Source organism: Staphylococcus auricularis (genome assembly GCF_001500315.1).
Taxonomy (GTDB): domain Bacteria; phylum Bacillota; class Bacilli; order Staphylococcales; family Staphylococcaceae; genus Staphylococcus; species Staphylococcus auricularis.
Map to the genome: position 1 here is coordinate 1 of NZ_LLER01000006.1, position 57,671 is coordinate 57,671.

The following is a 57,671-nucleotide window of genomic DNA, read 5'->3' on the forward strand; positions in this document are numbered from 1 at the left end:
TGGCGGTGTTCGCGCATTTACTGCAAGTGCGGGCCCTGGTTTGTCACTCATGATGGAAGCGATCGGTCTTTCCGGGATGACAGAAACACCACTCGTCGTGATTAATACACAACGTGGTGGCCCTTCAACTGGTCTACCAACGAAACAAGAGCAATCAGACCTTATGCAAATGATTTACGGAACACATGGCGATATTCCTAAAATCGTCGTGGCGCCTACTGATGCGAAAGATGCATTTTATCTAACGATGGAAGCATTTAACCTTGCTGAAATTTATCAATGTCCAGTCATCGTATTGAGTGACTTACAACTATCATTAGGTAAACAAACCGTAGAACAGTTAGATAGAGACGCAGTCAGCATTGAGCGAGGAGAGTTATTACAAGGTGATATCGAACGTGAAGAAGGAGATAAAAGCTATTTCAGACGTTATGCGTTAACTGAAAGTGGTATTTCACCACGTCCTATACCCGGTCTTAAAGGCGGTATCCATCACGTGACAGGTGTCGAACATAATGAAGAAGGTAAAACGAGCGAGGATGCGGTAAATAGACAACAACAAATGGAAAAACGAATGCGTAAAACTGAACATTTACTCATTGATGATCCAGTTGAAGCGGACATGCCGCACGACGCAGCTGATATATTGTACATCGGATTCATTTCAACAAAAGGTGCCATTCAAGAAGGTAAAGCACGTCTTGAAGATCAAGGAATCAAAGTGAATCATTTACAAATTAGACAACTGCATCCATTCCCGAAAGAAACGATTCAAAAAGCGGTTGACCAAGCAACGAAAGTCGTCGTCGTAGAACATAATTATCAAGGTCAACTGGCAAGCATTTTGAAAATGAATGTAAATCTTGGAGATAAATTAATCAATCAAACGAAATACGACGGTATGCCATTCTTACCGCACGAAATAGAAGAAAAAGGTACAGAAATTGCTAATTCATTAAAGGAGATGAACTAAGTGGCAACATTTAAAGACTTTAGAAATAATGTGAAGCCCAATTGGTGTCCAGGCTGTGGTGACTTCTCAGTCCAAGCAGCGATACAAAAAGCAGCAGCGAATGTAGGACTAGAACCAGAGGATGTAGCCATCATTACCGGTATCGGTTGTTCAGGCCGTTTATCTGGGTATATTAATGCATATGGTGTTCACGGTGTTCACGGCCGTGCATTACCCCTTGCACAAGGTGTGAAAATGGCGAACAGAGATCTCACTGTCATCGCTTCAGGTGGAGATGGTGATGGTTATGCAATCGGTATGGGACATACGATTCATGCGTTACGTAGAAATATGAATATGACTTATGTTGTCATGGATAATCAAATCTATGGTTTAACTAAAGGTCAAACGTCTCCATCATCTGCAGTAGGATTTGTTACGAAATCTACACCTAAAGGAAACATCGAAAAAAATGTCGCACCACTAGAACTCGCATTATCATCAGGTGCAACATTTGTCGCACAAGGTTTTTCAAGTGATATTAAAGGATTGACTAAAATGTTAGAAGACGCGATCAATCACGATGGTTTTTCATTTGTAAACGTGTTCTCTCCTTGTGTCACATACAATAAGATTAATACGTATGATTGGTTTAAAGAAAATCTTACTAGTATGGAAGATATTGAGTCATATGATCTTTCAGATAAAAAAGCAGCGATGAAAGCCATTTTAGAATATGATTCACTCATTAAAGGGATTGTGTACCAAGATACGACAACACCATCTTATGAATCACAAGTGGATCAATTAGATGAAACACCTTTAGCTAAGAAAGAACTCGAACTCAGTGAACAAACCTTTAATGACTTAACTGCACAATTCGTTTAATGTTGTGCTTTAAACTATAAGTGAGATAGATATGAATGAGCCTGAGACTAAGAAGGATGTTGCTATACAACGTATGGTCTCAGGCTCGTTGTATATAATAGGATGATATACTTCAATAGAAAAATTCGGGAGGATACCATGGTCGATCAGTTTGCTTCGATAACGGAATTAATGGAACATACTATAGAAGGAAAAGATTGGGAAATCATAACTACAAATCGCGATAGTGAGATATTGGTTACTGCCGTGCATGGCGGTGCAATCGAACGAGGCACCTCAGAGCTTGCACAGTTAATCGCCGAAGAAGGAGCGTTTAATTACTATACGTTTAAAGCGATTCGACGCAATCATAATGATGCACTGCATGTAACTTCGAGTCATTTTGATGAACCCGTCCTACATGATATGGTAAAAAACAGTTCAAATGTGCTTTCAATCCATGGCTGTAATGGTAAGCACAGTAAAGTGTATATAGGTGGTCAAGATCAGCGGCTAGGTCAACGTATTGAAGCTCAGTTACGTACACTGGGTGTGGAGCTTGAAGCTGCACCTGCACCGATTAATGGGATGTCGAATGATAATTTTGTGAATCAAGGTCAGACCGCTCAAGGTGTTCAATTAGAGCTCACCGTGCCGTTAAGAAAACAATTTTTCAATAATGGTAAATATGGACTTAAAGATCGAGAAAACCGAGATAATTGGAGTGCCTTCATGCATCAATTTGCCGCTTGTATCGTTAAAGCCATGATTTCGTCATAACTATTACAATTGCGTAAAGAATTTAAAGAATTATTACTATTCCTTTAAAAGTGTTATGTCTAACTGCATGCGGGTATGCAATTACTATCATGTGGTTAGGAGGATTATAATGGCTGATAAATTTAAATCTATGACAGAACTAATGGAACAAACAAGAGAAGGTGATGATTGGGAAGTCCAAGCTGAAGATAGATCAAGTAACGCAATCATCACAGCTATTCATGGTGGCGGTATTGAACCGGGAACAACAGAATTAGCTGCGCTTACAGCTGCCAAAGGTAACTTTGATTTTTATTCATTTAAAGGTACACGTTCTAAAGGCAATCAAGATTTACATGTCACATCTACACATTATGACGAACCTACAATCAAAGATAAAATTAAATATAAAGACATCGCTGTAGCAATCCACGGATGTGATGGAGATGGCGAAGTCGTTTACTTAGGTGGTAAAGACGAAGAATTAATCGCAACAATTAAAGAAGCGTTAGAAGATATCGGTGTTACAGTTGATACTGCTCCTGATCACATTTCAGGTGACAAAGATAAAAACATTAACAACTGTGGCAAATCTGGACAAGGTGTTCAATTAGAATTAACACCAAGTCTAAGAAAAAGCTTCTTCAAAGATGGCAAATACGGTAAAAGTTCTCGTGAAGACGAAGAAAACTGGGACGACTACTTACACCAATTTGCTGATGCTCTTGTCAAAGCAGTTAACGCACGCGGTTAATGCTGTTATAATAAATGAAAATAAAATGACTGTTTAACGGCACGTAATAGTCAGATTTAAAAAGGAAAAGAGATGGTAAAGTTGGACGATACATTAATGAGTATACAAATTATTCCTAAAACCCCGAATGGTGAAGATGTCATTCCTTATGTAGATGAAGCCATTCATATCATTGAACAATCAGGATTACCTTATAGTGTAGGTCCATTAGAAACTACCGTACAAGGGAGTATGGATAACTGCTTGATTCTCATTCAGAACATGAATGATCGCATGGTAGAACTAGAAATACCAAGTATTATCAGTGAAGTGAAGTTCTATCATGTACCTGAAGGAATCACGATTGAAACATTAACAGGTAAATATGATGAACAGTGATGGCATCATAAAGATGCGCTAGGATTAATCCACTTTATCAATTCCTCATTTTTTACAGGATCTCAGATGTAGAAACCTGTAACCTTAACGATTGAGACATACGCGACCCTATGCTTCAGATTCTACAATTGATTATGAGTATAGCGGGTATGTCTCAATTTTTATGTTCAGTAGGGAAAATGAATGAAAAGCACTTTCGCGAGATATCATTTTAAACATTGAAAAATTATAATTACAGGCGGTTTAGCATGGCTGTTTAAAATAAGATGAACGTTTGTGTTGCTTTTTGCACTTTACCTTTAAGTTTAATATAATTAATGAGTGATTACAGGCATACAACGACGTGAATGAACATGAAATGTAATGCACCAAACTTTAATTTTATGTCGTGCCAAAAAAGGGTTTTACTTTGAATGAAGAAAAAAAACAGAAACGACGTTAAATATCTTTGCTGAAAGAGATAAAAAGCGCAAGATAATCGTCAATTATTGACTATCTGAACGAAGCGGAATCAAAATTTGAAGAAACGTTATCATTTTACGGCGAAGTCCAGTTTAAACATGCCTATACATACATTTATTCTCAACGTGATGGCACGCCAGCAGCGAAAATGAAAGATAATGTGGCATTCGATGTTAAAAAGGATTGTTTACATCGTCTTAGTGACAAAGTTTCATATTATTCGAGTGAAGCAATGCACCAATAGGAAAATGAGGTCGTCACAGTATTATGTGAGGTAAAGGTAAGAAAGATGACAGCGTATAAGCGGGTTACACAGATAAAAATAAACGCGTTAAATTTAGCGCAACTGAAGAGATGATCGGTAAACTTGTCGGTGTGGGAATCGATACTGCTTGGCGATTTTCAATGAATGGTACGTTCCTTCAAGAACATGAAGCGATGGTGATTGGATAATGTATAATAAAGAAGATATTTTAGCTGAAGCAGATCAATTGAGTGAGAAAATAAAGGCCTTACCGGAAATTTCCGATTATCGTTCAATCGAAGAACAAATTCATGCCAACCAATCGATTGATCAAAATATGAAACAATTGAAACGCTCACAAAAACAATCGGTCAATCTACAAAATTATGGTAAAACAGAAGCGTTAAAACAATCAGAAGCGCGCATACAACATCTTGAAGACGAAATTAATCGCATTCCCATCGTGGAAGAGTTTCGTGAAGCACAAGCTGAAGCGAATAATATCTTACAAATGATGATTTCAACCATGGCTGACCGATTAAATCAGCAAGACGAGGACGCAGAAGAAGATCACAACTAAAGTTAGGAATGGTGGTGCGAAAGATGAATACAAGAAAGTTAACATTAACTTCCATTTTAATCGCGATTAATATCGTACTCAGTAGTTTTATTATTATTCCACTCGGACCGATAAAAGCTGCACCGATACAACATTTGATTAATGTGTTGTGTGCGGTATTGGTTGGCCCTTGGTACGGCTTAGCACAAGCTTTTATCTCATCCGTGTTACGCATATTATTTAATACAGGAAGTGCGTTTGCGTTTCCAGGCAGTATGATTGGCGTCTTTTTAGCGAGTGTATTTTATTTATATCGTCGTCATATTTTTATGGCAGCAGTGGGTGAAGTGATCGGTACAGGTATCATAGGTAGTTTAATGTGCATTCCTGTTGCTTGGATCATCGGACTTGGTGATTTTGCCGTGAAACCACTGATGGTAGCATTTATTTTATCAAGTGTAATTGGTGCTGCAATCAGCTATGTCATTTTAATGATTTTGAAGAAAAAAGGTATACTGGATCGCTTTATTAAATAGCTAGATCCTTTCCTGATATGAATGCATTTTGGAGACTAGGGCAATACGATGTCCTAGTCTTTTGTTATTTGGGACAAATGAAACGATGGGATTTACACGCTGTTATATGTTAAAATTTAATAGTTATAAACTTCGATTAACCAGGAAAAAATAACATAAATATTCGAATAAAAAAGTATCGATATACGAACTGATCAGTTTAAATTTTGAATTAGAAAAAGGGTCGTGAAATAGATTTATGGCAAATGTTACTCCAATGATGAAACAGTATTTAGAAATAAAATCTCAATATCAAGATTGTTTATTATTTTTTAGATTAGGCGACTTTTATGAAATGTTTTACGAAGACGCGAAAGAAGCATCACGCGTGCTTGAAATTACTTTGACAAAAAGGGATGCCAAAAAAGAAAATCCAATCCCGATGTGCGGGGTCCCTTATCACTCTTCTGAAAGTTATATCGAAACTCTTATCAACAATGGCTATAAAGTAGCTATTTGTGAACAAATGGAAGACCCTAAACAGACCAAAGGCATGGTAAAACGAGAAGTCATACGCGTTGTGACGCCAGGTACCGTCATGGAACAAGGTGGCGTAGATGAAAAACAAAATAACTACATTTTAAGTTATATTTTCGATGGTGATCAGTACGCACTGAGTTACTGTGACGTTTCAACCGGTGAGTTAAAAGTCACACAGTTCGAAGATGAAGCAACACTCATCAATGAAATCACGACAATCAATCCGAACGAGATTGTCGTCCAACAAGAGATTGAAGGTAACTTAAAACGTCAAATTGCGACAACAACAGAAACGATTACTGTCGTAGATCATATTTCAGATGCGACTTATAATGAAAATACGAATGACGACCAACTGATGTATGATGCGACACAATTATTATTAGATTATATTCATCACACACAAAAGAGAGATCTATCTCATATTGAAAATGTAGCACCTTATGAAGCGGTTGATTTCATGAAAATGGATTACTATGCGAAGCGCAATTTAGAATTAACAGAAAGTATGCGTTTGAAATCTAAAAAAGGTACTTTGTTGTGGCTCATGGATGAAACGCAAACACCCATGGGAGCGAGACGTTTAAAACAATGGATTGATCGACCATTGATTCATCAACAACAAATAGAGACTCGACTTAATATGGTTGAACAATTTTTACAACACTTTATCGAACGCGATACATTGCGTGAATATTTAACGCACGTGTATGATATCGAGCGACTTGTAGGCCGTGTCAGTTACGGGAATGTGAACGCACGAGATCTTATTCAGTTAAAACATTCCATCGCAGAGATTCCACGCATCAAATCTGTACTCACAGAAATGGATGAAACGGTTGTGAATCAATTTTCAGCGCTTGAACCGTTAGATGATTTACATGCCTTATTAGAAAATAGTTTGGTGGATGAACCGCCGATTTCCGTTAAAGATGGTGGCTTATTTAAGTCAGGGTTTAACAGTCAATTAGATGAGTATCTTGAAGCTTCACAAAACGGTAAGACATGGTTAGCCCAATTACAGACGAAAGAACGTGAACGCACAGGTATTAAATCGTTGAAAATCAGCTTTAATAAAGTGTTTGGATATTTTATAGAGATTACACGTGCAAACTTACAAGGATTTGATCCAGCTGCGTATGGTTACCATCGTAAACAAACGCTATCTAACGCTGAACGATTTATCACAGATGAATTAAAAGAAAAAGAAGATCTCATCCTCGGTGCTGAAGATAAAGCCGTTGATCTAGAGTATGAGCTATTTGTCGAACTGAGAGAAACGGTCCAACAGTATACAGAACGATTGCAACAACAAGCGAAAGTGATTTCAGAGCTCGACTGTTTACAAAGCTTTGCGGAAATCGCGCAACGTTACAATTATTCACGTCCAGAATTCAGCAAAGACAAGACATTATCACTTAACGAATCTAGACACCCAGTCGTTGAACGTGTCATGGATCATAACGATTATGTGCCGAATGATTGTCACCTAGACAAAGAGACATTTATCTATTTGATTACTGGACCGAATATGTCAGGGAAATCAACCTATATGAGACAAGTTGCGATCATTAGTATTATGGCTCAAATGGGTTCATATGTACCTTGTGAAGCTGCAACACTTCCTATATTCGATCAAATCTTTACACGAATTGGTGCTGCAGATGACCTCGTATCAGGTAAAAGTACCTTCATGGTAGAAATGTTAGAGGCACAAAACGCGCTTGCCCATGCGACAAAAGATAGTTTAATTATCTTTGATGAAATCGGCCGGGGTACATCGACTTATGATGGTCTTGCACTTGCACAAGCCATGATTGAATATGTCGCACAAACTTCACACGCGAAAACATTATTCTCAACCCACTATCACGAGTTAACCGCTTTAGATCAATCGCTCAATGGATTGAAAAATGTCCATGTTGCAGCGAGTGAATATCAAGGCCAACTCATCTTTCTCCACAAAGTGAAAGATGGCGCTGTAGATGATAGTTATGGTATTCAAGTTGCAAAATTAGCGGAATTGCCTGATGAAATTATAGATCGCGCACAAGTTATTCTCGATGCCTTTGAACAACATGACACGATACAACCGACGACTGAAGGCAAACCAGAGCCGACTACTCAAACAGCTAACGATGACACTCAACCGCTACGTGAACAAGAAGCGCAACGCGAAACACAATCAGAGGCGCTTCACGAGGAAAAAGCAGAAACGTACCCAACACAAACATCATCTGAATCAACAGCTCATGCACAGCAATTTGAACAAGCTGCATTTGATTTATTTAATGAACCGCCAGAACAAAGTGAAGTCGAACGACAAATTAAAGACTTGAATTTATCCAATATGACACCGATTGAAGCACTAGTGAAATTAAATGACTTACAAAATCAATTAAAGTAGAGGAGGATGAGCGTGGGTCATATTAAAGAATTACAAACGTCTTTAGCGAATAAAATTGCTGCTGGAGAAGTCGTAGAGCGTCCAGGTTCCGTCGTTAAAGAGCTGCTTGAAAATGCCATTGATGCAGATGCGACTGAAATTAACATCGAAGTTGAACAGTCAGGTATTCAGTCTATTCGAGTGGTCGATAACGGCACAGGTATTGAAGCAGATGACTTAGATTTAGTGTTCCATCGTCATGCGACAAGTAAGCTCAATCATGATGATGACTTGTTCCACATCCGAACACTCGGGTTTAGAGGGGAAGCTTTAGCGAGTATTGCATCTGTAGCGAAAGTGACATTGACTACATGTACAGATGGCGAAGAAGGTCATGAAGTGTACGCTGAGAACGGTCAAATTATTGAGCAAAAACCGGCTAAAGCAAAACGCGGGACAGATATTTTAGTCGAATCTTTATTCTATAATACGCCGGCACGATTGAAATATATCAAAAGCCTTTATACTGAATTAGGTAAAATCACAGATATCGTCAACCGTATGGCTATGAGTCATCCAGATATTCGTATTTCCCTTTATTCTGATGGCAAGAAAGTATTACGTACCAACGGCTCAGGGCGTACGAATGAAGTGATGGCAGAAGTTTACGGCATGAAAGTCGCGAAGGACTTAGTACATATTTCAGGTGATACGAGCGATTATCATTTAGAAGGTTATGTCGCAAAACCTGAACATTCGCGGAGTAATAAACATTATATTTCAATCTTTATCAATGGACGCTATATTAAAAACTTCGTCTTAGATAAGGCTATTGTTGAAGGGTATCATACGCTACTCATGGTCGGTCGTTATCCGATTTGTTATATCAATATTACGATGGATCCCATCTTAGTAGACGTAAATGTCCATCCGACGAAATTAGAAGTGAGATTATCGAAAGAGTCTCAACTATACGATCTTATTGTGGAAAAAATTCGCGAGGCATTTAAAGATCGCATTTTAATTCCACACAATAACATGAAGCAATTCGATAAAAAACATAAGGTTTTAGAACAATTTGAACAACAAAAAATGGACTTTCATCAACAGCAACAACAACAAACTGAGTCTAACGAGGATGAAAATAAAGCGAAACCTTCGCAAACCGACACTACAGCACAACTTTCATCAGACATAACGGATGATAATGAAACAACTTATCACTATTCCGGTAATGAAGCTTCAACTCAAGATAACGAAATAGCTGAAACCGTAACGACAGAAGACGATTATAGTCAAGCACAACGTGATTTACTCCAAGATATGGAAGGCGAAGGGGAGTTAAGTGCAACTGACGATGCATCTCGTGAAAATGATGATATTAAAGATGCTACGAATCAGTCCCCACATCGACGTGTGCCTTATATGGAAGTCGTCGGACAAGTCCACGGCACATACATCATCGCTCAAAATGAAGATGGCATGTACATGATCGACCAACATGCAGCACAAGAACGTATTAAATATGAATACTTCAGAGAAAAAATTGGTGAAGTAACGAATGAAGTTCAAAATTTATTGATTCCATTAACGTTCCATTTTTCACGTGATGAAAAAATGATTATTGAACAATACAAAGACGAATTAGATAAAGTGGGCGTGCATCTCGAACCGTTTGGTGGCAATGATTACATCGTGGATAGTTATCCTGTTTGGTTCCCATCGAATGAAGCGGAAGACATTATCAAAGACATGATTGATTATGTCTTAGAGCATAAAAAAGTAGAAGTGAAAAAAATTCGAGAAGAAGCGGCAATTATGATGAGTTGTAAACGTTCAATAAAAGCAAATCACTATCTCAAAAATAATGAAATGGCTGATTTGATTGATCAACTTCGTCAAGCTGAAGATCCATTCACTTGCCCACATGGTAGACCGATTATTATTAACTTTTCTAACTATGAATTAGAACGTTTATTCAAACGTATCGTTTAATGAAGCAATAGCATTAATTTATATAAAGACTGTATGATCAAGTGTCATACACATGATTGATTGAGTTTAAAGGAGATGACCTCAACTAGTGAAACCACACATTTTACCAGCGATTAGAAATATGAAAGACATGGAAAAATTTGTCCAAACAGATTATCGATCATGTGTATTACTTGATACACATATTGGACATTTAAATGGCATTTTTAATTATCTAAAAAAAGAACAGATTGAAACCTTTATTCATATCGATTTGATTAAAGGTATGAGTCATGATGAATTTGCTTGTGAATATATTATTCAAAATTATAAACCTAAAGGCATCATCTCGACGAAAACGAAAGTCATTAAACGTGCCAAAGACCTCGATACTGTGACGGTATTAAGAGTGTTTATCATCGATAGTCATGCATTAGAACGCAGTATTCAACTCATTCAACGTACACAACCGGATTACGTGGAAGTGTTACCTGGTGTTGCTAGTAAAGCGATTCAACAAATCAAAGAGGCAACGCAGATTCCAGTAATTGCGGGTGGCTTAATTAGTGATGAAGCAGAGATTGATACTGCCGTCGACTATGGTGCGCATCTTGTCACAACGAGCAAACGCGCTCTATGGTAATCTTTGAGAAAACGCTTTAAATTATGACAATTTTTTTACAAAAACGTTTGACAACGCTTACAACGTAGGTATAAAATAAAAATCAAGTTAATAAACAGATGGAGATAGGAGATTTCTGCAATGACAGCCTGAGATATTTCGGATATTTTGGCTACTCGTGTAGGAGTCTCTTTTTTTAAGGAGGATACATTATGAATGAATATGTTGCTGAGTTCTTAGGGACAGCAATCTTGATTTTATTGGGAGGCGGTGTCTGCGCAAACGTCAATTTAAAGCGTAGTGCTGCAAATGGTGCTGACTGGATCGTCATCGCCGTAGGTTGGGCACTCGGTGTTGCTATGGGTGCATATGCTGTAGGTGATATTTCAGGTGCACACTTAAATCCAGCCGTAACATTAGCCTTTGCAATGGATGGCTCACTTGCTTGGGGTATGGTTCCAGGATACATTATCTGCCAAATTTTAGGTGGTATCTTCGGTGCTGTTCTCGTATGGTTAATGTATTTACCACATTGGAAAGTGACAGAAGATGGACCGACGAAATTGGGTGTGTTTTCTACAGCGCCTTCAATTCGAAACTACTTCGCAAACTTTATCAGTGAAATCATCGGTACTGCAGTGTTAGTTTTAGGGTTATTATACATCGGAATGAATAAAATCGCTGATGGATTAAATCCACTTATCGTAGGTGCATTAATCTTAGCAATTGGTGTCAGTTTAGGTGGTACAACAGGTTATGCGATCAACCCTGCGCGTGACTTAGGACCTAGAATTGCACATGCGTTCTTACCGATTAAAGGAAAAGGTGGTTCTGATTGGAGTTACGCAATTGTTCCTGTATTAGGACCAATCGCGGGAGGAATGTTTGGTGCAGCTGTTTATCGAGTCCTATTTAAAGGTATATTTGATAGTATGACGGTCTTAAGTATTGTCGTCGTAATCATCACATTGATCGTTGGCTTGTTCATGAACAAACGCGATAAATCAGGGCGAATTGAATCTATATATTAAGGGCAATGTTTGAATGATGGTTTCCACCATCACTGGCATATGGATTGAGTTCAAAACATCTCAATTGAGGGTATAGTATACAAACACGCCGATATACCATATGTTCAATTGATAGACGAAAGGGAGAATGATCATGGAAAAATATATTTTATCTATAGACCAAGGAACAACAAGTTCTAGAGCAATTCTATTTAATCAAGATGGTACGATCAAAGGTGTGGCACAACGTGAATTTAAACAATACTTTCCACACTCAGGATGGGTAGAACATGATGCAAATGAAATTTGGACATCTGTTTTATCTGTCATTGCCGAAGTCATCAATGAAGAAAATGTTTACGCACAACAAATTGCAGGTATCGGTATTACAAACCAACGTGAAACAACTGTCGTTTGGGATAAAAATACAGGTCGACCTATTTATCATGCGATTGTCTGGCAATCTCGCCAAACACAAAGCATCGTACAAGAGTTAAAAGATAAAGGATTAGAAGAAAAATTCCATCAAAAAACGGGCTTATTACTAGACCCTTATTTTGCTGGTACGAAAGTGAAATGGATCTTAGATCACGTAGATGGTGCAAGAGAAAAAGCTGAAAACGGCGATCTTCTATTTGGTACAATTGATTCTTGGCTCGTATGGAAATTATCTGGCGGTCACGCTCACATTACAGATTATACGAATGCAAGCCGTACCTTACTTTATAATATTCATGATTTAGAATGGGATAAAGAATTGTTAGATATCTTAGAAGTCCCAGAAAGCATGTTACCTGAAGTGAAAGCATCAAGTGAAGTTTACGCACATACCATCGATTATCACTTCTTCGGTGAATCTGTACCGATTGCAGGTATTGCGGGTGACCAACAAGCTGCATTATTCGGTCAAGCATGCTTTAACCGTGGTGACGTGAAAAATACGTACGGTACAGGTGGCTTCATGTTGATGAATACAGGTGAAGAAGCTGTCACATCTGAAAGCGGCTTACTTACAACGATTGCTTATGGTATAGATGGTAAAGTTTACTATGCGTTAGAAGGTTCAATCTTTGTATCTGGTTCAGCTATCCAATGGTTACGTGATGGCTTACGTATGATTGATTCTGCACCTGCGACTGAAGATTATGCCAAACGTGTCGACTCAACTGAAGGTGTTTATTTCGTTCCTGCATTCGTCGGACTTGGGACACCGTACTGGGATTCAGATGCACGAGGTTCAATCTTTGGTTTAACACGTGGTACGTCTAAAGAACATTTCATTCGCGCAACACTCGAATCACTTTGCTATCAAACACGTGACGTATTAGAAGCGATGGAAAAAGATTCAGGTATCAAAGTGAACAACCTTCGTGTCGATGGTGGTGCAGTTAAAAATAACTTCATCATGCAATTCCAATCAGATTTATTAAACGTAGGCGTTGAACGTCCAGAAATTAATGAAACAACTGCACTGGGTGCAGCTTATCTTGCAGGTTTAGCCGTTGATTTCTGGGATAATAAAGACGACATCGAAGACCGTTGGCAATTAGATAAAGAATTCTTACCAGAAATGGAAGAAGATCAACGTGAAAAACTTTATAAAGGTTGGAAAAAAGCAGTTGAAGCAACTCAAGTCTTTAAATTAGAAGATTAAATCAATAGACTTGAATTCATGGACTATGCTAGAATGAAGTCAAGTTAATATTAATGAAGTTGAGAATTGAGAGAACTGTTCGTACAATATGATATGTATGGGATAGCTCTCTCTTTTTTTACTATTAGGAGGCGTAATATCTATGAGTTTATCTACACTAAATAGAGATCAAATCAAAAAACAATTAAGAGACGAAGAATCATACGACGCTGTCATCATCGGTGGGGGCATCACTGGTGCAGGTATCGCCTTAGATGCGAGCCAACGTGGCATGAAAGTCGCTTTAGTAGAAATGCAAGACTTTGCCCAAGGTACAAGCTCACGTTCAACAAAATTAGTACACGGTGGCCTTCGTTATCTTCAACAATTACAAGTGGGTGTCGTTAAAGAAACAGGACGTGAAAGAGCGATCGTTTACGAAAATGGTCCACACGTGACAACACCTGAAAAAATGTTATTACCATTCCATAAAGGTAGCAATCTTGGTAACTTCACAGCAGGTGTTGGTTTAACCATGTATGACCGCTTAGCAGGTGTTAAAAAATCAGAACGTAAAGTGATGTTAAATAAAAAACAAACATTAGATAAAGAACCTCTAGTGAAAAAAGATGGCCTTAAAGGCGGCGGCTACTACGTAGAATATCGTACAGATGATGCGCGTTTAACTATGGAAGTCATGAAACGTGCTGAAGAAAAAGGCGCTACAATTATTAACTATGTGAAATCAGAACACTTCACATATGATTCAAATGAAAAAGTAAATGGTATCCAAGCACGCGACGTACTTACTAATGAAGTGTTTGATATCAAAGCTAAAAAAGTAATCAATGCTGCAGGACCATGGGTAGATGAAGTACGTAGCGGTGACTATGCACGCAACAATAAAAACCTCCGCTTAACTAAAGGGGTACACATTGTGCTAGATCAATCTAAATTCCCATTACGCCAAGCTGTTTACTTTGATACTGAAAGCGATGGCCGTATGATCTTTGCGATTCCACGTGAAGGCAAAGCTTATATCGGTACAACAGATACATTCTATGATAACGATAAAACATCACCACTTGCGACTCCAGAAGACAGAGCTTATTTACTCGATGCCTTAAACTATATGTTCCCAGAAGTTGAAGCGAAAGATGAAGACATTGAATCTTCTTGGGCTGGTGTTAGACCGCTTATTTTAGAAGAAGGGAAAGATCCTTCAGAAATCTCTCGTAAAGATGAAGTTTGGGAAGGTAAATCAGGTCTCTTAACCATCGCTGGTGGTAAATTAACTGGTTACCGTCACATGGCATTAGAAATTGTAGACTTATTAGCGAAACGCTTGAAAAAAGAATACGGTCTCAAATTTAAACCATGTGAAACAAAACATCTACCTATCTCAGGCGGTGATGTAGGCGGTAGTGCGAACTTCGATACTTTCGTTGAAGATCAAGTTGAACTCGCTAAAAAATATCAATTAGATGCAGAACTTGCACGTCACTTCGCTAGTAAATATGGTTCAAATGCGAAAGATTTATTCGAAATTGCCCAAACTGCTCAATATCAATCCTCAGGTCTACCATTAGATATGTACACTGAACTTGTTTACGCTATCCGTTATGAAATGGTTTATAAACCAACAGACTTCTTAGTGCGTCGTACTGGTAAATTATACTTCAACATTTCAGATGTGTTGAAATATAAAAATGATGTCGTCAAAGTGATGGCACAACTTTTAGGCTATACAGATGCTCAAAAAGAAGCATATATGCAAGAATTAGATAAAGCGATTGATGAAGCACGTACTGGTAACGATCAACCTGCTGAAAAAGAATAAACTTAACATGTTAAAACAACATTCAAATTAGTATTCTAAAAAGAAGACGTCACAGAAATCGATGTAAGAGATGAAGGTTTCTGTGGCGTTTTTTATATATGTGGTGATCATGACCCTCCATCGATTTAGGCGATTAAAAAAGGATTTCATCATCTATTTGAAATTACAGTCACTTCAATGTATATTTTTTAGTAGTAAGCGTGCTGCTCAAGTCATGAAAGGAGGCGTTATAGATGATAGAACAATCATTTAGCATGACTGTTTCAGATGGGACGGTGTTAGAGGCTAAACTGAATCAAACCGATCGAAAACATGTGGTAGGATTGATACATATTTTTCACGGCATGGCGGAACACTTCCACCGCTATAATCGTTTAGTTACAGCGCTGAACGAAGCAGGTTACGATGTACTTCGCCATCATCATCGAGGTCATGGGATACATATCGATGAAACAACACGCGGTCATATCGATAGTTTTAAACAAGCAGCAACCGACGCATATGAAATCTATCAAACCCTCTCATCTAAATATGCACACGTGCCTTATATCGTGTTAGGGCATTCGATGGGGTCATTAATCGCGCGTCGTTATATTGAACAATACAGTGAAGTCTTAGATGGACTTATACTCACTGGAACGCCTCAATATCCATTGTGGATGGCACGGCCTGCACGGCGGTTATTAGATCTCATTATTATTATGACAGGTAAATCTACTTTGTTACCTTGGTTAAATCAAATCGTCTATCATTCATTTAATAAAAAAATCAAACCGCATCGGACTTCGAATGATTGGTTAGATACCAATCCAGAACATGTTGATCGTTTTGAAAATGATCCATACACAGGATTTTTGGTTTCTAATCAATTGATATATGAAACACTAGATACGATGATAGAAACAAGTGCTGCACGCGCATTAGAACGTATTGATCATAATATCCCTATATTACTTATGTCAGGGGAAGAAGACCCAGTGAGTAATTATGGGAAGGGTGTGAAGCATTTATATCGTGAGTACATCAGAGCGGGGTTTAACGATATCACTGTACAACTCTATCCCAATAAACGTCATGAAATTTTATTTGATGATAGTGATACAATCACATGGCAACATTTATTCGAATGGTTAAAAGCGCAGCAACATAAATGAAATTATAGGATAAAAGGAGATTATCAACGTGACGCAACATAAACCGTTTATCGTAGTGATTGTCGGTCCAACGGCGGTCGGCAAAACGCAATTCAGCATTGAGTTAGCGAAACGGATCAATGGAGAAATCATTAGCGGCGATTCCATGCAAGTCTATCGGGGTATGGATATTGGAACTGCGAAGGTAACAGAAGATGAAAAAGACGGCATTCCACACTATTTGATAGATATTTTAAATCCGGACGAAACATTCTCTGCATTTGACTTTAAACACTATGCTGAACAGGCAATAGCATCGGTCATACAGCACGGGAAAATACCGATTATTGTCGGTGGCACAGGATTGTATATCCAATCATTGATCTATGATTATGCCTTTGATGATGAAGCAGTTTCAGATGATAAAATGAAACAAGTGCAAGCGCAAATGGAACAGCTCGATCAGTTATCCAATGAGGAGTTACATGCGTATTTAGCCACGTTTGATCCCCAATCTGCAGATGATATCCATCCCAATAATAGAAAAAGAGTCCGCCGTGCGATTGAATATTACTTAAAAACAAAAAAAGTTATAAGTTCTCGAAAGAAAGTGACACAAAGTGAGCCAAATTATGATACATTATTATTAGGGATGGAAATGTCGCGCGACACTTTATATAAGCGGATAAATAAACGCGTGGATATAATGTTGACCCACGGCTTATATGATGAAGTGAAACGTCTCGTCAAGCATGGTTATGGCGATTGTCAAAGCATGCAAGCTATAGGTTATAAAGAAATGGTACCAGTAGTGGAAGGTAGTATGAATTTAGAGGATGCTGTCACGAAGTTGAAACAACATTCTAGAAATTATGCTAAACGCCAAATGACTTGGTTTAAAAATAAACTCGATGTCGAATGGTATGATACAGAGAAAATATCACTTTCATTAAATTTAGATGAGGTCTCAGCCCAAATAAAGAAAAGGAGTACTTAACATGACTACTACAAACAACATCCAAGACCAATTCCTAGGGCAATTTAAAGCTGATAAGACAGAAGTTGTTGTCTTTTTAGTTAATGGGTTCCAGATGAAAGGTATTATCGAAGACTTTGATAAATATGTAGTTTGTCTTCACTCACAAGGTCGACAACACTTTATTTACAAACATGCGATTAGTACTTTTACAACAGAAAACGCTAATGAAGCATAATTACAGTTGAAATTTAAGCAAGGTTAAAGTGAATTTTTATACGAGATTGAAAGCAGTAAAGTGTAATGTTAAATATCGATAAAGATGTTTAATTTGAAAAAGCATTTCGACCTGGTAAAAGGCATAGAGATTGCTGTGTTTATCAGTTGAAACTACACACTCTTCTGTTTTCTATCTCGTATTTTTTAATTTTTGTATCGATATCATATTGTTTTTGAATTAAAAGATGTGTTCTTGCACAACGATTAAGCATACATAAAAACCCCTTGGGCACTATACATTGATGTATAAGCTCAAGAGGATTCTTGTTTATAATATGGCGTTAAAGTTAGATGTTAATGGAAAATTGATGGACTAATTATAGTAATGCCTCGATACTAGATTCTAATTGACTCGGTTTCTTTTGGGGCGCGAAGCGGTTGATCACTTCGCCGTCTCTATTAATTAAAAATTTAGTGAAATTCCATTTAATTTTTTCGCCTAAGAAGCCATTTTTAGCTTGTTTCAAATGTTGATATAGAGGATGCTGTTCAGGACCATTCACTTTAATTTTTTCATGCATAGGGAATGATACACCATAATTAATTTTACAATTTTGTGTGGCTTCTTCTCCTGAACCTGGTTCTTGTTTACCAAATTGATTACATGGGAAACCGAGAACCACAAATTTTTGATCTTTATATTTTTCATAGAGTGCTTGTAGCCCCTCGAATTGAGGTGTAAAACCACATTCACTCGCTGTATTTACGATTAAAATGACGTAGTCTTTGTAAGCTTCTAATTTATAAGTTTCTCCGTTAGTTTTAGGTACTTCAATATCATAGATAGACATGATTTATCGCCTCACTTTGTTTTAATGTAACACAGATTCACGTTGTAGTCTTGATAGACACACTATGATAGAATAGCTTAGAATGGTCAAAAGAGGTGAGCATATTTGAGCCAATTAACTTCACATTCAACAACGAATCCGAATGAAACAGCAATCATTGTCGGTGTGAATTCTCAAGAAGAAGATCAATTTGATTTTACATCGACGATGGAAGAACTAAAAGCATTATCAGAAACATGCCGACTTACGGTGGAAGCGCAGTTTGAACAAAACCGTGAACACTTTGATCATAAATACTATGTCGGTAAAGGTAAACTCGCCGAAATTAAAGCGTACGTTGAAGCGAACGACATCGATGTGGTCGTAACGAATGATGAGTTGACGACTGCACAGTCTAAAGCATTAAATGGCAATCTCAACATTAAAATCATTGATCGTACGCAGTTAATATTAGAGATATTTACGTTACGTGCGCAAAGTAAAGAAGGTAAATTACAAGTCGAACTTGCACAACTGGATTATCTTTTACCACGTTTACAAGGACATGGACAAAGTCTTTCCCGCTTAGGTGGTGGGATTGGTACACGTGGTCCTGGTGAAACGAAATTAGAAATGGATCGTCGTCATATTAGAACAAGAATCAACGAAATTAAACACCAACTTGAAACCGTCGTGGCACACCGCGAACGTTATCGAAATAAACGTCAACAAAATCAAGTCTATCAAGTCGCATTAGTAGGTTATACAAATGCTGGAAAATCAACTTGGTTTAATCAACTGTCTGACGCAGGCACGTTTGAGAAAGACATTCTGTTCGCAACGCTAGATCCAAAGACACGTCAAATACAAATCAATCAAGGCTTTAATCTCATCATTTCAGATACAGTCGGTTTCATCCAAAAGCTACCTACAGCGCTTGTAGCAGCATTTAAATCGACGTTAGAAGAAGCGAAAAATGCAGATTTATTATTACATGTAGTCGATGCTAGTCACGAGGAGTATCGAACACAATATGAGACAGTGAATCGCATTTTAGAAGAACTTGACATGTCTCACATTCCTCAAGCAGTCATCTTTAATAAGAAAGATTTAGCGCAAGACGTTTTGCCATCTGTATCGAACGATTCAATTTTTGTTTCAGCACACGATGAGGCAGATTTAGCACAAGTGAAATCGTTTTTATATCGAAAAATCAAACAAACCCTTCATGCTTATGAAGAAACGGTACCTAGTACCAATGCAGACAGACTTTATTTCCTGAAACAACACACACTTGTTTCTGAGATTAATTTTAATGAGAATGAAAACTGTTATGAAGTGACAGGTTACAGTAAAGAATAGAAGGAAGTTAATGTAATGACAGATTTATCACAACTGGTGGCATCCGTGGAGGACACACTCGCACCTTATTTTAAAGACATCGAAGCGAATGCCTACTATAATCAAGAAAAAGTATTGGACGCATTCCATGAAGTTAAAATTGCAGAAAGTGATTTACAAGGTACGACCGGCTATGGCTATGATGACATGGGTCGTGATCACCTTGAAGCAGTCTATGCGCATACATTTAAAGCTGAAGATGCATTAGTAAGACCGCAAATCATTTCTGGTACACATGCCATTACGCTTGCATTACAAAGCACCTTAAAATATAATGACGAGCTGCTCTATATCACAGGGGATCCTTATGATACTTTATTAGAAGTCATTGGGGTGAACGGTAACGGCGTAGAAAGCTTACAAGAACACGGGGTGCAGTATCGTAATATTCCGTTGAAAGATGAAACGATTGATATTGACCGTGTGTTGAATGAAATCAACGACCATACCAAAGTGATCGCCATTCAACGTTCAAAAGGGTACGATCAACGCCCATCACTCACTGTGACTCAAATTGAACAAGCGATCAAAGCAATTAAAGCTAAATATCCTGAGGTCATCATTTTTGTCGATAATTGTTACGGCGAATTTGTCGAGCGTAGGGAACCGATTGAATGTGGCGCAGATCTTATGGCAGGATCACTAATTAAAAATCCTGGAGGCGGTCTCGCTAAAATCGGAGGTTACATCGTAGGTCGCGCAGATTTAATTGAACGTTGTGGTTACAGATTAACCGCTCCTGGGATTGGTAAAGAAGCAGGGGCCTCATTAACTAGTTTGCCTGAAATGTATCAAGGGTTCTTCCTTGCCCCACATATTGTAAGTCAAAGCTTAAAAGGTGCACTGTTTACAAGTCTTTTACTCGAAAAATTAAGCATGCATACGTCACCGTCATACCAAGCACCGAGAACCGATTTGATTCAAACAGTTCAATTCGATACAGCTGAACAAATGATTCAATTCTGTCAAAGTATCCAACACGCATCACCAATTAACGCGCATTTTAGTCCAGAACCTGCGTACATGCCTGGCTATGAAGATGATGTCATTATGGCGGCTGGTACGTTTGTACAAGGCTCTTCCATTGAATTATCTGCAGATGGACCGATCAGACCGCCTTATGAAGCGTATATTCAAGGTGGACTCACATACGAGCACGTGAAATTAGCGATTACGCGTGCTGTGAAACAATTATTAGAACAAGGTTTAATTGCTTTACCGAAAGATTGAGACATATAATAACGTGTCTCAATCTTTTTTTATAAACAGATTGAATTTGGGTTCACACACGTATAATCCAGCTTTGAAATCACTGTTGTGACGCGGGTTTTGGATTTCATGTCAGAAAACCTTACATATTTTTGAAATCACTTATAAAGTGTGCTAAATTAAACATAAGTTCAGAATAGAGGTGAGGTTGTTGCAGTCCCGAGATAGTTTAAGACGGAATATGGCCGTGTTCTCTATGAGTATTGTAAGCAAATTGACAGAACTTTCAGCACGACAAATACGATATTATGAAACTTTTGAACTTATTAAACCAGAAAGATCTGCAGGTAATAAGCGTCTCTTTTCACTTAATGATGTTGAACAACTGTTACATATCAAACAGCTGATGGAAAAAGGATTTAATATGAAAACAGTGAAACAAATCATTAATGAGGAACATGAACATCTCTCTAAAGATGAAAAAGAACTCAGAAAACAAATGTTTGTAGAGGCGACTCAAAAGCCACTTAGTCAGTCCACACCGATTAATCGTGGTGACCTGTCACGCTTTATACACTAAATCACTGGAGGAAGTAACACATGCCAAAGACTACTTTTACAAAAGATGATATTAGAAAATTTGCAAAAGAAGAAAATGTAAGATATTTACGCTTACAATTCACTGATATTTTAGGAACAATTAAAAATGTGGAAGTTCCTGTAAGTCAGTTAGAAAAAGTTTTAGATAATGAAATGATGTTTGACGGTTCATCCATTGAAGGTTTCGTACGTATTGAGGAATCTGATATGTATCTCTGTCCAGATCTTGATACTTGGGTTATTTTCCCTTGGACAGCAGGTCAAAGAAAAGTTGCGCGTTTAATTTGTGACGTATATAAAACAGACGGCACACCGTTTGAAGGGGATCCACGTTCTAACTTAAAACGTGTACTCAAAGAAATGAAAGATCTTGGATTCACAGATTTAAACTTAGGACCTGAACCAGAATTCTTCTTATTCAAATTAGATGAAAAAGGTGAACCTACATTAGAACTCAATGATGACGGTGGTTACTTCGACTTAGCACCAACAGACTTAGGTGAAAACTGTCGTCGTGATATCGTGTTAGAGCTTGAAGATATGGGCTTTGACATCGAAGCAAGTCACCACGAAGTTGCACCAGGGCAACACGAAATCGACTTCAAATATGCAGATGCAGTAACAGCTTGTGATAACATTCAAACATTTAAATTGGTTGTTAAAACCATCGCACGTAAACATAACCTTCATGCGACATTTATGCCTAAACCATTATATGGCGTGAATGGTAGCGGAATGCACTTTAACGTGTCACTCTTCAAAGGTAAAGAAAATGCATTCTTTGATCCAGACGGTGACTTACAATTAACAAAAGATGCTTATCATTTCATCGCTGGTATACTTAAAAATGCGCGTGGTTACACAGCCGTTTGTAACCCACTCGTGAACTCATACAAACGTTTAGTACCTGGTTACGAAGCACCTTGTTACATTGCATGGAGCGGTAAAAACCGTTCACCACTCGTTCGTGTACCAACTTCAAGAGGTTTATCTACACGTGTAGAAATCCGTTCTGTTGACCCTGCAGCCAACCCTTACATGGCGCTTGCTGCAATTTTAGAAGCTGGTTTAGATGGTATTAAAAATAAATTAGAAGTACCTGAACCTGTAAACCAAAATATTTATGAAATGAACCGTGAAGAAAGAGAATCTATCGGTGTAGAAGATTTACCATCAACACTTTATACAGCACTTAAAGCAATGCGCAGTAACGAAACAATTAAAAAAGCGATGGGAGATCATATTTACAACCAATTCATTCATTCTAAATCACTAGAATGGGATTATTACAGAACGCAAGTTTCTGAATGGGAACGCGAACAATATATGAAACAATATTAATGGCGCAATGCTAGTTAGAATAATGGCTCAGTTCACTTTAAAAAGCGAACTGGGTCTTTTTTTGATATAATAAAGTTATACATTATCAAACTATAGAGGTGCTAACATGAAAATATTTATCTTTATTTTAGCGGTTTCATTGATTAGTTATTTCATGTCTAAACGAAAAAAGGAAAATTAAACGGAGTAGTGAAATGTTGAGAATAAATAAAAACAACTTTATCCATCAGATAGGGTAAAGTTGTTTTAATCTTGCTATTTAATATTGTGATATATTTGTGGGATTAACGATCACAAGTCGATAAGAAAGCGTACTACTTATTCTTTTTCTTCTCATTATGTTTACCTACAATTGCAGAAATCGTTCTAACGATAAAGCCGACGAATAACCCTAATACTAGCGAGATGACCGCTGTGACAATTAATGGTAAATCATAAACTTGTTGTATCGTCACACCGACAATGATTGCGATAACAACGGCGATGATCGTCATCATATTTTCTTTCCAAATACTCAATGGTTTCACTCCAATCGCCTTTATTATAACATGCATAAATCAATAAAAGTAAAGCACTTAAGGGACGCTTTTACAACTTTGTTGCACAAATTTTCTGAGATGTAAAAAATGAATTGACGCTATCGTATGTGTCTTATATGATAAAGCGATAACGTGAATAGGAGTGGTATCCAGTTGAAAGGTAACAAGAAATTAGCAATCATCGTTGTAGCAGCTATCGTCATCCTCGTACTTGGTTTTCAATTTTTAAATCAAACAGGGCCGTTTAAATTTCTGGCTTCATCTACGTCAGATGGCCCTGACAATAGTGAACAAGTTCATGTAGAACGTGTGGTTGATGGCGATACATTTATCGCGAGAGATGATTCAAATGAGCGTATTAAAGTACGGTTGATTGGCATCGATACACCTGAAACAGTAAAACCGAATACCCCCGTACAACCCTATGGTAAAGAGGCATCCAAATACACGAAGTCTAACCTCACGGATAAAGATGTCTTTTTAGAATACGATAAAGAAAAAGAAGATCGTTATGGCAGAAGATTAGCGTACGTTTGGTTAGATAAAGAGACATTATATAACGAGCAACTCGTAAAAGAAGGCCTTGCGAGAGAAAAATATTTTGCACCCAATGGTAAATATAGATCTGTCTTTAAACAAGCTGAACAGCAAGCGAAATCCGAACATAAAAATATATGGAGCTAAGTTAATCTGTAGTTGCATAAAGAAGCGGTTTGAACATCTAATAGTTCAAACCGCTTTTCGTGTATATATCCATTTTAATGAATGTGTTGTAGCAAATCGTCAAATTGTGATTTTGATATTGCTTCAGTTTGATTATCGACCGTCTCTGTTATGACATGTTCCAATGATGATGATGATAATGTTTCTGTGTTGGCATTACTACGGTAGACACCGTCAATGATATTGACACTGCCATCTGTAAAATAGACAAGCCCAATGCTTGGAATACTTTGTTTAAGATAAGCTGAAACTTTTTCAGAAATATCTTTGTTGCTTTGTTTTGCCTTCTCATATGGATCATAATCGTAAAATTGATAGCTGACTTTGTTATTTTTAATTTGTTCGACAAAGGTGTAGGTTGCTTCATTCGGTGATTTAAACTGACTATGATATTGTTCGGCGATGTAATGACCTACACGTTGTTCATCTGTTAAGTCCTGATGTTGTTCAGAAAGTTGCTTATCATTACCGCCCACTGTAAAATGATAAAACGTTTTTTGTTTCCAGTGTTTGATATCTAAATTAAATATCCCTTTATCTGTTAAAACAATGTAATCAAAGTGACGTACATCTTCGAATAAAGGATGTTTCACCGCAAAGCGATCGGTTGCAATGATTTCATAACGTGCAATATGACGCTGATTTTTTAAACCATTTAAGATCTCAGTTAAATCATGTTTGGCTTTACGTATGCCATAGTGATGAGAGTTAGCATCCATACCGCTATCGAACAATTGACTTTTTAATTCTGTATTTTCGGCGGTAATACTATGTACCTTTGTTACAACTTGATTTTTTGCGTATTGCTCTGTTTCCAATTTGTTCTGTAAAACATGGTGCTCGATCATGATTGCGATGATTAATAGCACGATAATAACTATTAATATAAAAGATAAAAACATTGTGCTCATCCATTCTGTTGAAAAATTTATTAACCTCATTTTATCTTAAAATATCAAGACGTCAAATACATTTTTATGATGGTACAGGAGGGAAGTAATATAAATGCGAAAAGAAATCAACTAAGTCAGTTGCGAATTGTTTCTTTAATACTTTAAAATAGAGAAATAACCACATTCAATAGGAGTGACCATCCATGTGTTATCACGATCAGCTGTTAAGCGAACGACTGAAGCAAATCTCAGAAGATGACGTCATTGTTTTCGATAATCATCCTACAGCTTATAAATTGATTGATACACTGAATGAAAGAAATATTAACATCAGTGGCTTTTCTTATTCGACTGATATTATCAAATATGTGAGTAAATACACCCCGTTTAATATTATTCTTGCAGATGCGAGAGTCAATCATGAACAGCACCAACTTGAAGGGATGTCAATGATGCCCGCACTGGATAATCTAAATATACATACATACTTTTTTATCGCTGATTATATAGCAGGTGATGATTTATATCGCAATCACTTCGAAACGGCACAAATTCAATCCTACTTATTTAAATCGGCCGCTCATCACGTGCTACTAAATTATCCTCCTGATCTCAATACTTCGCATGAAGAGGGGAAATATTTTATAGGGAACTTAACTGTATAATATATCATTTATGCATGATAACAATTACTAAGAACTATTTGAAAATATCATACAATCAGCATATAATAATGTAAGCGCTTGCTAAGGAGTGTTGCATTATGCTAAAGGAACAATCGAACTCCCAATATCTTATATCAAAGCTGCTGAAAGAAGGCAGTGAGTTATTTAAATTTGGGGGACGAATTGCAAAATTATTATTTATGGAAGACGCGTTTAATATTAATGAAAAAATAGATATCAGTGTGAGCCGTGCTAATTTAGGTGAATTGTTGAGACTGATTTCTCATCAATATCATGCTAAAGGATTCGATGCGAAACGCACGAGTTATGATCTCAATGAGCTGGATGTTAAAACACTTCGATGCGTGAACATCTACTACGGTCCAACACTCATCATTGCTATCGGTGTGTATGACGTGATAGATGATGAATGGTTATTCCGAATGGATGATAATATTCGGTTACCTGAAAAATATATTTATTATCATTCACTTAAATGGGATGTCGATTACATTAAACCTGAAATTGTACTGATGTATGAACTACTAGATCCCATGGTTCAACCGTTACAACCTCCTTCATTTCGTGAAGTAATCGATTCCTTAAGTTATTTTCAATACGTACTTTTACGGACAGTTGTAGGACAAGATCGTATTGAAGCGGCGGTTGAGCACGAAAAACTTGATGATAAACTTAAATGACAGAGTTGATGCATAAGATGACTTTCATGTCATCTCTCGTTTGTAACATCACTCTGTCAATTTTATTTTTAAATTATCGCTTATACTAACATTTAGATGAAAAACAATATTGATACGTTGCAATGACAGCTTTATCTGCATCTTCTAAATCGATTCCGAACATCATTGATATCTCTGAAGAACCTTGGTTAATCATTTTTAGATTAATTTGATCTTTAGCTAATGCATGGGTAATACAATTTGCAGTACCAATCGTACTATACATGCCTTCACCCACGATCATTAAGATCGCCAAGTTATCATCAATGTATAATTCATCGACGTCACATTTCTTCTGAATCGCATTGAGCACAAATTTATCTTTTCCTTTAATTGCGCTCGTTCTCATTATGAAACTCACATTATCAATTCCTGAAGGCATATGATCAAAGGAAATATCGTAATCCTCAAAAATTGCCAATATCTTCTTAATAAAACTTACTTGTTTGTTCATTAAATATTTTTTCACACTAATCACAGTAAAACCTTTGTCACAACTAATCCCACATATGACATTTTCTTTATTAATTTCGCGGTCATGTTGAATTAGAGTTCCTGGATCCTCAGGTGCATTTGTATTTTTAATAACCACTGGAATTCTATCTTTATACAGCGGTTGTAACGCTTCATCATGAAAAACGCCAAACCCTGCATAAGACAGTTCCCTCATTTCTCGATAAGTTACTTCTTTAATAATCTCAGGATGCTTAATTACCGTTGGATTGGCCCGGAAGATACCTGAGACATCCGTAAAGTTTTCATAGAGTTCGGCACGGACGCCTCTAGCAATAATAGCCCCTGTAATATCAGATCCACCCCGTGGGAATGTAACGATATGATTCGATCTTGAGTAACCAAAAAAGCCTGGAATGATTAATTTTTCCTCATAGTCATTCAATTGGTAGATCTTTTCATAAGCTTCATCTATGATTTGAGCATTTTGAGGTAGATCCGTCACCATAATACCTGCTTCCTTAGGTGAAACATAACGCGTCGGGATACCTTGACTATGATTGTAACTCGCAATGAGTTGTGCATTAAAATCTTCCCCACATGAGAGCAACGCATCTAACAAGCGATTGTGTTTATCACGATAGGTCGCAATATAGTGTTCTAGCGTTTCGTCCATCGTAGATAGCAGGGCATCTGACATGTCTAGTTCAGCAATGATATCTCCATAGCGCTGAAGGATTTCGTTCTTTTTAGCCGTGTAATCTAAATTTGCACATACTTTTTCATATAAGCGAATGAGTAGGTCGGTGGTTTTAATGTCTTCTGCATGACGTTTGCCAGGGGCTGAGACAATGACGATTTGACGTTCAGAATCGCTGTTAATTATCTTTAAGACTTTCTTGATCTGTGTTGCATTTACAACTGAACTTCCTGCGAATTTCGTTACTTTCATAATTTGACCAACCTTTCAAAAAATCAGAAAATTATATTTCAATTTTACTTAGATAATGATAGTATATGTACGTATTCTAAAGATTACGAACTTTACAAAATTTTGGGATGAACTTATACTATACCATTATGAAGTATTTATCAAGAGTACAATTGTCTTTTTATGAAAAACACAGGAGATGAATGACTATGAAAGTATTAAATATAGCGATACTCGGACTCGGTACTGTGGGGTCTGGCGTTGTGAAAATCATTGAGGAAAATAATGATCAAATTAAAGCAACGATCAACAAAGATATACATATTCAGCACATTTTAGTGCGAGATAAAAATAAATCTCGCCCCATAAATATTTCCCGATATCACCTCACAGAAGATATCAATGAAATATTAGCGGATGATGAAGTTGATATTGTCGTTGAAGTGATGGGAGGCATAGAACCGACTGTTGATTGGTTAAAACAAGCATTGCAACAAAGCAAACATGTCATTACAGCGAATAAGGATTTACTTGCTGTGCACTTAAAAGAGTTAGAAGCTTTAGCAGAAGAACAAGGTGTGGCACTTAAATATGAAGCGAGTGTTGCAGGCGGTATTCCGATTGTGAATGCGATAAATAATGGTTTGAATGCTAACAATATCAATAAGTTTATGGGGATCCTGAATGGAACATCGAACTTTATTTTAACGAAAATGACACATGAACATACTTCGTTTGAACAAGCACTTGAAGAAGCACAGGCACTTGGTTTTGCTGAAGCGGATCCAACAGATGATGTCGAAGGTATCGATGCTGCACGTAAAGTTGTCATCACTTCTTATTTATCATTCAACCAAGTTATTAATCTTGCGGATGTCACACGTACAGGTATTAGAGAGGTTGCGTTAGCTGATATTGAAACCGCTGACGCCTTTGATTGTAATATCAAACTCATAGGGAAAGGAACGTATGATCAAGGTAAGGTTACCGCATCCGTTGAACCCACGCTCATTCATAAATCACACCAACTCGCTGCTGTAGATTATGAATACAATGCGATCTACGTTATCGGCGATGCTGTCGGAGAAACGATGTTTTATGGTAAAGGTGCTGGAAGTTTAGCAACAGGCAGTGCGGTAGCAAGTGACTTATTAAATGTTGCGTTACAATTTGAGTCCAACCTGCATACGTTACCGCCACATTTCGAGCTTAAAACTGAAAAAACAAAAGCATTAATCGATAGTGATCAAGCGATTTCTATTAAAGAAAAACAAAATTACTATGTAGTCATTCAAACAGAGGGACAGGACATTGAAGCGTTGACGCAATCCATTAAAAAAGCGTTACCGATACACAAAACACTTGATATCAAGACACGTGATAAAGCAACAGTGGCACTATTCATTATCGGAATAGATATCGATCCACAATCATATATCGAAGAAGCAGGATTTAAAGTGGAAAAAATATATCCAATCGAAGGGGTTTAAATTATGATGAAAAGATGGCAAGGTTTAGTAGAAGAGTTTAAAACATATTTACCTGTGAGCGAAAAGACACCTAATATCACATTGAATGAAGGAAATACACCTCTCATTTATTGTAAAGCGTTATCTGAAGAATTGGGCATAGAACTCTATGTTAAATATGAGGGCGCGAACCCCACAGGATCTTTCAAAGATAGAGGTATGTCCGTTGCGATGGCTAAAGCCAAAGAAGAAGGGAAAAAGGTCGTGATTTGTGCTTCTACAGGGAATACGTCAGCTTCAGCGGCAGCCTATGCAGCCAGAGCAGGCTTAAAAGCGATTGTGGTTATTCCAGAAGGGAAGATTGCACTAGGAAAATTATCTCAAGCAGTGATGTATGGGGCTGAAATCGTCTCAATCGAAGGGAATTTTGATGAAGCATTAGAAATTGTTAAAGAAGTAGCAAAAGATGGCGACATTGCACTTGTGAACTCTGTGAATCCATACCGCATTGAAGGGCAACAAACTGGAGCATTTGAAGTCGTACAACAACTCGATGGAAAAGCACCTGATATCTTAGCGATTCCAGTCGGTAATGCAGGCAATATCACTGCATACTGGAAAGGATTTAAAAAATATCACGAGGAAAATAATAGCGGGCTTCCTCAGTTATTTGGTTTCCAAGCAGCGGGTGCCGCACCGATTGTTCAAAATGAAGTAGTTAAAAATCCTGAAACGGTTGCAACAGCTATCCGTATTGGGAACCCTGCGAGTTGGGATAAAGCGACAGCAGCCCTCGAAGAATCTAACGGGCAAATTGATAGCGTGACAGATGAAGAAATATTAGAAGCTTATCAGAAATTAGCATCGACTGAAGGTGTCTTTAGTGAACCTGCGAGTAATGCATCAATCGCTGGATTAATTAAATTACATCGCGCGGGTCAATTACCACAAGGGAAACGTGTCGTTGCCGTATTAACAGGAAATGGTTTGAAAGACCCTGACACGGCGATTTCACTACTAGATAATCCAATTCAACCGCTCGCAAATGATAGAGAAAGTATCTTAAATTATATTAAGGGTGTGCTGTAATATGGAAGGTGTGTTGCATCTTAAAGTACCCGCTTCAACAGCTAATTTAGGTGTTGGATTTGATTCGATAGGCATGGCATTAAATAAATTTTTAGTCATTACTGCTAAACGTAATGATCAACAACGTTGGCGCTTTAAGCACTTAGGTCCCAATGTGGATGAATTACCTAATGACGAGACGCACTATATATACCAAATTGCGCAACGCGTGGCTTCACGTTATGATATTACCTTACCATGTTTAGATATAGAGATGCGCAGTGATATCCCCATGGCTCGAGGCCTAGGTTCTTCTGCATCTGCACTCGTCGCAGCATTATATATCGCTAATCATTTTGGCGCGTTACAGTTATCTAAATATGAGTTGTTGCAGCTAGCGACAGAGTTTGAAGGTCATCCTGACAATGTTGCACCTACGATTTATGGTGGGTTAGTCGTAGGTTATTTTGATCCAAAGACAGGGGATACAGATATTTCTTATATTGATGTACCAAAAGTAGATGTCGTCATTACGGTGCCTAGTTATGAGCTTAAAACAACAGAGGCACGACAAGCCTTACCAGCGACAATGACACATCAACAAGCTGTACAGAGTAGTGCAATCAGTAACACAATGATCAGTGTCTTAATCCAACACAATTACACGCTTGCAGGTAAAATGATGGAACAAGACCAATTACATGAACCGTATCGACAATCACTTATTCCAGAATTTGCTGAGATTAAACAGTTAGCGAAATCATTGCATGCGTATGCGACAGTGATTAGTGGGGCGGGACCAACAGTATTAACATTGGTTCATCAAGCTCATAGTGGAGAACTCGTGAGAACATTGAGAAGCCACTTTCCGGCGTGTACGTCTGAGATTGTTACGATTAATGAATCTGGTATTGTAACTGAAATAGTGTACCCAGCTAGCTGATTTATTGTAGAATAGATGGTGATACAATAACAGACGGAGGGGAACACGATGAGTAACTATAAAGCAATCGTCACAGATATGGACGATACTTTACTTAATTCAGACAATGAAGTCAGTTCAGCAACACAAGATTATTTAGTAAAAGTGCAAGAAGCGGGCTATCACTTAATTTTAGCCTCAGGTCGACCAACTGAAGGTATGTTACCTACTGCACGAGATCTACAAATGGACCGTTTCGGTAGTTACCTAATAAGTTATAATGGTGGTCAAACGATTAAAGTTGCTGATGAAAGTGTCGAAGTCAGCCAAACCATCGATAAAGATCAATATGACGAAATCATTGATTATTTGCGAGACCAAGGATTTTTCAAAGCGACATACAAAGATGGATACATCATCTATGAAGGTGAACATGAATATATGAATATCGAATCTGAACTCACAGGTTTACCGATGAAACAGGTGGATGATATTAAAGCATATATTCAAGAAGAAGTACCCAAAGTTTTAGGTGTGGGCTATGAATCCAATATCAAAGAAGCTTATCAATCAATGGAAGATCAACACTTTAATGATGACATTGATGTCACTATGAGTAAACCATTCTTTTTAGAATTTATAGCGAAAGATGTCTCTAAAGGTAATGCGATTCAACAATTAACTCAGAAACTGGATTTTTCTATGGAAGAAATTGTAGCTTTTGGGGATAGTACGAATGATCTTTCTATGTTAAAAGAAGTGGGCTGTGGTGTTGCGATGGATAATGCGAGTGATGAAGTCAAAGACATCGCAGATAAAGTTACATTAAGTCACAATGACGATGGTATTCCACATGCACTCAAAGAATTAGGAATAGAATAATTAAAAGCATCTGCGCTTTGTTTCTTAACCTTATTAGTACATGAACTTTAAAGGGTTGGGAACATTCATCAGCGTAGATGCTTTTTTTATTTCATCTTTATTGTTGTACGAATGATATGTAACACTTGTCAGGTTTGCGTGTTATTTTGCTGTTTGTGTCCAATCATGTTTACCGCGATGGCGTTTTACATGTGCATAAACTTGGTCTGCAGCATAATCTAAATTTGTATAAACCGTTATCGCAAACGCAGACTGATTCTCTTCAAATGGCTCTTCTAAAAAGACATCTTTTAAATGTGAAAATAAGTTTTCCATTTGGTTATGGTCTAAACTACCATATTCTCTCAACGTTCTCTTAAGTAATCTATTGTTTTGTTCCTCAAAGGATTGGACCACAATTACGAAACGTTCCTCCGTTTTTAATACATCATCAAATAAATTCGTTTGTCCGACCATCTTGTTCACCTCAACTATAAACTCCCTTAACTTACTCTCATTATACAATATAAACCCGAGGGATAAAATAATAATTGGCTATAAAATGAGTGCGTTTTCAATAGCAACTACAAAGTAAAGTACTTTAATAAAATAAATACCCAGTCTGAATGGTTGTGGCCCTACGTTGGTGATCAAAATGACGCACTTTAATAGGACACACCATGCTTCGACTGGGTATAACATTAACGATAATGATTAGAATCTAAATCAATATCATTAAGATTAACTGTTTTTGTTTTATTTATCATTTTATGCACGAGATAGATTAAGAGCAAGATGAACATCGGCGTTACATTTCTAATGACACTGACGATGTCCCCATCCATTAAAGCTCCAAATGAATTACCGAAAAATAGGAACAACAATATCGCTGATACAAGTATCGGGCCTAGTGGATACAATGGAGAACGGTAAGGCAATACGTCCTTAACTTTTTTACCTTGTTTTTTAATGGCACGTCTTAATCTCGCTTGAGCAAGCAGACATGATGCCCAGATAATGATGATTAATGATCCGATAATATTAAGTAAATCGAACACAATATTTGATTTAAACTGTGCGATAACAATGACGAGTAAAACGGTAATGAAAGTTGTGAATAGCGCTCTCACCGGTAGTTTAGTTTTGCTGTTTAATACACTGAAATACTTCGGTGCTGTTTTATCTTCAGACATTGAGAATAACATACGACTTGTTGTATAAATCCCTGAATTTGCTGCTGATAATAACGAAGTAAGAATGACTGCATTAATGACAGATGCTGCAAAAGCGATACCTACTCTATCGAATACGATAGTGAATGGACTGAGATTTACTGAGCTATCTTTGTTTAATAAAGTAGGGTCACTATAAGGAATAATTGCACCAATCACTGCGATAGAAAGAATGTAGAAGAGTAAAATTCTCCAGAAAACTTGTCTGATCGCTTTAGGTATGGATTTATGAGGATTATTTGATTCCCCAGCCGTTACTGCAATCATCTCTGTACCACCGACTGAGAACCCGGCGACGAGAAGGACGCCTAAGAATCCTGATAAGCCACCTACAAATGGTGCCTCACCCATTGTATAGTTCGTGAAACCATAAGTTTTTCCGCCGAGTATACCAAAAATAGTGAGTATACCTACGACAATAAAGACTATGATCGTTACGACTTTAATTAATGATAGCCAGAATTCAGCTTCTCCAAAAGCTCTTACACCAAAAATATTTAATAAGAATAATAAAACTAAAAAGATAAGACTCCATACAACTGGATGGACAACGCGGAAAATTTCCCAATAATCTAAAACGCTCGCCGCGATAATGATATCGACACTAGCGACGAGGATCCACATGATCCAATATAACCAGCCCATGGTGAAGCCGAGTGATTTATCTACAAAGCGCGTTGAGTAAGAACTAAACGAACCGGAAACCGGATAAAAGGTAGCAAGTTCTCCTACTGTAGACATTAAGAAATATAGCATAATACCAATGATTAAATATGCTAATATTGCGCCGCCTGGACCTGCTTGTGAAATGACATTACCAGTGGCAACAAAAAGTCCAGTTCCTATCGCGCCGCCAATTGCTATCATTGTGATATGACGTGAATTGAGACCGCGATTCATATTATTTTGTGCCATAACAATCAGTCTCCTATACTGTGTGAAAATGAATATAATCTATAGTTTAATGATTTTAAGTGCTAAAATCAACGTTTTTTTACAGAAAAGCTAATATAATTCCAAAGGTTTAGAAAATTCCGAATATAATGCGAACGATGTATATGTAAACTAAAAAAGTTGGATCAAATACGTATGTAGAATGAATAAAAAATAAAAGCCACTTCTGTTACAAGGTTATCAAGCTGAAACATCATTCAACATGATTCTAACCATGTAACGAAAGTGACTTAGGCTCATAATAGGTTATTTCAATTAAGTGTTTGAAAAACTTATTATTTAGTTTCACGATGCAATGTATATCTACCTAATCTTGGGCAATACTTTTTCAATTCAAGACGTTCTGGATTGTTACGTTTGTTTTTAGTAGTGATATAATTGCGATCGCCAGTTTCTGTACAAGCAAGTGTTATATTTACGCGCATAGTTTAACACCCTTTCATATCAATATTTCATTATTTTAAACTATTATTGCTTACGAAGTAGAATTGTACCATATGGCCTATCGTAATGCAATATCTATATTGTTAAAACGTGAGGGGACGAATGAATTTTGGAGCTAGACATTACCATTTAATACTTCTTATGATATTGAATTCCATTTAGCAAAAATTTTGAAGTGCTGATAATAATCATAGTTCATTTTAATCGTTTTGTATTATTTGTACTATTATAATAGTAGAAAAGAAATATTTTGTAACTGTGAGAATCATTCATGAACTTTCATAAGGCATGAATCAAAACATAGCTTAGTGGTCGTAACTCCTCTATAATAGAAGTGTTAAGAAAATTTATTGTTGCGCATTCAGTAAAATATGTTAAGATATAAAACGTAATTATTACGATTAAAAGGAGAGGTTTCTATTTATGGCTAAAAAATCCAAAGTAGTCAAAGAACAAAAAAGAGAACAATTAGTCAACCAATATTATGAATTACGCAAAGAATTAAAAGCAAAAGGAGATTACGAAGCACTTAGAAAATTACCACGTGACTCATCACCTACACGTTTAACTCGTCGTTGCAAAGTGACTGGTCGTCCTAGAGGTGTGATGAGAAAATTCGAAATGTCACGTATCGCTTTTCGTGACCACGCTCACAAAGGCCAAATTCCAGGTGTAAGAAAAGCAAGTTGGTAATTTAGTATTATATCGTTTACATTCGTAAAGAAACACTGTATAGTAATCTATTGGTGTTGAGAAATAATTAGACAAATAAAGAAGTACTTTGAGGTAGGGACAAAATTGTTATGTGAAGCAACGTATTTATCAATGCGCAAATCAATGATGTCCCTTTCTCAATGTATAAAATCATTTTATCTTTATGAATGTAAGGGGTCATACTATAATGAAAATTTTTGATTATGAAGATATTCAATTAATACCAAATAAATGTATTGTACAAAGTCGTTCTGAATGTGATACAACAGTAAAATTTGGACCAAAAACATTTAAATTGCCTGTTGTACCCGCAAACATGCAAACAGTTATGAATGAATCATTGGCAGAATGGTTTGCTGAAAATGACTATTTCTACATCATGCATCGTTTTGATGAAGCAGCGAGAAAACCTTTCATTAAAAAAATGCAAGATAAAGGCTTGTTCGCTTCAATCTCGGTAGGTGTTAAATCTAGAGAATTTGATTTCATCGAAACACTTGCAAACGAAAACCTCACTCCAGAATATATCACAATTGATATTGCTCACGGTCATTCTGATTCAGTTATCAATATGATTAAACACATTAAACAACATCTTCCTGAAAGCTTCGTCATTGCAGGTAATGTCGGTACTCCAGAAGGTGTTCGTGAACTTGAAAATGCAGGGGCAGACGCAACTAAAGTAGGTATTGGACCAGGTCGAGTATGTATTACTAAAATAAAAACTGGGTTCGGTACTGGTGGTTGGCAACTCGCAGCCCTCAACCAATGTAGTAAAGCCGCACGTAAACCGATGATTGCAGATGGTGGTATCCGTACACATGGTGATATAGCGAAATCTATTCGTTTTGGTGCATCTATGGTGATGATTGGATCACTATTTGCAGCACATGAGGAATCACCAGGAGAAACAGTAGAACTTGAAGGTAAGAGATATAAAGAATATGTCGGTAGCGCTTCTGAATTCCAAAAAAGTGAACATAAAAATGTTGAAGGTAAAAAAATGTTTGTAGAACATAAAGGTTCACTGAAAGATACACTAACTGAAATGCAACAAGACCTACAAAGTTCTATCTCATATGCAGGCGGTAATGACTTAAACTCATTAAGAAAAGTGGATTACGTCATCGTAAGAAATTCAATTTTTAACGGCGACAGAGACTAGAACTGAGTAGGTGTTAACCATTAGAAAATTTATCTTCTATTTACTTGTATTACTAGTATTGTTTTTAGTTGTACCGATTAAAGAATCACAACCCGTGATTGAATTGGAACAAGGTGTTAAAGATAAAGTAATGGAAGTGACTGATAATGGTTCAGTTACTGATAAAGCATTACAATTACCAGATAAACAAGCATTTTCGATTAACAATATACAAATGAACATGACGAAAAAAGAAGTTGAAGATAAATTAGGTGAAGCACAGCGTGTGACTTCCAATGAATATGGCACAAAATGGTATGCTTACCATTCAGATGAATATAAACAATTTGTGATGGTAAGTTATATTGATAACAAAGTTAATGCGCTGTACACAAATCAAAATATCATTACTTCAAAATCAAAAATTAAATATGGTACCCCTAAATCTGTAGTTAGATCTCGTTTAGGTGATCCTATCGATCGCATCAAAAAAGGGAATGCCAATTACCTTCAAGATAATGATGAATACGATACATTTTTAAAAGATCACATTTATACCACTGTCTTTTATGATGAACATAACGATAATAATTTAACGTCGTTATTACAGATTAGTGAAGAGATGGAAGATCGACTACAACAACAATATGGTGCGCCTTCTCAATCATTAGCACAAAGCTTTGAATTACAAAATTTTGATCTAGTGAATGCAGAGAGAGTCCAACATGGTTTAAATACATTATCTTATTCAGAAGGCATTTCAAATACTGCACGGAAACACAGTAAAGATATGGCAGAACATCACTATTTCGATCATGAAAATCAGTCAGGCAAGTCGCCATTTGATCGCTTAGAAGATGATGGATGGCACTTTAATGCAGCAGGTGAAAATCTAGCATACGGTCAAATGAGTAGTATTTACGCGCATGAAGGTTTAATGAACTCTTTAGGACACCGTAAAAATATATTAAAACGTCAATTCAGTACACTTGGCGTAGGGGTAGACTTTAATGATAAACGTCAACCTTATTGGACTGAAAATTACACTGGATAAATGTTTAGCTTTTGTGTAACCGGGTAATTTTATCTGGTAAGGGATGAGGTATTATGAATATAGAACAAAATCATACGACAGAACAAACAGAAGATATCTTGGAAAAAGTAAAAACACTTTTAAATAAAAAAGACGAAAAATAGGAGGCTGAGCATCATTGCTCAACCTCCTATTTTTTTGGAGTGTCGTGCTTTTAATTTATAATTCTCGGAATAAACCTACAACTTTACCTAAAACTGAAACATTTTGTAAATAGATTGGATTCATTGCGCTGTTTTCTGGTTGCAGACGATAACGCGTTTTTTCTTTGTAAAAGCGTTTAACTGTTGCTTCATTTTCCTCAGTCATGGCGACAATAATATCCCCATTTTCTGCAATCGTTTGACTGCGAACAATGACTTTATCCCCATCTAATATGCCTGCTTCAATCATACTATCTCCTTCAACATTTAAGATGAAGATATCGCTGTTATGAGTAGAAGTAAAATGCTCCGGAAGTGGGAAGTACTCTTCGACATTTTCAACAGCAGTAATTGGTATACCAGCTGTGACTTTACCAATCACAGGCACGTGAATGGTATCTTCCATATTGACTTCTTCTTCCATTTCTTCAGAAACAATTTCAATCGCGCGTGGTTTCGTCGGGTCTCTTCTGATGTATCCTTTTTCTTCTAAGCGTGATAAATGGCCGTGAACGGTTGAGCTAGACGCGAGTCCAACTGCCAAACCGATTTCGCGTACACTTGGCGGATAACCTTTCGTTTGTACGATGTGTTGGATAAATTCAAATATTTCCTTTTGACGTTTAGTTAATTCTTTCATATTCGGCACTCCCTATGATTATTTAATTGTATTATAGCATGAGTGAAACACTTTTACAAACATTTGTTCGTTTTGTTGTTGACAGAGAACACCCGTTCTGTTAAGTTATTAATACAAACAATTGTTCTAGGAGTGAAATTGAATGATATCTATAAATAAAGCCAATATAAAAATGTATATCACCGTAATGCTAGTTACTGCAGTCTTTTTAACCCTTTTCCTTGTGGGTGCGAACAAAAATGCGAATATAGAACAAACGTACGAAGTCACTGACCATACAATTAACACACAATATGTAGATAGCGAACAAAACGAACGAACAACTACGAACGATAAAGATCAAAAATCAGAACAACCATCCTCTCATAAAGAAGAACGCCCTGTTATGGCCTCTGCACAATCGGATTAAACTTGATATGATAAAGAAAAGTGAGCGAAACGATTTTGGTTCAGTCACTTTTTTGTTATATTTTTATTAGATTAACATAAGGTGGGAAACAGGATGACAGAGGACAATCACGTAGATTTAGATCGTATTAACGAACTAGCTAAAAAGAAGAAAGAACAAGGCTTAACTGAAGCAGAAGCTAAAGAACAATCTAAATTACGTAAAGCTTATCTTGCTTCATTTAGAAAGAACTTCAAAGAACAGCTTGAAAATACAAGAGTGATAGACCCAGAAGGTAATGACGTTACCCCTAAAAAGGTAAAAGATAAATTAGATAAAAAAGAAGAGGATTAAAAATCAGAATTTTGATACGCACTCTTGAACTAAGAATTCGCTCTGGGTGCGGTCCGCTGTATTTAATCCTAAAATGTAAGCGCTCATATAATGATGAAAGTGATTGGGAATCAATATTATTTTAAGTTATAATGAGCGAAAGCTTGCAAATAGAAAGGAAGTCATTAAGATGTTTAACGAAAAGGACCAACTAGCAATTGATGTAATTAGAGCGTTGAGTATCGACGCAATAGAACAAGCAAACTCAGGACATCCAGGTTTGCCAATGGGCGCAGCTCCAATGGCTTATACATTATGGACACGTCATTTAAATTTCAATCCCCAATCTAAAGATTACTTTAATAGAGATCGATTTGTATTATCAGCAGGCCATGGCTCTGCTTTACTATATAGCTTATTACATGTTTCAGGTAGTTTAGAATTAGATGAACTCAAATCATTTAGACAATGGGGTTCTAAAACACCAGGACATCCAGAGTACGGACATACAAATGGTGTAGAAGTCACTACTGGACCACTTGGCCAAGGTTTCGCTATGGCTGTAGGTATGGCACTTGCAGAAAAACATCTCGCAGGTAAATTCAATAAAGAAGATGCACACGTTGTGGATCACTATACTTATGTTCTAGCATCAGATGGTGACTTAATGGAAGGTATCTCTCACGAAGCTGCTTCTTTAGCAGGTCATAGTAAATTGGACAAACTCATTGTGTTATATGATTCAAATGATATTTCACTTGATGGTGATTTAGATAAAGCATTTTCAGAAAATACTAAAGGTCGTTTTGAAGCATATGGCTGGAATCATATCTTAGTTAAAGACGGAAATGATTTAGATGAAATCAATAATGCGATTGAAACTGCTAAATCACAAGAAGGTCCAACGATTATTGAAGTTAAAACAATCATCGGATTTGGGGCACCAAACAAACAAGGTACACATGGGGTTCACGGTGCACCACTTGGACCTGATGAACGTAAATTAGCTTTTGAACAATACAATCTTGATCCAGATCAAACATTCAATGTACCTGATGAAGTCTATGAAATCTTCCAAGACACAATGTTAAAACGTGCGAATGAAAATGAAGAAAAATGGAATCAATTAGTAGAACAATACAGTGAATCTTATCCGGAATTAGCTGAAGAATTTAAACAAGCGATGAATAGACAATTACCAACAAATTACAAAGATGAATTGCCTCACTTTGAAGTAGGTTCAAGCAATGCGACAAGAGCTGACTCTGGAGAAATCATCCAAGTCTTAAGTAAAAGTGTTCCTTCATTCTTCGGTGGTTCAGCTGACTTAGCAGGTTCAAATAAATCTAGTGTGAAAGAAGCAACAGACTTCAGTAAAACGTCACCAGAAGGAAAAAACGTATGGTTTGGTGTTCGTGAATTTGCTATGGGTGCTGCAGTCAATGGTATGGCTGTCCACGGTGGATTACATCCATATGGTGCAACATTCTTCGTATTTAGTGACTACTTAAAACCAGCACTTAGATTGTCTGCACTGATGGGATTAAATTCTATCTTTATCTTTACACATGATTCTATTGCTGTAGGTGAAGATGGTCCAACACACGAACCAATCGAGCAATTAGCAGGTTTACGTGCCATTCCAAATATGAATGTGATTCGTCCAGCTGATGGTAATGAAACACGCGTTGCTTGGGAAGTGGCACTTGAATCTGAAAACACACCAACATCACTTGTGTTAACACGTCAAAAATTAGACGTCATGGATCTTGAAAAAGATACAGTAGAAGAAGGTGTACGTAAAGGTGGTTACGTTGTTTACGAATCTGAACAAACACCTGAATACTTATTAATGGCATCTGGCTCTGAAGTGACATTAGCAATCGATGTAGCGAAAGATTTAGATGCACAAGGTAAAGGTGTACGTGTCGTATCAATGCCAAACTGGAAGGCATTCGATCAACAATCAGAAGAATATAAAGCTTCTGTACTTCCAAAAGAAATAACTAAACGTGTTGCTATTGAAATGGCTGCTTCACTAGGTTGGCATAAATATGTCGGTACAGAAGGTAAAGTCATCGGTATCGATGAATTTGGTGCAAGTGCACCTGGTGACTTAGTCGTTGAAAAATATGGCTTTACTAAAGAAAATATTTTAAACGAAGTACAAACATTCTAAGCTCATCATATTAAATAAAATAAGTTAGAAGCGATGTTTTCTATAAATAGTGAATGGCAGTGTATGTATCACTATTAAAATGGAGATAGTAGTAGTGGAGTGAGTCGCAACGTCCTATTGCATAAACTATACATGAGGTAGAGTAATCTAAGTCACTGTATAAAAATGTGATAAACATGGCGTGTTGCTCACTTCACTTTTTATATTTGTATAGGAACAGCGCTTTACAAACAGCTTAAAACATTGATATAATACGGAAGTTGAAATGTAGTTTTATTGACTTTTAACTATATTAAAATAAATCATCAAACAGTTTATGTAAAAAGGAAAGTGGGTGCAACTATGGCAACTTGGTTAGCAATTTTACTTATCATCGTAGCACTTATTGCAGGTTTGGCTGGTGGTTTTTTCCTCGCAAGAAAATATATGTTCGATTATCTCAAAAAAAATCCTCCAATTAACGAAGAAATGTTACGTATGATGATGATGCAAATGGGTCAAAAGCCTTCTCAAAAGAAAATTAATCAAATGATGAACATGATGAATAAAAACATGGATACAAAACCTAAAAAATCCAAATAACGCATCATTTAAGGGCTGAGTGGCACTTGTACAGGTGGTACCCAGCCCTTAAATTTTTATCCGTGGCACGATTATGGCACGAATTTTTTCAATTAAAATTAGTAAAACTTTTCTCTAAAATATTTGTCACAGCTTGTTCTCTGATGAGGTAAAGCTACCATGTAGATTGTAGTATTGAAATTGATAGATAATATCACTTTAAATAATATTCAACATCGGGTGCCCAGATATTTTTTACACTCTAATATTTGAGAAGAATATCTACATTGTAATTATCAGAATATTTTTACAAATACAACGTTGATATCCTATATGTCATGAGTAAGGAGATTAAAGACTTATACCAGACATGATAAAATCGTTCCTTGATTTCCCAGTAGTCACAATACTGATTATTCCAGGAACGACAAAACAAATTAGGCTTTGGCATCTGGGTTATTTACATAAAAAATCTAAAGACAAAGACTAATACTGTGGCGCCTTTGAGGCTCCACCTTACAAATTTATAATATTTTTTGGGGGTGTAAAACATTTATATATCATTATTAATTTTAAGTATACCAGTGTTACTACTTATTGGGAGAAAGACACATTTTTATTATTTAGAAAAGAAGAATGGACGTAGATAAAATGAGTGACTACAAAAGAAAAATTATTGAGTTAATCAAAAGTGATATATCTGGATATAAGATTTATGCTGAAACCGGGATTAGTCAAAACACTTTATCTTCTGTAAGAAGAGGGAAACGTGATATAGACAACTTAACTTTAAAAACAACTGAAAAACTGTACGAATGTGCAATTAAATTATTATAAACAATGATATAACAAAAATATACAATATCTAAGCAGTGAGAGGTCATAAGAACTGACGTTTGTTATACTGTAATATTCACGAGCACATCTTGAACCAACCCATACCATCAAAATTCTATTTTATGGGACACTTATGAGACACTTTTTTAAAAATCGCATTTGTTTTTACTGACACTTCTCAAAACCACAATATAATTATTCTAATTAAAAAATTATATAATTGGTTCATATTCTAAAAAATTATTGTGCTTCCACTCATTTTGTGATAATCTACTTTTAATAAAATGGTGGAGGCGCTTACATTATGGCTCAAGAAAAGGTTTCGGTTAAACAATTTTTAATGAATGTGCTTAATGCAGTAGGTATCGGTGTAGTCGTTGCTTTAGCTCCTAATGCTTTATTAGGTGAGCTTTTGAAGTTTCTAAAAGAAGGTAATGTGGTATTAGAGACGCTTTTCCAAATGGTTGTTTTAGTTCAATTTTTCATGCCTTTTATTATCGGGGTTTTAGCAGCTTATCATTTCAAGTTTAATGGGGCAGTTGCTACAACAATTGGTGTCTCAGCCCAGTTAGGATCAGGGGCTGTACAATTTAAAGATGGTGCTTTTCAGTTAGTCGGTATTGGTGACATTATCAATGTGATATTAGTCCTCATCATCGCTTGTTTGATCTATTACTTACTTCAAGGTAAATTAGGGTCGTTTGAATTGATAACAATCCCTATACTCATTCCAATTGTAAGTGGGGGCATTGGATTAATCACACTCCCTTATGTAGCGAAAGTGACACAGGGATTAGGTAATATTATCAATACGTTTACTGAGTTGAATCCATTAGTCATGTCGATCTTAATCTGTATCGCCTTTGCTTTATTAATGGTGACGCCGATCTCTCTTGTGGCTATTGCGGCGGCTATAGGTTTAACGGGTCTAGGTAGCGGTGCTGCAAACTTAGGCATCGTTGCAGCCTGTGTGACGTTCTTATTTGGTTCATTACGCATTAATTCAGTTGGTGTCAATGTCATGTTATTCTCAGGTGCTACGAAAATGATGATTCCAGTTTATTTCAAACATTTAATCATTATGGTGCCGCTTATCATTAACGGTATCATTGGTGGTTTACTCGCTTATTTTGCGAATATACAAGGAACTCCGATGTCAGCTGGATTTGGTTATGTAGGATTAGTGGGACCAATTAATGCTTATAACCGGATGGGCGGCGATCCAATAATGAATATTATTATTCTATTATTCGTCTTTTTAATCATTCCATTTACGTGTGCGTTTTTCGTACATCAAATTTGTAAAAAATTAATTAAACCTTATTCTGATGAAATTTATAAATTTGAATTACCAGAATCATAATTAAATAAAGCATCGGTGCACATAGCGTGACATCGATGCTTTATTTTTACTCAGTTAACGAATATTGAGCTTTGCCCGCTTTCAGTCTCTCGGTGAAGTTTAGTTCACTTGTTTTAATTTTCGTTAACTCGCAATGTATGTATGGTTAAATAATTTGTAATGAACAAAATGCGCATATTCAGCTGATTTAGATAGTATCAAAATCGTATCATTACCAGCAATCGTTCCTAGTATTTCATCTAAATGCATGAGATCGATAAAAAAATTAATACTTTGTGCGAATCCTGGAGATGCTTTGATAATCAGATAATTTTCTTTAATAGTGACCTTTTCTATTTCTTCTTCATAAAATTGTTTCAACTTAGATTTTGCCTCGTGTTGAACATTAGCTTCGATTTTTTGATAACATCGATCGTTATTAGCGGTGGGCATTTTGTAAATATTTAATTCATCTAAATCTTTACTTATTGTTGAAACACTATACTTAATACCAAAATAGTCATTGATCAAGTCTACAATTTCTGCTTTAGAATGAATGTCATTTTCTTTAACAATGATAGATATTAAGTCTAAACGTTTACTCTTTTTCATATAATCCCTTCCTTATTCGCATGTGCTCCCATACATACATAAGGCTCACTTTTATTATACCGAATTTCTGAACGGTAATATACAGAATTTTTCTCGAAAACAAAATTTAATCATTTTTATAGGTTTATACGTGTTTTAGTTTGAAATTGAAATTTGACTATAAATGCATAAAAACGTATAGAAAATAAAATAGTAAAAATTAATTACTTTCAATTCATCTCATTATGCATATTTCTTCAAGTTTTATATGCTTATAGTGTATAAATTATCGTTTTAATGCATTGAATACCTGTTTTATATGAAGTTTTGTACATGATCATTGTGAAGAACTTCTCAAAGTTCGTAATGAAACCGTTTTATAATAAAGTCAAACAAAGATGAAGGAGGACATAAAAATGGGAAATGGACCTATTCATGTCAATAATGAAATCGGGGAGCTCAAAACAGTATTACTTAAAAGACCGGGTAAAGAACTGGAAAATTTGGTACCTGATCATTTAAGCGGACTCTTATTTGATGATATTCCTTATTTAAAAGTAGCACAAGAAGAACATGACAAATTTGCTCAAGTATTACGTGATGAAGGCGTGGAAGTGGTTTACTTAGAACAACTTACCGCTGAAGCAATTGAAGATCCAGCTGTACGTGAACAATTCATCGATGATATTTTAGCAGAATCTCAAAAAACAGTATTGGGTCATGAAAAAGAACTCAAAGCACTCTTTAATGACTTAGATAATCAAGCACTTGTTGAGAAAATCATGGCAGGTGTTCGCAAAGAGGAAATTCAACTAGAAACTAATCACCTTGTTGAATACATGGATGACCGCTATCCTTTCTATCTTGATCCAATGCCTAACCTTTACTTCACAAGAGACCCACAAGCATCTGTAGGTCGAGGCATGACAGTTAACCGCATGTATTGGCGCGCACGTCGTCGTGAATCTATCTTTATGACGTATATTTTGAAATATCATCCACGTTTTAAAGATGAAAACACACCAGTATGGTTAGACAGAAATTCACCATTCAACATTGAAGGTGGGGACGAATTAATTCTATCTCAAGAAGTCGTTGCCATCGGTATTTCTGAACGTACTTCAGCACAAGCAGTTGAACGCTTAGCAAGACAAATTCTATTTGATGATCAATCAACTTTCAAAAAAGTACTCGCAATAGAAATTCCAAACAGTCGTACTTTTATGCATCTAGATACAGTATTTACGATGATTGATTATGACAAATTTACAATGCATGCCGCTATTTTCAAAGAAGAAGGTAACTTGAATATCTTTACATTAGAAAAAGACGAACAAGGTGAAGATATCAACATCACTCACACAAATAAATTACAAGAAACACTCGAAGATGCACTTCATTTAGACCATATAGAACTCATTCCAACTGGTAACGGAGATGTGATTGATGGTGCACGTGAACAATGGAATGACGGTTCTAATACGCTTACAATTCGTCCAGGGGTTGTCGTCACTTACGACAGAAACTACGTCTCAAACAAATTGTTACGAGATAAAGGTGTTAAAGTTATCGAAATTACCGGTAGTGAGTTAGTACGTGGACGAGGCGGCCCAAGATGTATGAGCCAACCATTATACAGAGAAGATATTTAATCGAGTAAATAAATGCATTTTAATCTTAAATCTAAAATAAAGAAAGAAGGAAAAGATTATGTCAGAAATTCAAAAACCACTTAACTTAAAAGGAAGACATTTCTTAAAAGAAGATGATTTTACTAAAAAAGAATTTAGTGATTTAATAGACTTTGCAATTACATTGAAAGATTACAAGAAAAATGGTATTCCACATCGTTATTTAGATCATAAAAATATTGCGCTATTATTTGAAAAAACTTCAACACGTACAAGAGCAGCATTTACAGTGGCCTCTATTGATTTAGGTGCGCATCCTGAATTTTTAGGTAAAAACGATATTCAATTAGGTAAAAAAGAAACGGTAGAAGACACTGCGAAAGTATTAGGTAGAATGTTCGATGGTATCGAATTCCGTGGTTTTTCTCAACAAGTCGTAGAAGATTTAGCTAAATATTCAGGTGTACCTGTATGGAATGGTTTAACTGACGCTTGGCATCCAACACAAATGTTAGCTGACTATATGACAGTGAAAGAAAACTTCGGTCACTTAGATCATATTAAATTAACATATGTGGGTGATGGACGTAACAACGTCGCAAATTCACTCTTAGTTGCGGGTCCGATGCTCGGTGTTGATGTAACAATTTGTTCACCTAAAGAATTGTTCCCTTCACAAGATTATGTTGATATTGCTGAAAGACGTGCGAAACAAGATGGTGGTTCAGTCACAATTACTGATAACATCGACGAAGGTGTGAAAGATGCTGACGTAATCTATACAGACGTATGGGTTTCTATGGGTGAAGAAAGTGAATTTGAAAACCGCATTAACTTACTGAAAGACTATCAAGTCAATCAAGAATTATTTGATAAAACTGGCAAAAAAGACACAATCTTCTTACACTGCTTACCAGCATTCCACGATACAAATACTGTTTACGGTCAACAAATTGAAAAAGAATTCGGTTTAACAGAAATGGAAGTCACTGACGAGATATTTAGAAGTGAACATTCTAAAGTATTTGATCAAGCAGAAAATCGTATGCATACGATCAAAGCTGTCATGGCAGCGACATTAGGATAATTTTACTAAAAGGTACAAGCAGGTTTAGATCCGATTGATCAGCCTCAGTTATCAACCAGACCATCAATATGTAGCTCTAAACCTGCTCCTTTGTTTAAAGGAGACATGACATATGAGTGAATCAGATACAAATAAATTAAGTAAAACGTCGCTAATTGGTCTCGTCATAGGTTCAATGATTGGTGGCGGTGCATTCAATATTATCTATGATATGGGGCATCAAGCAGGTGGCTTAGCGATCATCATTGGTTGGGTCATTACAGCCATTGGTATGATTTCTCTAGCCTTTGTCTTTCAAAATTTAACGAATGAAAGACCTGATTTAGATGGTGGTATCTACAGTTACGCTCAAGTGGGATTTGGAGATTTTATAGGTTTTTCAAGTGCCTGGGGTTACTGGTTTGCAGCATTTCTCGGTAACGTTGCGTATGCCACATTATTAATGTCTGCAGTCGGCAATTTCTTTCCGATTTTCAAAGATGGAAATACCCTACCTAGTATTTTAGTTGCTTCTGTATTGTTATGGGGTGTCCATTACCTCATTTTAAAAGGGGTAGAAACTGCTGCTTTTATCAATAGTATCGTAACCGTTGCCAAATTAATTCCGATACTACTCGTCATTGTATGTATGATCGCTGTATTTAACTTTGATACGTTCATGCAAGGTTTTTACGGTATTACAAGTGGTGAGGCAGGTGTCTTTAGTTGGGGAGATACACTCGATCAAGTTAAAAGCACCATGCTCGTAACCGTTTGGGTATTCACTGGTATTGAAGGTGCTGTTGTCTTCTCAGGCCGTGCAAAAAGTAAGAAAGACGTCGGTACAGCAACTGTCATTGGTTTAGTATCCGTACTTGTCATCTATTTCTTAATGACAGTGTTAGCCCAAGGGGTCATTCAACAAAATCATATTTCAGAATTATCTAATCCATCTATGGCTGCTGTATTAGAACAAATCGTCGGTCATTGGGGCTCTATATTTGTCAATATTGGGCTAATCATTTCTGTATTAGGTGCTTGGTTGGGTTGGACCTTACTTGCAGGAGAATTACCGTTCATCGTTGCAAAAGATGGATTATTCCCTAAATGGTTCGCTAAAGAAAATAAAAATAAAGCACCAGTCAATTCTTTATTAATTACCAATGTATTAGTACAAATCTTTTTAATCAGTATGTTATTCACAGAAAGCGCTTATCAATTCGCATTCTCTCTTGCATCAAGTGCCATCTTAATACCATACATGTTTAGCGCATTCTTCCAAATTAAACATACGTACTTAACCAAACAACGCGCAACACCGAAACAGTGGTTGATAGGTATCATTGCCTCTATCTACACGGTATGGCTTGTATATGCTGCAGGTATCGACTACTTGTTATTAACTATGTTGCTTTATATACCTGGACTATTTGTCTATAGAACGGTTCAAAAAAATAATAAAAAATCATTAACGAAATTAGATTATATCTTCTTCATTATCATTATTATTCTAGCAATTATAGGCATTTACAGATTAGCGATCGGTGCTGTAGCTGTATTCTAACAGAGGAGTGAATTTTATGAATAACAAAATTGTCATTGCATTAGGTGGGAATGCAATCCAAACAGATGATGGTTCTGCCGAAGCACAAAGAAATGCGATACGTGAAACGATGCAAACACTTAAACCATTATTTAAAACAGATACAGATATTGTGATTTCACATGGGAATGGCCCTCAAATCGGCAATATGCTGATTCAACAATCTGTTGCTGATAGTGAACAAACACCTGCAATGCCATTAGATGTTTGCGGTTCAATGACACAAGGGATGATCGGCTTTTGGTTAGAAACTGAAATAAACAGAATATTGACAGAAATTGAAAGTGAGCATCGTGCAGGCACCATTATCACACGAGTTGAAGTTGATCCTGAAGATCCACGTATGTCTACACCTACAAAACCGATTGGTCCATTTTACGATAAAGCAGAAGTCGAAGCGCTTCAAAAAGAAAATCCTGATTCTGTATATAAAGAAGACTCTGGACGAGGTTATCGAAAAGTTGTACCTTCACCACTACCCGTTTCTATTTTAGAACATAAACTTATTAGCGATTTGGTAGAGGATAAAAATATTATCATTGCTTGCGGTGGCGGGGGCATCCCAGTAGTGAAACAACATAACACATATGAAGGTGTAGAAGCTGTAATTGATAAAGATTTTGCGAGTGAAAAATTGGCACAACTCATAGATGCTGATACACTTATGATATTAACTAATGTTGAAAATGTTTATGTTAATTTTAATGAACCGAATCAACAGAAGTTAACGGATGTGGATGTTGCGACATTGAAAGATTATATTGATCAAGGGACATTTAAAGAGGGATCAATGTTGCCTAAAATTGAAGCAGCAATTGATTTTCTCGAAAGCGGCTATGGTCAACGTGTAATTATTACAAATCTTACTAATGCTTATGAAGCATTGGAAGGAAAGGTGGGTACACAAATTAAACGATAGTTTCTAAGGAGGAGAATGTATGATCAATAATAATTCACTAACCCTCGAACATAGTGAAGAATACTTAGAACATCTCGCTCAATTTATTCATATACCTTACACCGAATTAAGACCATACAAAAATGAATTTATTACAAGAAAATATAATAAAGGACAAGTCGTTTACTATTCTTCTGATGATATGAGTCACATGTATTTTTTGCTAGAAGGACATGTCTTACGTGAGCACTTTAATAAAAATGGTGACGTTTATCGCATTTTAAATAAAGATATCAGATTATTTCCATTACACAGCTTGTTTCAAGAGCATACGACGAATGAAATGTGTACGACCATTACTGATTGCGTAATTATTTCGATACCCATCGATTTTATGGAATATCTCTGTCTCAATCATGCTAATGTGTTTAAACGTATCTATCAGTTACTGTGCCAAAATGAACAACAACAAATGGAATATCATATGGCGCTAAATGCGAAAAGTGCGAAAGAAAGCATTATTAAAATACTGATTTATTTATGTCATACAATCGGATATGACAATGATGAATTTTATGAAATTAAATCATTTTTAACGATCCAAATGATTAGTAATTTAGCAAGTGTGTCTCGCGAAACGACGGGCCATATCATCCACGAATTAAAAGAAGATAATATATTAATGCATCATAGTAAAAATTGGATTATTAGTAAGGCCATACTAAAAGCAATTTGATTAACCATGGTGCGAAAGCGTAATAGTATCATTTAATCTTTAATCATCATCTAAGTGAATTTACGATTAACATAGTTTACGTTCAGCTACACATCGATACGACCTCGATGTTGACCATTTAAATTTTGACACATCACTCAACCCTCGCTATCTCATTAGTGAGGGTTTCTTTGTATTGTAGATGTATTTTGATTATGAAAACTTCATAAAGTGCGTATAGAGCATCCGTTGAAAGAAAAGTAAGATAGAAGCAAAGGTGACTCTATAAAATCCGAGACATAAAATTTTACGATAAAATTCTACTGAAATTTATCTTGTATAGTGGTATACTGACGATTAAGATTGCTATTTGATAAGTAATGAAGAAGGTGTAATACATGATATATTTAGTGTTTTCAATTGGTATGGCCTTTGTCATGGGTATTATCGTTATCATTGTAAGGATGAAAGCACAAAAATTTCCAGTTAATGAGAAAAAAATCATTTTACCACCTATTTTTATGTCTACCGGCGCATTGATGTTTGTCGTACCTTATTTTAGATTGACGGGTGCTGAAATTATTGAGTGTATTATTTTAGGATTAATATTCTCAACTGTACTTATATGGTCCTCTCGGTTCGAAGTTAGAGGTGCAGAGGTCTATATGAAACGGTCAAAAGCTTTTCCAATAATATTGATTTCATTACTCGTTATTAGAACGGTGATTAAGCTCTTTGTAAGTAAAGAAATTGATCCGGGTGAAATTGCAGGTATGTTCTTTTTATTAGCATTTTGTATGATACTACCATGGCGCTTAGCAATGTTATATCAATATAGAAAACTCAAAAATAAAATCATTTCATAAATCAGAGTACACGTAGAAGCAGTCTCGTTATTTCTACTGTAATATTTAAGAAAAAGTGGATGATAGAGAACAGAACATTGAAATCTTAAACGGGATTTCATTTCTGTTCTTTTTTTGTTGATTTTGAATATGAAAACGCATAGAATGAAAGGGAACAAATGTTCTGTTTGGAGGATAAGTTGATGAAAGTGATACATACAGCTGATTGGCACTTAGGTAAAATTTTAAATGGTAAATCATTCTTAGAGGATCAATCTTATATTTTGGATGCGTTTGTGGATGCAGTTGAAGCGGAACAACCAGATGTCGTTGTAGTGGCGGGTGATTTATATGATACAAGCTACCCTAGCAAAGAAGCGATACAATTGTTAGAATCCACGACCCAGCGGATCAATTTGAAATTAGGTATTCCGATGATTATGATTAACGGAAATCATGATGGTAGAGAGCGATTAGAATATGGAGCGCAATGGTTTGAACATGCTGATTTATACATTCGCACGCAATTACATCAAATGGTTGAGCCGATCTGTATAGAGGATACTTGTTTTTATACGTTACCATTTGCTAATGTGTCAGAGCTACAAGCTTATTTTGAAGATCCAGAGATAGATACATATCAAGATGGTTTAGAACGCTGCTTAGCTGAAATGAAAAGCGTCTTGGATCCGTCGAAAACGAATATTTTAATCAGTCATTTAACCGTTCAAGGTGGGACACGTTCAGAATCAGAAAGACCCTTATCGATAGGAACGGTAGAATCAGTAACGCAACAAACGTTTGACATGATTGATCTCGTCATGCTCGGTCACTTACATCATCCGTTTAGTATCAACTCGGAGTTTATTCATTATAGTGGATCATTACTGCAATATTCGTTTTCAGAAGCGAACCAGCCAAAAGGTTATCGCTGTGTCACTGTAGATAAAAATGAAGGTCATCAAAGTATTTTTAAACCCTTAGAACCGAGAAGAAAACTTGAAGTGATTGAAGCGGATTATGACGATGTCATACAAGAACGTATTGAAGTCGACAATAAAAATAATTATTTTCAATTTAAACTTCAGAATATGTCTCACGTAATGGATCCGATGTTGCATTTAAAACAAATTTATCCAAACACGTTATCTCTAATGAATACAACGCATCATTTTGCTGAAACGAATACAGAGGATACAACAGAAATTCACCATATGTCCGATATCGACATCATTCGAACATTTTATGAATATATTACTGAACAACAACTTACGGAGCGACAAACGGAAAAGTTAGTGCATATTATCGATCCAGAAGCAAAGGATAGTGATTTGAAATGAAACCCGCCTTATTAGAAATGTACAATTTTGGGCCTTTTATAGATGAAAAGATTGATTTTAAACAAGTGAACCAAGACCAACTCTTTTTAATTAGCGGTAAGACAGGTTCAGGTAAAACAATGATATTTGATGCGATGACATATGCCTTATATGGTGCGGCTTCTACGAAAGATAGAGCAGAAGGTGATTTGCGAAGTCATTTTGCTGACGGTAAATCTCCTATGCAAGTTTCCTTCGAATTTAAATTAGGCGATAAGTATTTCAAAGTGATGAGACAAGGATCCTTTATCAAAGAAGGTAATAAGACTCAGACTCAAGGTAAGTTAGCAGTCTATGAGTGGGAAGATGAGCAGTATGAATTAAGAGAATCGAAAATCAAAGATGGGGATGATTATATTAAGTCTCTCTTAGGTGTGAATGCAGAACAATTTAGACAATTGTTCATTTTACCTCAAGGGGAATTTAAACGATTTTTACTTTCTAGTAGTAGTGATAAACAAAAGATATTAAGAACATTATTTAATAGTGAACGATTCGAAGCGATTCAACAACAACTTAGCGAAGACATTAAACAAATTCGAAATGATGTAGAAAAATACTATGATCGATTAAAACACTTGTTAAGTGAAATTGCCGATTTTGAGGATGAGACTTTAAAAAATTATAAAGAAGTAGAAGTCGATCAAACAGATAAACTCAGTGTGTATCTAGGAGAATTCGAAACAAAAGCAGAGCAAATATCACAATCTTTAACACAACAAAAGAACTCACAGCAACAAGCAGTCACACAGCTTAGAAAGCAATTAGACCATCAACGTGATTTGGTAGCGAAGCAACAAAAACTTGAACAGGTAAATCAAGATTATCAACAATTGATGGAAGAGAAACCTAACATAGAGAAACTTCAAAAACTGTTAACTGAAATGTTAGAGGTTAAACCATTAGCCCAATTAATTGAAACTCAAGAAAACAATAAAAAACGTCGTCAACAGATAGATCAAGATATCCAAGCACATCAGACCCAGCTTAAAACGCTACAACAAGAACTTGAAACACTTGAGCAGCAATACGATGATGTGAAGCAGTGTACAGAAGAGATAGAAGAGAAAGAAAGTTACATTAAACGAACAACACTCTTTTACAATAAACTTTCAGAATATGAAACAATCTTTAATTCAATGGATACATTGATAGCGAATAAAGACAAAGCTCAACGCGAATATCAGTCTCTAGCTAAACAAGCAACAAATTTAGAGGAACAAATTAACAATCGCCAACCAGATCATGAAAAAGTTGGTCAACTTACTGAAGCCATCTATGAGTTAAATGATCAAATTAAAACAGTGAAACAAAATCAAGATTTACAACAACAATTAAAAATTGATATTAAAAAAAGAGACGAACAACAAAACAAAACGAGTGCAATAAAACGACAGATAGCAGACCTTCAGCATCAAATCGACCAATTTGATACATCTCAGCTCGATTTAACGAATAAAAAAGATATGATCACAACGCTACAGGCTGCCTTACATGAAGGTGAAACTTGTCCGATATGTGGGAGTGAAATTCATCATTTAGAAGGTCATATTGATTTTGACAATATTCGATCACGTAAAAATGAATTAGAGCAATTAGAGCGTTCATTACAAGCGCAAAGAGAATCTTACATCAAAGCGACAAGTGATTTAGAGTCACTCGATGAGAAAATTAATCAAAGTACGGTAGATTTAGAGAATGATTATGATACGACAGAATTAGAACAACAACTATCTAAAAACCAACAGCAGAAAAATGAATTGACAGAGTTCAACCGTTTAATTCAACAACAACTCGAACAAAAACAAAATATAGAAAAATCGATGTATCAATTAAAATACGATATCGCACAGCAAGAAAATGAAATTAAACAAAGTGAAACGAAACAAAATGATTTTAAAGCTACGACACAATGTGACGACACTACTACTTTCAAACAAGTGTTTCGACAGTATGAAAAACAAATAAATGAATATCATCAGCGTATGGATCAATTAGAAAAAGCTCAGCAACAACATAACCAACAAATTAATAATCATACGTCACAAATCGAATTCTTAACCACTCATTTAGAAGAAGTCGAACAGCATATGACTGAAGGTCAAGCTAATATTGAACAAGAGATGGCGCGTTCTGGTTTTGAAACTCAACAACAGGTCGAGCAAACCATAGCTAAACTCGATGATAAAGATGCTGTAGAAGCAGAAATTAATCAATTTAATAAAAACAAACAACAATACGAGCTTCAAATGGAACAGCTGAAAAAAGATTTAGCAGGTCAAACGATAGAAGATATAGAAGCGATGGAACATCAATTTAATGAAGCAGAACAACAATTAGAGCAATATAGTAAAGATTTAACAGAACATGATTATAAAGCAAAAGAAAATGCGCGTAAAATTAAGGATATTCGTCAAATCATTGACGCATTAAATGATGATTTAAAATCTCAAAAAGAAGTGTTCCAACTCGCCGAAATTCTAGCAGGAGATAACAGTCAGAAATTGACGCTAGAAAATTTTGTATTGATTTATTATCTCAATCGTATTTTGACTCAAGCGAATCATCGGCTAGCTATCATGACGGGCGAACGTTATCAATTACAACGAAGAAAACAAGTTTCGCGAGGCTATAGTGGACTAGAAATTGAAGTATTTGATGGCTATACGAATAAATCAAGACATATTACGTCGTTATCTGGTGGCGAAACATTCCAAGCCTCTTTAGCTTTAGCGCTCGGTTTAAGCGAGATAGTGCAACAAGAATCCGGTGGCGTGACGCTTGAATCTATGTTCATAGATGAAGGATTTGGTACGTTAGACCAAGAAACGTTGGAAACAGCGATAGACACACTTGTCGGATTAAAATCTGCAGGACGAATGGTAGGGGTTATTTCTCATGTGAGCGAGTTGAAACAGCGAATCAATTTAATTTTAGAAGTATCTACAGATCAGTATCAAAGTCATGTGCGATTTGAGCACCATTAATTGATAAAAATTGCATGATTTATTACAAAACACGGTAATGTGTTTTTAAGATAAATGTCACTTGTATTTTACTTAAAAATCACCGCGTATAACGTTTTATTTTTCATTTCGAAGAAAAATTAAAATTTATTTTTCTTTACTAGAAACCCATTGCTCAGTTTCATTTGTAAAGTCTAAAAATAGTTATAGAAAATATCTTTCATGTATAATTATTAACTTTATTTCGTTTAAGTTGTCTCAAAAGAGAAAATAAGAGAACGAGCGCTTAACGGGCGAAACGGTGAATAAATCATTGGGCATTTCACTTAAGAAACATAACTCATCAAAAATATTATCGCCGTTTTTATACAAAAAGAGAGAGCTATTAAAAACAGTGTTAAACACGTTCATTAATAGCTCTCAATTTCTATCGTTTTCTGTATAATATCGATTCATAATAGGCTTAATCTTCCTTTAAAAAGATGGATTATGAATTTTTTTCTTTAAGCAAATCACGGATTTCAGTAAGTAAAACTGTATTTTCTTCGACTTCTTCTTCGTCTTCGTTTTTCATGACGGTATTTGCTATTTTAACAAAGATAAAGAGCGCAAATGCGATAATGATAAAGTCAATCACAGCTTGAATAAATTTACCGTATTCTATGCCCATAAAGCTCCAATTATTTGCAAAGTCTGTCGTACCAAATATTAAGCCGATTAATGGCATGATAATATATGTAACGAGTGATGATACGATTTTATTAAATGCTGCCCCCATGACAACCGCTACAGCTAAATCTAACACGTTCCCTTTGAGTGCAAAATCTTTAAATTCTTGCCACATGTAAGTCACCTCCTTTTTCTATAATTATAAAAAATATATTAATTATTATACGGTAGATTCCTGTCGCAGTAAATGAAATAAAAAAGCTAATTTGATTACTTTCCCAACTTTTGTTATCGTTAAGTATAGCTATTAGATACATAAAGTAATTATATTGTTTCTAATTGGGTATATTAGTACCGGTATAATTAAATAGGAAAGGGAGTAATTAATTATGAATTCTTCTGGACAACAGGAAAGAGGTAAGAAATTATCCCCCGTATTTATCTATAGTATCATAGTCGCAGCAATTGTTGTGATTATCGGTGCTATATGGCCAGAACAGTTTGGTGAAATTACTAATAATATCAAACTCTGGATTACAGATAAATTAGGATGGTATTATCTTATCCTCACTACTGTAATGGTGTTCTTCTGTATTTTCTTGATTTTCAGCCCGATCGGTAAATTGAAATTAGGTAAACCGAACGACAAACCAGAATTCAATACAATTTCTTGGTTTGCAATGCTATTTAGTGCTGGTATGGGTATCGGACTTGTGTTCTATGGGGCAGCAGAACCAATGGGTGACTTTATCGAACCACCTAATGCTGAACCAGGATCTGCAGAAGCCTACACAGAAGCATTACGTGCTTCATTCTTCCACTGGGGCTTCCACGCA

53 protein-coding genes and 3 pseudogenes (1 of these 56 running past the window's edge) are annotated in these 57,671 nt (G+C 36.2%); 46 read left to right on the forward strand and 10 right to left on the reverse strand.

Annotation, left to right across the window (positions count from 1 at the left end; translation table 11 throughout):
• The 17 genes and pseudogenes from APS80_RS03475 to hfq all read left to right on the forward strand — a co-directional run.
• Positions 1-973, forward strand: a pseudogene (locus APS80_RS03475) (2-oxoacid:acceptor oxidoreductase subunit alpha); the annotation flags it as partial.
• Positions 974-1,840, forward strand: a complete 867-nt coding sequence (locus APS80_RS03480; protein ID WP_059106898.1) for a 2-oxoacid:ferredoxin oxidoreductase subunit beta — start codon at positions 974-976, stop codon at positions 1,838-1,840.
• A 138-nt stretch (positions 1,841-1,978) separates the two neighbouring features.
• A complete protein-coding gene (locus APS80_RS03485; RefSeq protein WP_059106899.1) occupies positions 1,979-2,599 on the forward strand; it encodes a poly-gamma-glutamate hydrolase family protein in 621 nt (206 codons plus the stop codon).
• A gap of 109 nt (positions 2,600-2,708) precedes the next feature.
• Positions 2,709-3,332, forward strand: coding sequence for a poly-gamma-glutamate hydrolase family protein (locus APS80_RS03490; protein ID WP_059106900.1), 624 nt, complete (start codon positions 2,709-2,711; stop codon positions 3,330-3,332).
• An 81-nt stretch (positions 3,333-3,413) separates the two neighbouring features.
• Positions 3,414-3,710, forward strand: a complete 297-nt coding sequence (locus APS80_RS03495) for a thiamine-binding protein (RefSeq protein ID WP_059106901.1) — start codon at positions 3,414-3,416, stop codon at positions 3,708-3,710.
• A 484-nt stretch (positions 3,711-4,194) separates the two neighbouring features.
• Positions 4,195-4,625: pseudogene (locus APS80_RS10975) on the forward strand (tRNA (N6-isopentenyl adenosine(37)-C2)-methylthiotransferase MiaB); the annotation flags it as partial.
• Positions 4,625-4,996 carry a YlbF/YmcA family competence regulator gene (locus APS80_RS03500; RefSeq protein ID WP_059106902.1) on the forward strand — a complete coding sequence of 124 codons (372 nt, stop codon included), beginning with the start codon at positions 4,625-4,627 and terminating at the stop codon, positions 4,994-4,996. The pseudogene APS80_RS10975 and the gene APS80_RS03500, both read left to right, overlap by 1 nt.
• A 23-nt stretch (positions 4,997-5,019) precedes the next feature.
• Entirely contained in the window at positions 5,020-5,511 is a 492-nt protein-coding gene (thiW, locus tag APS80_RS03505; RefSeq protein ID WP_059106903.1) for an energy coupling factor transporter S component ThiW, read from the forward strand.
• Between the two features lie 238 nt (positions 5,512-5,749).
• Positions 5,750-8,110 (forward strand): annotated as a pseudogene (gene mutS / locus APS80_RS03510) (DNA mismatch repair protein MutS); the annotation flags it as partial.
• A gap of 339 nt (positions 8,111-8,449) precedes the next feature.
• Positions 8,450-10,411 (forward strand): DNA mismatch repair endonuclease MutL, encoded by a 1,962-nt coding sequence (mutL, locus tag APS80_RS03515; RefSeq protein WP_059106905.1) that lies wholly within the window; start codon positions 8,450-8,452, stop codon positions 10,409-10,411.
• 88 nt (positions 10,412-10,499) lie between these two features.
• Positions 10,500-11,033 (forward strand): glycerol-3-phosphate responsive antiterminator, encoded by a 534-nt coding sequence (locus tag APS80_RS03520; protein ID WP_059106906.1) that lies wholly within the window; start codon positions 10,500-10,502, stop codon positions 11,031-11,033.
• Positions 11,034-11,224: 191 nt separating this feature from the next.
• Positions 11,225-12,043: an MIP/aquaporin family protein gene (locus APS80_RS03525; RefSeq protein WP_059106907.1), complete on the forward strand. Its 819-nt coding sequence runs from the start codon at positions 11,225-11,227 to the stop codon at positions 12,041-12,043.
• A gap of 133 nt (positions 12,044-12,176) precedes the next feature.
• Positions 12,177-13,676 carry a glycerol kinase GlpK gene (glpK, locus tag APS80_RS03530; RefSeq protein ID WP_059106908.1) on the forward strand — a complete coding sequence of 500 codons (1,500 nt, stop codon included), beginning with the start codon at positions 12,177-12,179 and terminating at the stop codon, positions 13,674-13,676.
• A 142-nt stretch (positions 13,677-13,818) separates the two neighbouring features.
• Entirely contained in the window at positions 13,819-15,495 is a 1,677-nt protein-coding gene (locus tag APS80_RS03535; RefSeq protein WP_059106909.1) for a glycerol-3-phosphate dehydrogenase/oxidase, read from the forward strand.
• A gap of 233 nt (positions 15,496-15,728) precedes the next feature.
• Positions 15,729-16,649, forward strand: coding sequence for an alpha/beta fold hydrolase (locus APS80_RS03540; protein ID WP_059106910.1), 921 nt, complete (start codon positions 15,729-15,731; stop codon positions 16,647-16,649).
• Positions 16,650-16,677: 28 nt separating this feature from the next.
• Complete coding sequence (gene miaA, locus APS80_RS03545) at positions 16,678-17,625, forward strand: tRNA (adenosine(37)-N6)-dimethylallyltransferase MiaA (protein WP_059106911.1); 948 nt, start codon at positions 16,678-16,680, stop codon at positions 17,623-17,625.
• A gap of 1 nt (position 17,626) precedes the next feature.
• The gene (gene hfq, locus APS80_RS03550) at positions 17,627-17,842 is read left to right on the forward strand and encodes an RNA chaperone Hfq (RefSeq protein WP_059106912.1); all 216 of its coding nucleotides are present in this window, start codon (positions 17,627-17,629) and stop codon (positions 17,840-17,842) included.
• A 358-nt stretch (positions 17,843-18,200) separates the two neighbouring features.
• On the opposite strand, the gene APS80_RS03555 is transcribed toward hfq, so the two are convergent.
• Entirely contained in the window at positions 18,201-18,674 is a 474-nt protein-coding gene (locus tag APS80_RS03555; RefSeq protein ID WP_059106913.1) for a glutathione peroxidase, read from the reverse strand.
• A gap of 105 nt (positions 18,675-18,779) precedes the next feature.
• On the opposite strand from APS80_RS03555, the gene hflX reads away from it, so the two are divergent.
• The 4 genes from hflX (at position 18,780) to glnA (ending at position 23,204) form a co-directional block, all read left to right on the forward strand.
• A complete protein-coding gene (hflX, locus tag APS80_RS03560; protein WP_059106914.1) occupies positions 18,780-20,015 on the forward strand; it encodes a GTPase HflX in 1,236 nt (411 codons plus the stop codon).
• A 15-nt stretch (positions 20,016-20,030) separates the two neighbouring features.
• Positions 20,031-21,284, forward strand: a complete 1,254-nt coding sequence (locus APS80_RS03565) for a methionine gamma-lyase family protein (RefSeq protein ID WP_059106915.1) — start codon at positions 20,031-20,033, stop codon at positions 21,282-21,284.
• Positions 21,285-21,504: 220 nt separating this feature from the next.
• Entirely contained in the window at positions 21,505-21,843 is a 339-nt protein-coding gene (locus APS80_RS03570) for a MerR family transcriptional regulator (protein WP_059106916.1), read from the forward strand.
• A 20-nt stretch (positions 21,844-21,863) separates the two neighbouring features.
• Positions 21,864-23,204 carry a type I glutamate--ammonia ligase gene (gene glnA / locus APS80_RS03575; RefSeq protein WP_059106917.1) on the forward strand — a complete coding sequence of 447 codons (1,341 nt, stop codon included), beginning with the start codon at positions 21,864-21,866 and terminating at the stop codon, positions 23,202-23,204.
• A gap of 314 nt (positions 23,205-23,518) precedes the next feature.
• On the opposite strand, the gene APS80_RS03580 is transcribed toward glnA, so the two are convergent.
• Positions 23,519-23,722: a hypothetical protein gene (locus APS80_RS03580; protein ID WP_059106918.1), complete on the reverse strand. Its 204-nt coding sequence runs from the start codon at positions 23,720-23,722 to the stop codon at positions 23,519-23,521.
• Positions 23,723-23,896: 174 nt separating this feature from the next.
• Here APS80_RS03580 and nucI point away from each other — a divergent pair, with 174 nt between their 5' ends.
• Positions 23,897-24,427, forward strand: coding sequence for a thermonuclease NucI (gene nucI, locus APS80_RS03585; protein ID WP_059106919.1), 531 nt, complete (start codon positions 23,897-23,899; stop codon positions 24,425-24,427).
• A gap of 74 nt (positions 24,428-24,501) precedes the next feature.
• Here the strand turns inward: nucI and APS80_RS03590 are convergent, their stop codons facing one another.
• Complete coding sequence (locus tag APS80_RS03590) at positions 24,502-25,368, reverse strand: hypothetical protein (RefSeq protein WP_059106920.1); 867 nt, start codon at positions 25,366-25,368, stop codon at positions 24,502-24,504.
• Positions 25,369-25,562: 194 nt separating this feature from the next.
• Here APS80_RS03590 and APS80_RS03595 point away from each other — a divergent pair, with 194 nt between their 5' ends.
• Both APS80_RS03595 and APS80_RS03600 read left to right on the forward strand, forming a co-directional pair.
• Complete coding sequence (locus tag APS80_RS03595) at positions 25,563-26,024, forward strand: sugar phosphate isomerase family (protein ID WP_059106921.1); 462 nt, start codon at positions 25,563-25,565, stop codon at positions 26,022-26,024.
• Between the two features lie 98 nt (positions 26,025-26,122).
• Positions 26,123-26,725 (forward strand): hypothetical protein, encoded by a 603-nt coding sequence (locus tag APS80_RS03600; protein WP_059106922.1) that lies wholly within the window; start codon positions 26,123-26,125, stop codon positions 26,723-26,725.
• Between the two features lie 85 nt (positions 26,726-26,810).
• On the opposite strand, the gene APS80_RS03605 is transcribed toward APS80_RS03600, so the two are convergent.
• Positions 26,811-28,169 carry an aspartate kinase gene (locus APS80_RS03605; RefSeq protein ID WP_059106923.1) on the reverse strand — a complete coding sequence of 453 codons (1,359 nt, stop codon included), beginning with the start codon at positions 28,167-28,169 and terminating at the stop codon, positions 26,811-26,813.
• Positions 28,170-28,357: 188 nt separating this feature from the next.
• On the opposite strand from APS80_RS03605, the gene APS80_RS03610 reads away from it, so the two are divergent.
• The 4 genes from APS80_RS03610 to APS80_RS03625 are packed head-to-tail and all read left to right on the forward strand — an operon-like array spanning position 28,358 to position 32,489.
• Complete coding sequence (locus tag APS80_RS03610; protein WP_059106924.1) at positions 28,358-29,638, forward strand: homoserine dehydrogenase; 1,281 nt, start codon at positions 28,358-28,360, stop codon at positions 29,636-29,638.
• Positions 29,639-29,644: 6 nt separating this feature from the next.
• On the forward strand, positions 29,645-30,706 hold the full coding sequence (thrC, locus tag APS80_RS03615; protein WP_059106958.1) for a threonine synthase: 1,062 nt from the start codon (positions 29,645-29,647) through the stop codon (positions 30,704-30,706).
• A gap of 1 nt (position 30,707) precedes the next feature.
• A complete protein-coding gene (gene thrB / locus APS80_RS03620; protein ID WP_059106925.1) occupies positions 30,708-31,628 on the forward strand; it encodes a homoserine kinase in 921 nt (306 codons plus the stop codon).
• A gap of 48 nt (positions 31,629-31,676) precedes the next feature.
• On the forward strand, positions 31,677-32,489 hold the full coding sequence (locus tag APS80_RS03625) for a Cof-type HAD-IIB family hydrolase (protein WP_059106926.1): 813 nt from the start codon (positions 31,677-31,679) through the stop codon (positions 32,487-32,489).
• Positions 32,490-32,630: 141 nt separating this feature from the next.
• On the opposite strand, the gene APS80_RS03630 is transcribed toward APS80_RS03625, so the two are convergent.
• The 3 genes from APS80_RS03630 to rpmG all read right to left on the reverse strand — a co-directional run bounded on the left by APS80_RS03630 (position 32,631) and on the right by rpmG (position 35,079).
• A complete protein-coding gene (locus tag APS80_RS03630; RefSeq protein ID WP_059106927.1) occupies positions 32,631-32,945 on the reverse strand; it encodes a hypothetical protein in 315 nt (104 codons plus the stop codon).
• A 224-nt stretch (positions 32,946-33,169) separates the two neighbouring features.
• Complete coding sequence (locus APS80_RS03635; protein WP_059106928.1) at positions 33,170-34,615, reverse strand: amino acid permease; 1,446 nt, start codon at positions 34,613-34,615, stop codon at positions 33,170-33,172.
• A gap of 314 nt (positions 34,616-34,929) precedes the next feature.
• A complete protein-coding gene (rpmG, locus tag APS80_RS10555) occupies positions 34,930-35,079 on the reverse strand; it encodes a 50S ribosomal protein L33 (protein ID WP_083498155.1) in 150 nt (49 codons plus the stop codon).
• Positions 35,080-35,521: 442 nt separating this feature from the next.
• Here rpmG and rpsN point away from each other — a divergent pair, with 442 nt between their 5' ends.
• The 3 genes from rpsN (at position 35,522) to APS80_RS03650 (ending at position 38,010) form a co-directional block, all read left to right on the forward strand.
• The gene (gene rpsN / locus APS80_RS03640; RefSeq protein WP_059106929.1) at positions 35,522-35,791 is read left to right on the forward strand and encodes a 30S ribosomal protein S14; all 270 of its coding nucleotides are present in this window, start codon (positions 35,522-35,524) and stop codon (positions 35,789-35,791) included.
• Positions 35,792-35,999: 208 nt separating this feature from the next.
• Positions 36,000-36,977 carry a GMP reductase gene (gene guaC, locus APS80_RS03645; RefSeq protein ID WP_059106930.1) on the forward strand — a complete coding sequence of 326 codons (978 nt, stop codon included), beginning with the start codon at positions 36,000-36,002 and terminating at the stop codon, positions 36,975-36,977.
• A 10-nt stretch (positions 36,978-36,987) separates the two neighbouring features.
• Entirely contained in the window at positions 36,988-38,010 is a 1,023-nt protein-coding gene (locus tag APS80_RS03650; protein WP_059106931.1) for a CAP domain-containing protein, read from the forward strand.
• Positions 38,011-38,208: 198 nt separating this feature from the next.
• Here APS80_RS03650 and lexA read toward each other — a convergent pair whose 3' ends face one another.
• Positions 38,209-38,832, reverse strand: coding sequence for a transcriptional repressor LexA (lexA, locus tag APS80_RS03655; RefSeq protein WP_059106932.1), 624 nt, complete (start codon positions 38,830-38,832; stop codon positions 38,209-38,211).
• A gap of 142 nt (positions 38,833-38,974) precedes the next feature.
• On the opposite strand from lexA, the gene sosA reads away from it, so the two are divergent.
• From sosA to APS80_RS03685, 6 genes are all read left to right on the forward strand, one after another.
• Positions 38,975-39,241 carry a DNA damage-induced cell division inhibitor SosA gene (gene sosA, locus APS80_RS03660; RefSeq protein ID WP_059106933.1) on the forward strand — a complete coding sequence of 89 codons (267 nt, stop codon included), beginning with the start codon at positions 38,975-38,977 and terminating at the stop codon, positions 39,239-39,241.
• A gap of 93 nt (positions 39,242-39,334) precedes the next feature.
• Positions 39,335-39,574 (forward strand): DUF896 domain-containing protein, encoded by a 240-nt coding sequence (locus APS80_RS03665; RefSeq protein ID WP_059106934.1) that lies wholly within the window; start codon positions 39,335-39,337, stop codon positions 39,572-39,574.
• A 169-nt stretch (positions 39,575-39,743) separates the two neighbouring features.
• Complete coding sequence (gene tkt, locus APS80_RS03670; RefSeq protein ID WP_059106935.1) at positions 39,744-41,732, forward strand: transketolase; 1,989 nt, start codon at positions 39,744-39,746, stop codon at positions 41,730-41,732.
• A gap of 342 nt (positions 41,733-42,074) precedes the next feature.
• Entirely contained in the window at positions 42,075-42,314 is a 240-nt protein-coding gene (locus APS80_RS03675) for a YneF family protein (protein ID WP_059106936.1), read from the forward strand.
• Between the two features lie 630 nt (positions 42,315-42,944).
• Positions 42,945-43,130 carry a hypothetical protein gene (locus APS80_RS03680; RefSeq protein ID WP_059106959.1) on the forward strand — a complete coding sequence of 62 codons (186 nt, stop codon included), beginning with the start codon at positions 42,945-42,947 and terminating at the stop codon, positions 43,128-43,130.
• Between the two features lie 304 nt (positions 43,131-43,434).
• Positions 43,435-44,493, forward strand: a complete 1,059-nt coding sequence (locus tag APS80_RS03685; protein WP_059106937.1) for a PTS sugar transporter subunit IIC — start codon at positions 43,435-43,437, stop codon at positions 44,491-44,493.
• A 123-nt stretch (positions 44,494-44,616) separates the two neighbouring features.
• Here the strand turns inward: APS80_RS03685 and APS80_RS03690 are convergent, their stop codons facing one another.
• Positions 44,617-45,084, reverse strand: coding sequence for an arginine repressor (locus tag APS80_RS03690; RefSeq protein ID WP_059106938.1), 468 nt, complete (start codon positions 45,082-45,084; stop codon positions 44,617-44,619).
• 395 nt (positions 45,085-45,479) lie between these two features.
• Here APS80_RS03690 and arcA point away from each other — a divergent pair, with 395 nt between their 5' ends.
• The 8 genes from arcA to sbcC all read left to right on the forward strand — a co-directional run bounded on the left by arcA (position 45,480) and on the right by sbcC (position 56,187).
• Complete coding sequence (arcA, locus tag APS80_RS03695; protein ID WP_059106939.1) at positions 45,480-46,715, forward strand: arginine deiminase; 1,236 nt, start codon at positions 45,480-45,482, stop codon at positions 46,713-46,715.
• Positions 46,716-46,773: 58 nt separating this feature from the next.
• Positions 46,774-47,781: an ornithine carbamoyltransferase gene (argF, locus tag APS80_RS03700; protein ID WP_059106940.1), complete on the forward strand. Its 1,008-nt coding sequence runs from the start codon at positions 46,774-46,776 to the stop codon at positions 47,779-47,781.
• A 112-nt stretch (positions 47,782-47,893) separates the two neighbouring features.
• On the forward strand, positions 47,894-49,324 hold the full coding sequence (gene arcD / locus APS80_RS03705) for an arginine-ornithine antiporter (RefSeq protein ID WP_059106941.1): 1,431 nt from the start codon (positions 47,894-47,896) through the stop codon (positions 49,322-49,324).
• A 16-nt stretch (positions 49,325-49,340) separates the two neighbouring features.
• Positions 49,341-50,282: a carbamate kinase gene (gene arcC, locus APS80_RS03710; protein ID WP_059106942.1), complete on the forward strand. Its 942-nt coding sequence runs from the start codon at positions 49,341-49,343 to the stop codon at positions 50,280-50,282.
• Positions 50,283-50,301: 19 nt separating this feature from the next.
• Entirely contained in the window at positions 50,302-50,997 is a 696-nt protein-coding gene (locus APS80_RS03715) for a Crp/Fnr family transcriptional regulator (protein ID WP_059106943.1), read from the forward strand.
• 377 nt (positions 50,998-51,374) lie between these two features.
• On the forward strand, positions 51,375-51,842 hold the full coding sequence (locus APS80_RS03720) for a CcdC family protein (RefSeq protein ID WP_059106944.1): 468 nt from the start codon (positions 51,375-51,377) through the stop codon (positions 51,840-51,842).
• 182 nt (positions 51,843-52,024) lie between these two features.
• Entirely contained in the window at positions 52,025-53,161 is a 1,137-nt protein-coding gene (sbcD, locus tag APS80_RS03725; RefSeq protein WP_059106945.1) for an exonuclease subunit SbcD, read from the forward strand.
• On the forward strand, positions 53,158-56,187 hold the full coding sequence (gene sbcC / locus APS80_RS03730) for an exonuclease subunit SbcC (RefSeq protein WP_059106946.1): 3,030 nt from the start codon (positions 53,158-53,160) through the stop codon (positions 56,185-56,187). Before sbcD ends, sbcC begins: the two co-directional genes overlap by 4 nt.
• A 466-nt stretch (positions 56,188-56,653) precedes the next feature.
• Here sbcC and mscL read toward each other — a convergent pair whose 3' ends face one another.
• Positions 56,654-57,010 carry a large conductance mechanosensitive channel protein MscL gene (mscL, locus tag APS80_RS03735; protein ID WP_059106947.1) on the reverse strand — a complete coding sequence of 119 codons (357 nt, stop codon included), beginning with the start codon at positions 57,008-57,010 and terminating at the stop codon, positions 56,654-56,656.
• A 214-nt stretch (positions 57,011-57,224) separates the two neighbouring features.
• Between mscL and APS80_RS03740 the strand changes: the two genes are divergently transcribed.
• Positions 57,225-57,671, forward strand: partial view of a BCCT family transporter gene (locus APS80_RS03740; protein ID WP_059106948.1) — the start only. The gene runs 1,197 nt beyond the window's last position; the window shows 447 of its 1,644 coding nt (coding positions 1-447); it begins with the start codon at positions 57,225-57,227; the stop codon falls past the right edge of the window.

Coding starts and splice junctions, on each gene's coding strand:
- APS80_RS03535 (WP_059106909.1), top strand. CDS start 13,819: ATGAGTTTATCTACACTAAATAGAGATCAAATCAAAAAACAATTAAGA.
- APS80_RS03680 (WP_059106959.1), top strand. CDS start 42,945: ATGAGTGACTACAAAAGAAAAATTATTGAGTTAATCAAAAGTGATATA.
- APS80_RS03685 (WP_059106937.1), top strand. CDS start 43,435: ATGGCTCAAGAAAAGGTTTCGGTTAAACAATTTTTAATGAATGTGCTT.
- APS80_RS03605 (WP_059106923.1), bottom strand. CDS start 28,169: ATGAAAGTAACGAAATTCGCAGGAAGTTCAGTTGTAAATGCAACACAG.
- mscL (WP_059106947.1), bottom strand. CDS start 57,010: ATGTGGCAAGAATTTAAAGATTTTGCACTCAAAGGGAACGTGTTAGAT.
- sbcD (WP_059106945.1), top strand. CDS start 52,025: ATGAAAGTGATACATACAGCTGATTGGCACTTAGGTAAAATTTTAAAT.
- thrB (WP_059106925.1), top strand. CDS start 30,708: ATGGAAGGTGTGTTGCATCTTAAAGTACCCGCTTCAACAGCTAATTTA.
- APS80_RS03665 (WP_059106934.1), top strand. CDS start 39,335: ATGACAGAGGACAATCACGTAGATTTAGATCGTATTAACGAACTAGCT.
- hfq (WP_059106912.1), top strand. CDS start 17,627: ATGACTACTACAAACAACATCCAAGACCAATTCCTAGGGCAATTTAAA.
- sbcC (WP_059106946.1), top strand. CDS start 53,158: ATGAAACCCGCCTTATTAGAAATGTACAATTTTGGGCCTTTTATAGAT.
- APS80_RS03595 (WP_059106921.1), top strand. CDS start 25,563: ATGTGTTATCACGATCAGCTGTTAAGCGAACGACTGAAGCAAATCTCA.
- APS80_RS03555 (WP_059106913.1), bottom strand. CDS start 18,674: ATGTCTATCTATGATATTGAAGTACCTAAAACTAACGGAGAAACTTAT.
- APS80_RS03565 (WP_059106915.1), top strand. CDS start 20,031: ATGACAGATTTATCACAACTGGTGGCATCCGTGGAGGACACACTCGCA.
- APS80_RS03715 (WP_059106943.1), top strand. CDS start 50,302: ATGATCAATAATAATTCACTAACCCTCGAACATAGTGAAGAATACTTA.
- APS80_RS03500 (WP_059106902.1), top strand. CDS start 4,625: ATGTATAATAAAGAAGATATTTTAGCTGAAGCAGATCAATTGAGTGAG.
- APS80_RS03485 (WP_059106899.1), top strand. CDS start 1,979: ATGGTCGATCAGTTTGCTTCGATAACGGAATTAATGGAACATACTATA.
- arcD (WP_059106941.1), top strand. CDS start 47,894: ATGAGTGAATCAGATACAAATAAATTAAGTAAAACGTCGCTAATTGGT.
- rpsN (WP_059106929.1), top strand. CDS start 35,522: ATGGCTAAAAAATCCAAAGTAGTCAAAGAACAAAAAAGAGAACAATTA.
- thrC (WP_059106958.1), top strand. CDS start 29,645: ATGAAAAGATGGCAAGGTTTAGTAGAAGAGTTTAAAACATATTTACCT.
- APS80_RS03720 (WP_059106944.1), top strand. CDS start 51,375: ATGATATATTTAGTGTTTTCAATTGGTATGGCCTTTGTCATGGGTATT.
- arcA (WP_059106939.1), top strand. CDS start 45,480: ATGGGAAATGGACCTATTCATGTCAATAATGAAATCGGGGAGCTCAAA.
- APS80_RS03525 (WP_059106907.1), top strand. CDS start 11,225: ATGAATGAATATGTTGCTGAGTTCTTAGGGACAGCAATCTTGATTTTA.
- lexA (WP_059106932.1), bottom strand. CDS start 38,832: ATGAAAGAATTAACTAAACGTCAAAAGGAAATATTTGAATTTATCCAA.
- APS80_RS03570 (WP_059106916.1), top strand. CDS start 21,505: ATGGCCGTGTTCTCTATGAGTATTGTAAGCAAATTGACAGAACTTTCA.
- tkt (WP_059106935.1), top strand. CDS start 39,744: ATGTTTAACGAAAAGGACCAACTAGCAATTGATGTAATTAGAGCGTTG.
- APS80_RS03630 (WP_059106927.1), bottom strand. CDS start 32,945: ATGGTCGGACAAACGAATTTATTTGATGATGTATTAAAAACGGAGGAA.
- thiW (WP_059106903.1), top strand. CDS start 5,020: ATGAATACAAGAAAGTTAACATTAACTTCCATTTTAATCGCGATTAAT.
- APS80_RS03635 (WP_059106928.1), bottom strand. CDS start 34,615: ATGGCACAAAATAATATGAATCGCGGTCTCAATTCACGTCATATCACA.
- arcC (WP_059106942.1), top strand. CDS start 49,341: ATGAATAACAAAATTGTCATTGCATTAGGTGGGAATGCAATCCAAACA.
- APS80_RS03610 (WP_059106924.1), top strand. CDS start 28,358: ATGAAAGTATTAAATATAGCGATACTCGGACTCGGTACTGTGGGGTCT.
- APS80_RS03490 (WP_059106900.1), top strand. CDS start 2,709: ATGGCTGATAAATTTAAATCTATGACAGAACTAATGGAACAAACAAGA.
- glpK (WP_059106908.1), top strand. CDS start 12,177: ATGGAAAAATATATTTTATCTATAGACCAAGGAACAACAAGTTCTAGA.
- APS80_RS03600 (WP_059106922.1), top strand. CDS start 26,123: ATGCTAAAGGAACAATCGAACTCCCAATATCTTATATCAAAGCTGCTG.
- APS80_RS03675 (WP_059106936.1), top strand. CDS start 42,075: ATGGCAACTTGGTTAGCAATTTTACTTATCATCGTAGCACTTATTGCA.
- glnA (WP_059106917.1), top strand. CDS start 21,864: ATGCCAAAGACTACTTTTACAAAAGATGATATTAGAAAATTTGCAAAA.
- argF (WP_059106940.1), top strand. CDS start 46,774: ATGTCAGAAATTCAAAAACCACTTAACTTAAAAGGAAGACATTTCTTA.
- APS80_RS03590 (WP_059106920.1), bottom strand. CDS start 25,368: ATGTTTTTATCTTTTATATTAATAGTTATTATCGTGCTATTAATCATC.
- APS80_RS03540 (WP_059106910.1), top strand. CDS start 15,729: ATGATAGAACAATCATTTAGCATGACTGTTTCAGATGGGACGGTGTTA.
- sosA (WP_059106933.1), top strand. CDS start 38,975: ATGATATCTATAAATAAAGCCAATATAAAAATGTATATCACCGTAATG.
- APS80_RS03625 (WP_059106926.1), top strand. CDS start 31,677: ATGAGTAACTATAAAGCAATCGTCACAGATATGGACGATACTTTACTT.
- guaC (WP_059106930.1), top strand. CDS start 36,000: ATGAAAATTTTTGATTATGAAGATATTCAATTAATACCAAATAAATGT.
- rpmG (WP_083498155.1), bottom strand. CDS start 35,079: ATGCGCGTAAATATAACACTTGCTTGTACAGAAACTGGCGATCGCAAT.
- APS80_RS03690 (WP_059106938.1), bottom strand. CDS start 45,084: ATGAAAAAGAGTAAACGTTTAGACTTAATATCTATCATTGTTAAAGAA.